This window comes from Candidatus Methylomirabilota bacterium (assembly GCA_036002485.1).
Taxonomy (GTDB): Bacteria; Methylomirabilota; Methylomirabilia; order Rokubacteriales; family CSP1-6; genus AR37.
In genome coordinates this window covers 1-46,850 of sequence record DASYTI010000028.1, presented here as the reverse complement: position 1 = coordinate 46,850, position 46,850 = coordinate 1, and the positions used below count along the sequence as shown (strand labels likewise).

General features: G+C 69.0%; 41 protein-coding genes. 20 read left to right on the top strand and 21 right to left on the bottom strand.

Annotated features, from left to right (window positions below; all coding sequences use genetic code 11):
- A partial coding sequence (locus tag VGT00_03160; protein ID HEV8530398.1) for an NAD(P)-dependent oxidoreductase occupies positions 1-861 on the bottom strand: 861 nt, incomplete at its 3' end.
- Between the two features lie 504 nt (positions 862-1,365).
- On the opposite strand from VGT00_03160, the gene VGT00_03155 reads away from it, so the two are divergent.
- The 3 genes from VGT00_03155 to VGT00_03145 all read left to right on the top strand — a co-directional run bounded on the left by VGT00_03155 (position 1,366) and on the right by VGT00_03145 (position 5,568).
- The gene (locus tag VGT00_03155; protein HEV8530397.1) at positions 1,366-3,465 is read left to right on the top strand and encodes an alpha/beta hydrolase domain-containing protein; all 2,100 of its coding nucleotides are present in this window, start codon (positions 1,366-1,368) and stop codon (positions 3,463-3,465) included.
- 80 nt (positions 3,466-3,545) lie between these two features.
- Entirely contained in the window at positions 3,546-4,787 is a 1,242-nt protein-coding gene (locus tag VGT00_03150; GenBank protein ID HEV8530396.1) for a sodium:proton antiporter, read from the top strand.
- A gap of 13 nt (positions 4,788-4,800) precedes the next feature.
- Positions 4,801-5,568 carry a hypothetical protein gene (locus VGT00_03145; protein HEV8530395.1) on the top strand — a complete coding sequence of 256 codons (768 nt, stop codon included), beginning with the start codon at positions 4,801-4,803 and terminating at the stop codon, positions 5,566-5,568.
- A gap of 1,092 nt (positions 5,569-6,660) precedes the next feature.
- Here the strand turns inward: VGT00_03145 and VGT00_03140 are convergent.
- The 11 genes from VGT00_03140 to VGT00_03090 all read right to left on the bottom strand — a co-directional run bounded on the left by VGT00_03140 (position 6,661) and on the right by VGT00_03090 (position 22,249).
- The gene (locus tag VGT00_03140; GenBank protein ID HEV8530394.1) at positions 6,661-8,712 is read right to left on the bottom strand and encodes a class I SAM-dependent methyltransferase; all 2,052 of its coding nucleotides are present in this window, start codon (positions 8,710-8,712) and stop codon (positions 6,661-6,663) included.
- A 142-nt stretch (positions 8,713-8,854) separates the two neighbouring features.
- Positions 8,855-9,712 carry a xanthine dehydrogenase family protein subunit M gene (locus VGT00_03135; GenBank protein HEV8530393.1) on the bottom strand — a complete coding sequence of 286 codons (858 nt, stop codon included), beginning with the start codon at positions 9,710-9,712 and terminating at the stop codon, positions 8,855-8,857.
- The gene (locus tag VGT00_03130) at positions 9,712-10,170 is read right to left on the bottom strand and encodes a (2Fe-2S)-binding protein (GenBank protein ID HEV8530392.1); all 459 of its coding nucleotides are present in this window, start codon (positions 10,168-10,170) and stop codon (positions 9,712-9,714) included. Before VGT00_03130 ends, VGT00_03135 begins: the two co-directional genes overlap by 1 nt.
- A 24-nt stretch (positions 10,171-10,194) precedes the next feature.
- On the bottom strand, positions 10,195-12,522 hold the full coding sequence (locus VGT00_03125) for a xanthine dehydrogenase family protein molybdopterin-binding subunit (protein ID HEV8530391.1): 2,328 nt from the start codon (positions 12,520-12,522) through the stop codon (positions 10,195-10,197).
- Positions 12,523-12,700: 178 nt separating this feature from the next.
- Positions 12,701-13,480, bottom strand: coding sequence for an SDR family NAD(P)-dependent oxidoreductase (locus tag VGT00_03120; GenBank protein ID HEV8530390.1), 780 nt, complete (start codon positions 13,478-13,480; stop codon positions 12,701-12,703).
- The gene (locus VGT00_03115) at positions 13,477-15,114 is read right to left on the bottom strand and encodes a hydantoinase B/oxoprolinase family protein (GenBank protein ID HEV8530389.1); all 1,638 of its coding nucleotides are present in this window, start codon (positions 15,112-15,114) and stop codon (positions 13,477-13,479) included. Before VGT00_03115 ends, VGT00_03120 begins: the two co-directional genes overlap by 4 nt.
- Complete coding sequence (locus tag VGT00_03110) at positions 15,111-17,117, bottom strand: hydantoinase/oxoprolinase family protein (GenBank protein ID HEV8530388.1); 2,007 nt, start codon at positions 17,115-17,117, stop codon at positions 15,111-15,113. The genes VGT00_03115 and VGT00_03110 overlap by 4 nt, the downstream gene beginning before the upstream one ends.
- Before the next feature lie 48 nt (positions 17,118-17,165).
- Entirely contained in the window at positions 17,166-18,443 is a 1,278-nt protein-coding gene (locus VGT00_03105; protein HEV8530387.1) for an ABC transporter substrate-binding protein, read from the bottom strand.
- A 115-nt stretch (positions 18,444-18,558) separates the two neighbouring features.
- Entirely contained in the window at positions 18,559-19,041 is a 483-nt protein-coding gene (locus VGT00_03100) for a (2Fe-2S)-binding protein (protein HEV8530386.1), read from the bottom strand.
- Positions 19,038-19,907 (bottom strand): FAD binding domain-containing protein, encoded by an 870-nt coding sequence (locus VGT00_03095; protein HEV8530385.1) that lies wholly within the window; start codon positions 19,905-19,907, stop codon positions 19,038-19,040. The genes VGT00_03100 and VGT00_03095 overlap by 4 nt, the downstream gene beginning before the upstream one ends.
- Positions 19,904-22,249 carry a xanthine dehydrogenase family protein molybdopterin-binding subunit gene (locus tag VGT00_03090; GenBank protein ID HEV8530384.1) on the bottom strand — a complete coding sequence of 782 codons (2,346 nt, stop codon included), beginning with the start codon at positions 22,247-22,249 and terminating at the stop codon, positions 19,904-19,906. Before VGT00_03090 ends, VGT00_03095 begins: the two co-directional genes overlap by 4 nt.
- A gap of 335 nt (positions 22,250-22,584) precedes the next feature.
- Between VGT00_03090 and VGT00_03085 the strand changes: the two genes are divergently transcribed.
- Positions 22,585-23,160, top strand: coding sequence for a hypothetical protein (locus VGT00_03085; protein HEV8530383.1), 576 nt, complete (start codon positions 22,585-22,587; stop codon positions 23,158-23,160).
- A 102-nt stretch (positions 23,161-23,262) separates the two neighbouring features.
- Here VGT00_03085 and VGT00_03080 read toward each other — a convergent pair whose 3' ends face one another.
- From VGT00_03080 to VGT00_03060, 5 genes are all read right to left on the bottom strand, one after another.
- A complete protein-coding gene (locus VGT00_03080; GenBank protein HEV8530382.1) occupies positions 23,263-23,646 on the bottom strand; it encodes a RidA family protein in 384 nt (127 codons plus the stop codon).
- 93 nt (positions 23,647-23,739) lie between these two features.
- Positions 23,740-24,513, bottom strand: a complete 774-nt coding sequence (locus VGT00_03075) for a hypothetical protein (GenBank protein ID HEV8530381.1) — start codon at positions 24,511-24,513, stop codon at positions 23,740-23,742.
- Between the two features lie 132 nt (positions 24,514-24,645).
- Entirely contained in the window at positions 24,646-25,263 is a 618-nt protein-coding gene (locus VGT00_03070) for a hypothetical protein (GenBank protein ID HEV8530380.1), read from the bottom strand.
- Between the two features lie 64 nt (positions 25,264-25,327).
- Positions 25,328-26,029, bottom strand: coding sequence for a Crp/Fnr family transcriptional regulator (locus VGT00_03065; GenBank protein ID HEV8530379.1), 702 nt, complete (start codon positions 26,027-26,029; stop codon positions 25,328-25,330).
- A gap of 229 nt (positions 26,030-26,258) precedes the next feature.
- Positions 26,259-27,413 carry an LLM class flavin-dependent oxidoreductase gene (locus tag VGT00_03060; GenBank protein ID HEV8530378.1) on the bottom strand — a complete coding sequence of 385 codons (1,155 nt, stop codon included), beginning with the start codon at positions 27,411-27,413 and terminating at the stop codon, positions 26,259-26,261.
- Positions 27,414-27,564: 151 nt separating this feature from the next.
- On the opposite strand from VGT00_03060, the gene VGT00_03055 reads away from it, so the two are divergent.
- The 6 genes from VGT00_03055 to VGT00_03030 are packed head-to-tail and all read left to right on the top strand — an operon-like array spanning position 27,565 to position 32,759.
- Positions 27,565-28,614, top strand: a complete 1,050-nt coding sequence (locus VGT00_03055; GenBank protein HEV8530377.1) for a PLP-dependent cysteine synthase family protein — start codon at positions 27,565-27,567, stop codon at positions 28,612-28,614.
- Positions 28,611-29,573 carry a CoA-transferase gene (locus VGT00_03050; GenBank protein HEV8530376.1) on the top strand — a complete coding sequence of 321 codons (963 nt, stop codon included), beginning with the start codon at positions 28,611-28,613 and terminating at the stop codon, positions 29,571-29,573. Before VGT00_03055 ends, VGT00_03050 begins: the two co-directional genes overlap by 4 nt.
- Positions 29,574-29,617: 44 nt before the next feature.
- Positions 29,618-30,346 carry a CoA-transferase gene (locus VGT00_03045; protein ID HEV8530375.1) on the top strand — a complete coding sequence of 243 codons (729 nt, stop codon included), beginning with the start codon at positions 29,618-29,620 and terminating at the stop codon, positions 30,344-30,346.
- 55 nt (positions 30,347-30,401) lie between these two features.
- Positions 30,402-31,337 carry a TIGR03619 family F420-dependent LLM class oxidoreductase gene (locus VGT00_03040; GenBank protein HEV8530374.1) on the top strand — a complete coding sequence of 312 codons (936 nt, stop codon included), beginning with the start codon at positions 30,402-30,404 and terminating at the stop codon, positions 31,335-31,337.
- Entirely contained in the window at positions 31,334-32,113 is a 780-nt protein-coding gene (locus tag VGT00_03035) for a 5-oxoprolinase subunit PxpA (protein HEV8530373.1), read from the top strand. The genes VGT00_03040 and VGT00_03035 overlap by 4 nt, the downstream gene beginning before the upstream one ends.
- A gap of 34 nt (positions 32,114-32,147) precedes the next feature.
- On the top strand, positions 32,148-32,759 hold the full coding sequence (locus VGT00_03030) for a peroxiredoxin (protein HEV8530372.1): 612 nt from the start codon (positions 32,148-32,150) through the stop codon (positions 32,757-32,759).
- Positions 32,760-32,858: 99 nt separating this feature from the next.
- Here the strand turns inward: VGT00_03030 and VGT00_03025 are convergent, their stop codons facing one another.
- The 3 genes from VGT00_03025 to VGT00_03015 all read right to left on the bottom strand — a co-directional run bounded on the left by VGT00_03025 (position 32,859) and on the right by VGT00_03015 (position 35,945).
- The gene (locus VGT00_03025) at positions 32,859-33,806 is read right to left on the bottom strand and encodes a dienelactone hydrolase (GenBank protein ID HEV8530371.1); all 948 of its coding nucleotides are present in this window, start codon (positions 33,804-33,806) and stop codon (positions 32,859-32,861) included.
- A 113-nt stretch (positions 33,807-33,919) separates the two neighbouring features.
- Positions 33,920-34,450 (bottom strand): hypothetical protein, encoded by a 531-nt coding sequence (locus tag VGT00_03020; protein ID HEV8530370.1) that lies wholly within the window; start codon positions 34,448-34,450, stop codon positions 33,920-33,922.
- 43 nt (positions 34,451-34,493) lie between these two features.
- A complete protein-coding gene (locus VGT00_03015; protein ID HEV8530369.1) occupies positions 34,494-35,945 on the bottom strand; it encodes an amidohydrolase family protein in 1,452 nt (483 codons plus the stop codon).
- A gap of 110 nt (positions 35,946-36,055) precedes the next feature.
- On the opposite strand from VGT00_03015, the gene VGT00_03010 reads away from it, so the two are divergent.
- From VGT00_03010 to VGT00_02965, 10 genes are all read left to right on the top strand, one after another.
- On the top strand, positions 36,056-36,718 hold the full coding sequence (locus VGT00_03010) for a TetR/AcrR family transcriptional regulator (GenBank protein HEV8530368.1): 663 nt from the start codon (positions 36,056-36,058) through the stop codon (positions 36,716-36,718).
- Between the two features lie 103 nt (positions 36,719-36,821).
- Positions 36,822-37,847 carry an LLM class flavin-dependent oxidoreductase gene (locus tag VGT00_03005; GenBank protein HEV8530367.1) on the top strand — a complete coding sequence of 342 codons (1,026 nt, stop codon included), beginning with the start codon at positions 36,822-36,824 and terminating at the stop codon, positions 37,845-37,847.
- A 131-nt stretch (positions 37,848-37,978) separates the two neighbouring features.
- A complete protein-coding gene (locus VGT00_03000) occupies positions 37,979-38,965 on the top strand; it encodes a Gfo/Idh/MocA family oxidoreductase (GenBank protein ID HEV8530366.1) in 987 nt (328 codons plus the stop codon).
- A gap of 36 nt (positions 38,966-39,001) precedes the next feature.
- Positions 39,002-39,586 carry an alpha-ketoglutarate-dependent dioxygenase AlkB gene (locus VGT00_02995; protein ID HEV8530365.1) on the top strand — a complete coding sequence of 195 codons (585 nt, stop codon included), beginning with the start codon at positions 39,002-39,004 and terminating at the stop codon, positions 39,584-39,586.
- 120 nt (positions 39,587-39,706) lie between these two features.
- Positions 39,707-40,183: a (2Fe-2S)-binding protein gene (locus VGT00_02990; GenBank protein HEV8530364.1), complete on the top strand. Its 477-nt coding sequence runs from the start codon at positions 39,707-39,709 to the stop codon at positions 40,181-40,183.
- A 1-nt stretch (position 40,184) separates the two neighbouring features.
- The gene (locus VGT00_02985; protein HEV8530363.1) at positions 40,185-42,458 is read left to right on the top strand and encodes a molybdopterin cofactor-binding domain-containing protein; all 2,274 of its coding nucleotides are present in this window, start codon (positions 40,185-40,187) and stop codon (positions 42,456-42,458) included.
- Complete coding sequence (locus VGT00_02980) at positions 42,455-43,711, top strand: FAD-binding oxidoreductase (protein ID HEV8530362.1); 1,257 nt, start codon at positions 42,455-42,457, stop codon at positions 43,709-43,711. The genes VGT00_02985 and VGT00_02980 overlap by 4 nt, the downstream gene beginning before the upstream one ends.
- A gap of 52 nt (positions 43,712-43,763) precedes the next feature.
- Positions 43,764-44,900 carry an alanine racemase gene (gene alr, locus VGT00_02975; GenBank protein HEV8530361.1) on the top strand — a complete coding sequence of 379 codons (1,137 nt, stop codon included), beginning with the start codon at positions 43,764-43,766 and terminating at the stop codon, positions 44,898-44,900.
- A gap of 10 nt (positions 44,901-44,910) precedes the next feature.
- Complete coding sequence (locus VGT00_02970; GenBank protein HEV8530360.1) at positions 44,911-45,699, top strand: enoyl-CoA hydratase-related protein; 789 nt, start codon at positions 44,911-44,913, stop codon at positions 45,697-45,699.
- A gap of 44 nt (positions 45,700-45,743) precedes the next feature.
- Entirely contained in the window at positions 45,744-46,292 is a 549-nt protein-coding gene (locus tag VGT00_02965) for a hypothetical protein (GenBank protein ID HEV8530359.1), read from the top strand.
- 207 nt (positions 46,293-46,499) lie between these two features.
- On the opposite strand, the gene VGT00_02960 is transcribed toward VGT00_02965, so the two are convergent.
- Positions 46,500-46,850, bottom strand: a 351-nt coding sequence (locus VGT00_02960; GenBank protein ID HEV8530358.1) for an ABC transporter substrate binding protein, incomplete at its 5' end; no start/stop codon positions are given.

The window sequence follows — 46,850 nt, the reverse complement described above, 5'->3', positions numbered from 1 at the left end:
CTCGATGACCATGAGCGCGGCCGACGTGTCCTGGTCGGCGAGTCCGGCCGCCATCGCAGCTTGCTGGTAGCGCTGCGCGACGTTCGCGAAGCTGACCGGCACGTGCAGCTCCTTGGCGATCGTGGTGAAGGTGTCGAGGTCCTTGTTCATCAACGCCACCTTGAATCCCGGCTCGAAGTCGCGCGGGATCAGCGCGCGCGGGATCCGCTCGAGCGCCTTGCTGCCTCCGCTGGAGGCCTTGACGACCTCGTAGATCGTCATCGGATCGAGGCCCGCCTTCACGCCGAGCACCACCCCCTCCATCATGGCCAGCGAGTTGACGCAGGCCATCATGTTGTTGATGGCCTTGACGGTATTGCCGGCTCCCACCGGTCCGACGTGGAAGATGTTGGGGCCGAGGGAGCGCAGGACCGGTTCGGCGCGCTTGAGGACCTCGCCATCGCCCCCGACCATGACGGCCAGCGTCGCCGCGCGCGCGCCGCTGACGCCGCCGCTCACCGGCGATTCCAGGAAGTGCACGCCCCGGTCCCGGGCGCGAGGCTCGATCTTGCGCGGCGTGGAGGGCAGCACGCTGCTCAGATCGATCAAGATGGTCCCGGGCTTGGCGCACTCGACGAGGCCGCCCGCGTCGAGGTAGAGCGCCTCGACGTCAGGCGAGGCGGGCAGGCACGTGAGCACGATCTCGGAGCCCTCGACCACCTCGCGTGCGGAGGCCGAGCGCTGAGCTCCAGCCTGGACGAGATTCTCCATCGCCTTCGGGATCAGGTCGAAGATCTTCATCTTGAAGCCGTTCTTGAGAATATTGGACGCCATGGGATTGCCCATGTTGCCGACACCGATGAACCCGACGGAAACGGCCATGGTCAGCTCCTTTGCTCGGTGACTCGAAGAACATCAGCACTTCGATCGTGGAGGCGGCCCGAGTATAGCCTCCGACTCTCTCGAGGTCTACCGCGGGGACAGGACCCGCGCGGCGGACGTCAACGAGGAAGGCCGGAGCCTGAAGAGGACGGGGCCGGTTCTGAGGTGGGGTCTGCCGAGGGGGGAGCGGCCGGGGGTGCGGGGGGTCGTGGGGGAGCAGCGGAGCGGTCCGCGCAGCCCCACGGGCGGTGAAGGCCAAACATGAAGGCATTGCTGCCGCCGCTGCCCCAGCCCGAGAACGAGCCGGACTTCGCTGCCGGGCACGATGGCCCGCCCGACGCGCATCCGCCCGCCAGGAGCGCTAACGCGATCACGGCGTGAAGTCTCCCCACACGGCCCTCCCCAACAACCCGCTCCCTCCGGGAGCGGATAGCGAGGTAAGATTGCCCCCTTGACGAAGTATGGCATGACGATGACCACGACCCGCGAGAGAAGGAGCGATGGATGCCGGTGACACGGTTCGAGATCACGCTGCGGCGCCCGCTGGCCGACGGGGCCGCCTTCGGCGACACGGGCGCGTACGAAGAGCTCAAGGGGCGGCTGCACTTCACGATCGATCCCCTGCACCCGTCGAACACCCGCATCACGGACGTGGAGCGGGCGCCGCGGGATCCGGCGGGGTGCGTGACGTTCTCCTCCGAGGTCTCGTTGCTCGTGCCGGTGGACCGCACGCGATGCCGCGGCGGAGTGGTGCTCGACGTCGTCAACCGGGGCAATACCATCGCCGTCCCGAACTTCAATCGCGCCACGCGGCCGGTCTTCGGCCCGAACTCGGACCCCGATCCGCCCATCGATACCGGGGACGGCTTCCTCATGCGCCGCGGCTTCGTCGTGCTCTCCTGCGCCTGGCAGGGTGACCTGCCGGATCTGCCCGGCCTCCTGCGCCTGCACGGCCCCGACGCGCTCCACCCTGACGGCCGGCCCATCACGGGCCGCGTCTACACGCAGCTCCAGAGCCACGTGCCCGCGGCGTCCATGCTCCTGTCCGATCGCGGTCACCGGCCCTATCCCGCCGCCGACCTCGACGAGGGTGACGCGCAGCTCACCGTGCAAGATCAGCCGGACGCCGAGCCGGTCCCCATCCCGCGCGAGCGCTGGCGCTTCGCGAGGGTGACGGGAGGGCAAGGCTGGTGGGGGGGACCGGGGGAGGAGCGGCAGCATGCGCTCCCCCCCGGATCCGGTGAGCGCGTCGTGCCCGATGCCGGTCACGTCACGCTCGACGGCGGCTTCGAGAAAGGCCGGCTCTACCGGATCGCCTACACCGCGCTCGGCGCGCCGGTCATGGGACTCGGCCCCGCCGCGCTCCGCGAGGCGGCCTCGTGGATCAAGCACGGCACGGCGGCCGAGGGGAATCCGGCGCCCGGCCGCCTCCGCCATGTCTACGGATACGGCCGATCGCAGACGGGACGGCTGCTTCGCACCTACGTCTACTACGACCTCAACCTCGACGAGCAGGGCCGCGAGGGGCTGGACGGGATCATCGCCAATGTGCCCGGCGGCCTCCGGGGAGAGTTCAACCAGCGATTCGGCCAGAACTCGAAGGACCGGCCCCAGATGATGGCGCACCTGTTTCCCTTCACCGACGTGACCCAACGAGATCCGGAGACGGGCCATTCGGATGCGCTCCATCGCCGGATCGACGCACGGCGGAGCCGGCTCAAGATCATGTACACGAACACGTCGGCCGAGTACCACCGCGGAGACGCCTCGCTGATCCACACCGATCCCGACGGCGGCCGCGACGTCGCTCACGGCCCGAACACCCGCATCTACCTCTACGCGGGAACGGAGCACAGCCTCGGGGCCTGGCCGCCCACCGACCGGCAGATCGCCGCCGCCGATCCCACCGGCGCCGTCGACCACTCCCAGAACCTGCGCGGCGTCGTCGACTATTCCCGGCTGCTGCGCGCGTGCCTGGTCAACCTCGACCGCTGGGTGGCCGACGGCGTGGAGCCGCCCCCGAGCGTCCATCCCCGCGTCACCGACGGCAGCGCGGCGGCGCCCGAGGAGCTGGCCAAGGTCTTCGATGCCATCCCCGAGGCGCACTATCCCCGGCACCACCCGCGGCCCTTGCGCCTGGACTTCGGCGCCCACGGTGAGCTTCGCGAGACGCCCACGATCCCGCCGCGCCGCGGCGGCGCCTACGGCTCGCGCGTGTCCGCCGTGGACGCCGACGGTAACGAGGTCGGCGGCATCGCGGTGCCGGAGCTCGCGGTGCCCCTGGCCACGCACACCGGATGGAATCCGCGCCATCCCGAGATCGGATGCCCAGAGCAGCTCCTCGTCTTCGTCGGCTCCACCCTGTTCTTCCCGCGGACACGCGAAGAGCGAGAGGCGACCGGCGATCCGCGGATCTCCATCGAGGAGCGCTATCGCTCGCGCGAGAGCTATCTGGAGCAAGTGCGGCGGGCGGGGCGCGAGCTCTCCGCGCGCCGCTATCTCCTCGAAGAGGACATCGAGCTCTCGGTGACGCTCGCCGCGCGAATGTGGGACTACCGGGGCGCGGGAGCCGCGGACGGCCCGCGCTCCAAGTCCCACCCGTGACCCCGATGCGCTAGTACGTATCGGCGTCAGGCCTCACGCCGTACAATGACGCGGCTCGCCCTGAGCCGGAAAAGGCGCCCTTGAGTCCCCAGTCCGCGCTGCCGCTTTACACGGTCATGCCCTTTGTCCTCATGCTCCTCTCGATCGCGATACTCCCGCTCTGGACACCGCACTGGTGGGAACGCAACCGTAACAAGCTCCTGGTCGCCTGCCTCCTGGGCGTGCCCGTCCTCACCCTCTACTTGATGCGCAGACCCGGCGCCCTCGTGCGAATGGGCGAGGAGTATGTCTCGTTCATCATTCTCCTCGCCGCTCTGTACGTCATCTCGGGTGGCGTGCTCCTCCGGGGCGACCTGGTCGCCACGCCCCTGACCAATACAGGATTCCTCGCCGCGGGCTCCGTGCTCGCTTCGGTGGTCGGTACGACCGGCGCCTCCATGCTTCTCATCCGGCCGCTCCTCCAGACGAACCGGGAGCGGGCCCGGGTCAAGCACACCGTGATCTTCTTCATCTTCCTCGTTTCGAACATCGGCGGCATGCTCACGCCGCTCGGCGATCCCCCGCTCTTTCTCGGTTACCTCCAGGGTGTCCCCTTCACGTGGACGTTCCGGCTATGGCCGCACTGGCTCCTGATGGTGGGGGCCCTCTTGCTCGTGTACTTCGTCTGGGACTCGACGCAATATGTGCGAGAGCGTGTCGAGGCGATTCGCCGCGATCGGGCCCGGGTCGAGCCCCTGCGCGTGCGCGGCGCCCTCAACGCGCTCTGGCTGGCCGGCGTTGTCCTCGCGGTGGCCTTCTTGCGAGAGCCCGTGCGCGAGCTGGTTATGCTGGCGCTGGCCGCGATCTCGCTCTGGCAGACACCCCGGGAGATCCGTCGCGCCAATGGCTTCACGGCCTATCCCATCGTCGAGGTTGCCGTGCTCTTCTTCGGCATCTTTCTGACGATGATTCCTGCTCTCGAGCTGTTGCACTCGCGAGGGCATGAGCTGGGCGTGCGACAGCCCTGGCAGCTCTTCTGGGCCACCGGCTTGCTGTCGTCATTCCTCGACAATGCGCCGACCTACCTCGCGTTCCTGGCCCTCGGGCAGGGCCTGGGACTGCCCCCCGACGTGGTCGGCGTGCCGGGAGCCATCCTTACCGCCATCAGCGTGGGCGCGGTGGCCATGGGCGCCAACACCTATATCGGCAACGCGCCCAACTTCATGGTCAAGTCGATCGCCGAGGAGGCGGGAGTCAAGATGCCGAGCTTCTTCGGCTACATGCTCTACAGCGGGCTCGTCCTGATCCCCCTCTTCGTGGCCGTCACCTTCCTCTTCTTCTGAGGCTCCCGGCCGCGTGCTGCTCCTTCTGAAGATCATCGTCGTCCCCACGCTGATCATCTCGGTCACGCTGGCGGGGCGACGCTGGGGGCCGCGCGTGGGCGGCGTCCTCGCCAGCTTTCCCCTCGTGGCCGGTCCCGTGCTCTTCTTCCTGTCCATCGAGCAGAGCGAGGTCTTCGCCGCGGAGGCGGCCCGCGCCACGCTCGTGAGCCTGATCGCCGTGGCGGCCTCCGGCCTCGCCTATGCGTGGGCCTGCCTGCGCGCCCCATGGTGGATGAGCCTGACCGCGAGCTGGGGAAGCTTCGTCCTTCTCATTCTCGTCCTGCACCGCGTCCACTGGGCAGCCTTGACGGCGTTCGCCGCCGCCCTCGCAAGCTTCATGCTCGCCCGAGCGCTCCTGCCCTCCGCACGCGGGGGCGCTCCGCCGGCCCCCCGCACGGCCTGGGACCTGCCCCTGCGAATGATCTCGGCCGTCGCGCTCGTGCTGACCACGACCGCCCTCGCGCGCCGCCTCGGCCCCACCCTGAGCGGCGCCCTCACGCCTTTCCCCATCGCCCTGACCATCCTGATGGCCTTCACGCATGCCCAGCAGGGCCCGCCCACGACCATCCGGTTCCTGCGCGGGTTCTTCCCCGGCATGTGGAGCTTCGCGGCCTTCTGTCTGGTGACGACGCTGGCCCTCGTCCCGCTCGGCAAGTGGCTCGGCTTCGCGCTCGCCCTCGCCTCCGTGATCCCCATCCAGATGGCGGTGCTCTGGTGGGGCTCGGCCACTCGCACTCCATGATCAAGCGCGAGCGGGGCAGAGCGTGGAAGCCGCGTGTGCCGAGCTCCACGAGCGCCGAGTCGCGCGGCGCTCATGGAGCACGAAGGCGTGCCTCAGTAGTCGAACCGGTATCCGACCCGAGTCATGCAGGACTTGATCACACGCACGTCGGATTGCAGCGTCGCTTGAAAGGAAAACGAGCCGTCGACGCGAAGCTGATCGATCAACGCCCCATTCGGAGCGCACGCGCGAAACGTGTCCCATGTCCGCTCCTGGGCCGGCGTCATTCGAAAAGCCGGCGCGGGTTGGCTGAAGGAGAACGCGCCCACCGAAGCCAAGAAATTGCCGCGCTGCGCGTTCTCTCGAACCCATGCATCTCCCGGAGGGCTCCCTGCGCCTACCGCGACGGAGCTGCCCCCGCCCGCCCCGCTATCGCCGCCGTTTGCACTTCCCGCGCCGCTGCCGCCGCCCGCGCCGCCTCCTGCTGCGGCACCGCTTCCGCCTCCGCTTGCCCCGCTGCCGCCTGCTCCAGCACCGCTTCCGCCGCTGGCACTGCTGCCCCCAGCGCCGCTCCCTGATCCACCACCGCCGGCGCCTCCGGTCCCACCACTTCCGCCTCCTGATCCGCCGCTGCCGCTCCCTGCGCTCCCACCGCTGCTTCCGCTGCCACTGCTCCAGGCCCACGAATCGACCACCGGAACAATACTGCTCAGCGTCATCGTTACCGCCAGCACTATCGCCACCCGGAAGAATTCATTCCTCACGTGATCTCCTCCCTTATGGTCGTCCGCACAAGCAACCGGACTACAAGGCAGATGCCAGAATGCCGCCGCCGCCCAGGAACAGAGCGATCCTGGGAGTTCTTCCGAAGGGAGAGATCCGGGATGGTAAGGGCCGCTTTACTGTTCGAGAAACCGATCACTCAACTTGGCGAGTCCGTTACCCACACAGATGTGTGTCTCAGGAGGAAAGAACTTCAGGGCGAGCCAGAAGACCTCGGTCATCCAGGAGCGATCAGGGCAGCGGGATTCTCAGTTCATGGCGTCTCTCTGCGGCGTCCCGCAATAATCGTGACGGAGTAGCCGTCCGGCCCCGCCGACCCGCACCGCCGAGTCACGGCCTCACGCAGGTGATGTAGGTCCAGCAGCACCGGAATGACGGCCGGCCGCCGAGGAGCGTGTCCATGGCGTGCCGGATCAGGGCCAGCCGGTCGCCCTCGGCCTCCTTGGTCGGCGGGGCGCCGTCCACCTTCGCGGAGCCTCCCACCCAGCCCAACACCGCCTCGTGGTAGGCGCTCAAGAACTCGAACCAGTCCTCGACGCTGGTCTCGATGGTGCGAGCGGTCACGGCCTCCACCGCCAACCCGGCCCCTTCGAGGCAGCCCACGTAGTAGTCGAGCGGGCGCACGGGGAGAAAGACGCGGTCCCGGTACGACACGTGCGCCTGCATCCGGGCCTCGTCGTCGAGGAGCGATCGATAGGCGGCGTAGCGCGGATCGTTGCGGACGAGGCCCGTGGCGACCTCGTGGATCGCCCAGACCGTCTCGTCCAGGATCCACTCGCTCGGGCGGGCCTGGGGATTCCGAATATTCCCCGACTGGACGAAGACGCGGCCTCCGGGCCGCAGCACTCGGGCCCACGAGGCGACCGTCCCCGGTAGGTCCGTGTAGAGATGGATCGCGTTGGTGGAGGCAATCGCCTCCGCCCCGCGGGCCGTGAGCGCGGGGCCGATCGCCTCGTCGAGGAAGTCCAGCCGCTTCTCTTCCTTGCGCCAGCGCAGGAGCCGCAAGCCCACCCGCTCGTCGCCGCTGAACTTGTCCAGGGCCACCCGCAGGAACTTGGGCGAGCTGTCGACGATGAGCATCCCCACCCGGCGATCGAAGATCCGCAGATGCAGGCGGTCGAGGAGAATGCCGGTGCCGCCGGAGTAGTCGATGAGGAGCTGGCCTTCATCCAGATGCCGGGCGAGGTCCTCCACGGTCGGGTCGAGGTTCCGGTACCAGCCGTGGTTCTCGACGGTGTCGTAGCGAAGGCCAAAGACGTCCACCGGCTGCCGCGTCCAGTCCTCGTCGGGGATGCGCGCGAACCCGGCCGGCCATGCGAAGCGCCCGCGCGGCCGGCCCGACGGCTGCACGGGCGCGCTCAGCTCTCGATGGATGCGGAGCAGATCGGGAATGCTTGCCGGCGCGCGCCGCCCCCAGCCGCACTCGGTGGCGATGCCGAAGCCGGAGGCGAAGCGCGCGGCCACCTCCATGCGGCGGGCCGTTCCCTCGGCCCCGTCCGTGTGGTGGACCAGGCCGAGGTGCAGCTCGGTCTCGGGCTGCAGACGAAGCTCCTTCAGCGGCGCGTAGTACGCCTCGTCGGTCCGGTCACGGGGCACCGGCATGTGGATCCAGTTCAGCGGCCGCCCGAGGCTCGCGGCCAGCGCATTGGCGACCTCCACCAGCTTGCCGGCGTCGGCGGGCTCCTTGAAGTGCCGGTGCTGGACGTCGCCGTAGCAGAAGTGATATCCCAGCTCGACGTCCGACGGCACCTGCCGGGAGAGCCGCAGCAGGCGCTCGAGAATGCCGCCCTTGACGTCCTCGAACCAGACGGGAAAGACGCCCTCGAGCATGCCGAACTCGAAGTTGGTGTCCCACTGTACGGAGACCTGGTCGTGGGGTACCTCCCGGAGGATCACCTGCAGCTCGGCGAGCAGCCGCTCCTCGTAACTGCGCTCAAGGACACCCTGATGCTCGGGCACCACGAAGGCGCTGATGGGAGCCAGCGGAGTGGGCAGGCAGACCTGGAAGCGGCAGGCCACCGGCACGAGCCCGTCACGCTTCAGCCGTGCGAAGAGGCGATACGAGGCGATCGCTGCTTCCGCGTAACCCAGGGCCTCGAAAACCACACTGTCGGGCCGGACGCCCTCGCCGAGACGGACTCGCGGCAGCGGCCGCCAGCTGTCCGGGCCTGGAGGGACCACCTCGAGCTGCGGCTGGGAGGTGAAGACGGGGAGCTGCCAGACGATCCAGTCCGAGCGCGGGCCGGTCTCGCCGTCGGGGATGCGGCGCAGGCGGTCACCGATCTCCGCGGCCACCGTCTGAAAGACGGCCTCCGCGCTCGCGAGGGGGACGCTGCCCACCAGGTGGGCCCCGCGCGCGAGGGGACGAGCGCCCGCGGTCATGGCGAGCTCACAGCGGGGCTGATCGTCGGCCATCGAGACAGGTGGACGAGCGTGGCATCCGTCACCCCTTTTCGTGGCGGCTATTGTTCCCAGAAGCGCGCCACCCGTCAAGCGGGGCCGGCAGTCGACAACGCGGAACCGACTAGCGGAGGGAGAGGAGCAGGCGGCGGATCCACACGCGGATCATCTCCCGACGATAGTCGGCCGAGCCCATGAGGTCGGAGAGCGGGTCGGCCTCGGCGGCGGCAGCGTCCGCGGCGGCATGAATGGCCGCCTCCGTCAACGCCTCGCCTGACAGGGCGGCCTCGGCGCGGCGCGCGCGAATCGGAGTGGGAGCGGCCCCGGCCAGAGCGATCCGGACCTCCCTCACCCGCTTCGCGTCGTCGAGCCTCACGAGGGCGGCCACGCCGATGAGCGGCTTGTCCTCGGCGGAGCGCGGGCAGAACTTGACGTAGGCGGCCCGGGCCCCGGGCGGCATGGGCGGCACGCGTACCGCCGTGAGGATCTCCCCCTGGGCGACCGCCGTCTCGTAGAATCCCGTGAAGAACTCGCCGATCGGCACCACCCGCTCGCCCACGGAGTCCGCCACGCGCACCTGGGCCTCGAGGCAGAGAAGGGCCGGCGCGGGGTCAGACGCGGCCTCGGCATAACAGAGATTGCCGCCGAGCGTGGCGCTGCTCCGGATGGCGGGAGTGGCCACGCGGGCGGCGGCTCGAGCGAGAAGCGGCCAGCCCTCGCGGACGGCGCCGTGGCGGACGAGGGCGGACAGGCTCGCCATGGCCCCGATCTCGAGCATGCCCTTGTCCACGCGGATGTCCGACAGCCCGGCAATGCGATGCAGCGAGACGAGACGGTCCGGCGCCACGAGACCGAGGCGCATGGTGGGGACGAGCGCGGTGCCGCCGGCGATGACCCGGGCCTCTCCGTCCAGCCCGGCCAGGATCTCGACGGCCTCGGGAATCGTCTCGGGCTCGACCAGCGCGAATGGGCGGAGGCGCATCAGCGGGCGCCCGCCGCGGCCAGCACCGCTTCGATGATCTTCGTGTAGCCGGTACAGCGGCAGAGATTGCCGGCGAGGGCCTCGCGCACGTCGTGCTCGGTGGGCGAGGGATTCGCGGCGAGCAGCGCGCGGGCGGAGAGCAGCATGCCCGGCGTGCAGAAGCCGCACTGGGCCGCGCCCGCGCGGGCAAAGGCGCTCTGAAGCCGGTCAGGCTGGCCATTGTCTTCCAGACCTTCGGCGGTGAGGAGGGTCCGCCCGCGGAGCCGGGAGGCGAGAACGAGGCATGCGCGGACGGGCTCGCCGTCGAGGAGCACGGTGCAGGTGCCACACACGCCCTCGCCACAGCCATACTTGGTCGCCGTGAGGGCGAGGCCATCGCGGAGAAGATCGAGGACCGTCCAGTGGGCGGGAGCCTCCGCGCGGCAGGGATGGTTGTTGAGGGTGAAGTCGAGGCGCATGGGATGGTGTAGGCCTGTGCCCCCTCACCCTGCCCTCTCCCCCGATGGGGGAGAGGGATTTTTCGAAGCTGATTGGCTCTTGAGAGCCGCGAGGACGCGTTCGGCGGTGAGGGGGAAGCGGGTCAGGGGGGCGCGGGCGGCGCGCGTGACGGCGTTCATCACCGCGGCCGGCGTCGGGGTCATGGCGGGCTCCCCGATGCCCTTGGCGCCGAAGGGCCCGAGGCCCTGTCCCGACTCGAGCAGGATCGTGATGATCTCGGGCGCGTCGAGGGTGGTGGGAATCTTGTAGTCGAGAAGATGAGGGTTCTTGGACACGCCGTCCTCGAGCACGACTTCTTCGAGGAGGGCGTGGCCCAGGCCCTGCACGGCGCCGCCTTCGATCTGGCCCTCGGCGCTCTGGCGATTGATGGCCTGACCCACGTCATAGCAGGCGGCCAGCTTCGTCACGCGAGTCTGGCCCGTCTCCTCGTCCACCTCGACCTCGACGGCCTGAGTGCCGAAGGTGTAGTCGTTGAAGGGCTTGCCCTGCCCGGTAATGGGATCAATCGTCGGCGCCGACGGCGCATCGTACTTGTCGAGGGCCTGGACGGGGCGCCCCGCCGCCGTGGCGGCCTTGACCAGCGCGGAGAAGTCGATGGCGCGATCCGGCGCGCCCCGGACGAGAGCCCGTCCCTCCGTGAGCTCGATGTCTTCCCGCGCGGCTTCCAGCATCTCCGCGGCCTGATCCACAAGATGCCGGCGTACCTCGTGCGCGGCCTTGAGCACCGCGTTTCCGGACATGAAGAGCTGGCGCGTGGCCGTCGTCGTGCCGGCCCGCGGGGTGAAGTGGCTGTCCCGCCCGACGGCCGCGACATGCTCTACGGGCAGGCCCAGGACTTCCGCGGTGATCGAGCAGAGGGAGGAGGTCTGTCCCCCGCCCACATCGGGGGCGGCGCAGCGGACCACGGCGGAGCCGTCGAGCTCCATGCCCACCCAGGCGGAGGCGGAGTCGCGCGTCCAGCACATGCGCCCATACGGCGTGAACGAGGCGGCGAGGCCTCGGGCCACGCGAACGGGCCCGTCGCCCTCGCGCGGGGGGCCCAGGGCCTGCCAGGCGCGCCGCATGGTTTCGCCCAGCATGGGCTCGCTCTCGAGCACCTGCCCCGTGGCGATCCTGTCGCCCTTCCTCAGGAAGTTCTTCTCGCGGAGCTCGAGCGGATCCATGGAGAGCGCGGCGGCCAGGGCGTCCATCTGTCCCTCATAGCCGATGCAGGTCTGGATGGACCCGAAGGTGCGGTAGGCGCTGGCCACCGGATTGTTGGTGTAGACGGTGAAGGCGTCCACCTTGACGTGAGGCACCCGGTACGGCCCCGTCGCCGTCACCAGGCTGTACAGGAGCACCCAGGGCGAGAGCGCGGCGTAGGCGCCCGAGTCCGAGACGAGCTCGACCTCCATGGCCACCAGCTCGCCCGTCCTCGTGGCCCCGGACTTGTAGCGCAGGAGATACGGATGACGCTTGCCGTGGCCGATGAAGCTCTCTTCCCTCGAGAAGACGAGCTGCACGGGCCGCCGCGTCTTCCACACGAGGAGGCCGAGCAGGCACTCGACCGTCACGTCCTCCTTGCCGCCGAAGCCGCCGCCCAGATAGGCGCCCTCGAGCCGCACCTTCCCGTGGGGCAGCCGCAGGACTTCGGCCACGTCGCGGAAATGCTCCAGCACCTGGGTGCTCACGCGGAGGACCAGGGTGCCCTCGGCGTCGATCCAGCCGATCCCCGTCTCCGTCTCGAGGTACACGTGATCCACGAACGGGGTTCGGTAGGTCTTCTCCACGATGACGTCCGCGCGCGCGAGGGCCTCCGTGGCATCGCCCTTGCGGATATGCCAGGCCCGCAGGAGATTGCCGCCCTCGTGGACGTGGGGGGCGCCGGGCTTCAGCGCTTCCGCCGGATCATAGACGCCCGGGAGCGGCTCGTACTCGACCCGAACCCGCTCGGCGGCCTCGGCGGCGATCTCCGGAGTCTCCGCCGCGATGGCCGCGACGGGCTCGCCCTGGAAGCGCACGCGATCCTCGGCCAGCACCGGCTGGGTCGCCAGCACAGCTCCCGCCGTCGCCTCGGCCATGCGCCCGGGCAATTCCATGCGAAGCGCGTTCTGCGGCACCTCGGCGTGAGTGAGCACGGCGACGACGCCCGGCAGGGCCCGGGCTTCGCTGGTGTCGATCTTGACGATGCGCGCCGAGGGATACGGGCTGCGGACGATCTTGCCGTGGAGCATGCCGGCCATCGCGAGATCGCCGGCATAGATGGGGCGGCCCCGCACCTTCTCCCAGGCGTCCGCTCGAGGCGGGGACCTGCCGATCACGCGATAGGCCATTTAACTAATATCCCTCTCCCCTTGAGGGGAGAGGGCCAGGGTGAGGGGTGTGCTTTTCGCCCGCAGCTCTCTCATCGCCGAGAGAATCGACTCCCTCACCCTCCCCTCTCCCCCAGTGGGGGAGAGGGATCTAGAATAGAGCTGCGGTCTTCTCCGCTGCAGCCGAGAGACACGAGCATCAGACGTCCCAGCCGCCGTCCACGGTCACGGACTGGCCGGTCATGTTCTTCGAGTCGTCCGAGACGAGGTAGAGGACCGTGCTCGCGATGTCCTGGGAGGTGGTGACGCGGCGGAGGGCCATCTCGTTGACGTATTCTTGATGCACCTGCTCGGGCGTCCAGCCGCGCTTCTTCGCCTTCTCGCGGCAGAGCTTGTCCATGCGGTCGCCGGCCACGATGCCCGGATGGAGGGCGTTGACGTTGATATTGTGCGGCCCGACTTCGAGGGCGACCGTGCGGGTGAAGCCGCGCAGCGCCCACTTGGAGGAGGAGTAAGCGGCCCGGTACTTGTAGCCGCGCAATCCCGAGGTGCCGCTGATATTGACCACCTTGCCGTACTTCTGCGCGATCATCGTGGGCAGCACGTGCTTGGTGGGGAGGAAGGTGCCGAGGATATTGGCCTCGAGGACGAAGCGAAAATCCTCGGCCTTGATCTCCTGGACGGGCGTCTCGATGGGCCCGGTGACCCCGGCGGCATTGACCAGGATGTCGATGCGACCGAAGATCTCGACCGTTCTCGCCACCATGCGTTCCACGGCCGCCTCGTCCGTCACGTCCGTGGGGATGACGAGCGCGCGGCGGCCGAGCGCCTCGACCTCCCCCTTGAGCTTCTCGAGCGGCGGCACATCACGCGCGGCCAGGGCCAGGTGCGCGCCTTCGCGCGCCAGGGTCAGGCAGATATCCCAGCCCATGCCCTTGGCCGCGCCCGTCACCAGGGCGATGCGATTCTCGATTCTCATGCGACATAGCCCTCCCGGCGGTCTGCCTCACGGGCGGCGGGCAGCCGGTCGGCGGGATTGCCATAGCCTCCGCCGCCACAGGTCTCCAGGAGAACCAGATCGCCCTGAGCGAGCTTCATGGTCTCCTTCCCCTTCACATCCCGCTCACGCGGGGTGCCCGGATTGAGCGTGATCTTGAAGGGCGCGGCCTCCCGGCCACCGAAGAGCCCGTAGGGCGGCACCAGCCGGCGCTCGATCATGGTCGTCAGCGTCACCTCGGAGCTCAGCACGCGGTAGGCCCGTCGGAAGCCCAGACCCCCGCGGTGGCGGCCATCGCCTCCCGAGCCCGGGCGAAGCGCCAGCTCCTCGATCATGAGCGGGTACTCGCTTTCGACCACCTCCACCGGCGTGTTCATCACGTTGGACATGTGCACGCGGGTCGCGGAGGCGCCGTCCTTGCCGGTGGTGGCGCCCTCACCGCCGCCGTGCACCTCGTAGAAGACGGCCCAGCGGCCGTCTGGCAGGCGCGTGCCCAGGATGAGAAGGCCGGCCGTCGTCGGCCCTCCCGCCTGGACGCGGTCCGGGATGACCTGCGCCATGGCCCGCATGATCGCATCCACCGCGCGCTGAGACGTCTCGTGGTTGCCGCCGACCACGGGCCGGTCAGGATCGGCGTTGAGCACGCTGCCTTCCGGCACGATGACGCGAAGCGGCCGGTAGCAGCCTTCATTGGGCGGCGCGTCCGGCGCCACCAGCGCCTTCATCGTGTAGTAGACGCCCGAGCAGGCGATGTAGTAGGTCGTGTTGACGGGCCCCAACGCCTGGGCATCGCTCCCCGAGAAATCGAAGCTCGCCTCGTCGCCTTTCTTGGTCACGCGCACCTTGATCCGGATGCGTCGATCCTCGACGCCGTCGTCGTCGAGAAAGTCCTCGCCTTCCCAGGCGCCATCTGGCAGAGCCCTCAGGGCCGCGCGCATCTGCGCTTCGGATTCGTCGTGCAATCTCTCGAAGCAGGCGGTGACCGTCTCCGCGCCATAGCGCAAGAGGATCTCGTTGAGGCGCCGGGCCGCCACATCATTGGCGGCGAACTGGGCGAAGATATCCCCTTCCCGCTCGCCGCGCCCGCGCAAGTTGGAGAGCACGAAGTCGAGGGCGGGCCGCTCGGGCCCCGCGGCCGAGAAGAGCCGGATCGGCGCGATCCGCAGCCCCTCCTGGTAGCACTCGGTGGCCCACGGAACATAGCTGCCCGGGACGGCGCCGCCGATATCCGCCCAGTGAGCGAGGTTGATCGCGAAGGCGACCAGCCGGCCCTCGAAGAAGACGGGGCGCACGGCCTTGACGTCGGGCAGGTGATTGCCCCCGACTTCCGGAAGGTTGAGGAACCAGACGTCGCCGTCCCGCAGTGTCTCGGCAGGAATTCGCTTGAGGAATTCCTTGACGGTGAAGCCCATGACCCCCATGTGGATGGGAATGTCGCGCCCCTGGGCGATCAAGCGGCCCTGAGCGTCGGTCAGCGCGGAGGAGAGGTCGCCCGCTTCCTTCAATAGAGGCGAGCGCGCGGAGCGCATGACGATGACGCTCATCTCCTCGGCGATGGCATAGAGGCCATTGCGCACGACTTCCAGGGTGACCGGGCTCAGCGTGGTGGCACTCATGCCTGGCCTCCCACCTCGATGACGAGATTGCCCAGACGGTCGGCCACGCAGCGCATGCCCGGGTAGACGATCGTGGTCGACCACTCGTCTTCGATCATGGCCGGCCCGGTAACGAGGTGACCAGTGGGCAGACAGCTCCGGTCATAGCGCGGCATGTCCACGGCGCCCCTCTCCTGGAAATACGCGCGGTGCGAGCCGGTGGCCACCGCCGATGTGCCCGAAGGCGGCACGGGCAGCGGCGGCGGCTCCTCGGCCGCGCGCGCCGTCACGCGCAGGTTGACGCACTCGACGTTCTCTCCGGTGGCATAGCCATAGAGCTGACGGTGGCGCTTCTCGAAGGCTGCCTTGAGCGCGCCGGGCCCGCCCGGGACGAAGTCCACCTCGAGCTCGTAGTTCTGGCCGAGATAGCGGAAGTCGAGGCTTCGCAGCACGACGATCCGGTCCAGGGCATGCCCTTCGTCAAGAAGCGGGCGCAGGGACTGGGCCTCGAGAGCGCGGAAGCGCTCCTCCACCACCTTGGCGTCCCATGTCTCGAGCCGCGCCCGGTGCGTCTGCACCGTGTCATAGCGAAGCGGCGAGACGAGGCAGCCCAGGGCCGAGAAGGCGCCCGAGTGAGCCGGCACGATGACGCTCGAGATCCCGGCCTGGCGCGCGAGGGCGCCCGCGTGGAGCGGCCCCGCCCCGCCATAGGCGATGAGCGAGAACTCGCGGAGATCGTAGCCACGCTGGACCGAGACGAGCCGCAGCGCGCGGAGCATGTTGGCATTGGCGACCTCGACCACGCCATGCGCGGCTTCGATGAGGGAGAGCCCGAAGCGCTCGGCGAGCGGCGCGATGACGGACTCCGCCCGGGCCGACTCGAGGCGGATGGAGCCGCCGTAGACCCGCTCCGCGTTGAGATAGCCCAGCAGCAGGTTGGCATCGCTCACCGTGGGCTCGGTGCCGCCCTGCCCATAGCAGGCCGGCCCCGGCATGGCGCCAGCGCTCCGCGGCCCCACCTTGAGCGCGCCCGTGGGCTCGACCCTCGCGATGGAGCCGCCGCCCGCGCCAATGGACTCGACGGCGATCATGGGCATACGCGCCGGATAGTCGCCGAGCTTGCGCTGCCCCGCCGTCTCGGGCACGCCGTCGGCGATGAGGCAGACGTCCGTGGTGGTGCCCCCCATGTCGAAGGCCAGGGCGCGCGCGAGCCCGAGCGCTCGCGCGGTATGCGCGGCGGCGGCCACCCCGCCCGCCGGCCCCGACATGGCCATGCTGAGCGGACGTTCCTTGGCCGCCTCCACCGACATCATGCCGCCGGCTGCGTTGAGGAGATGAAGCGGCTTGCCGCCGGCGCGGTGGGCGAGGTCATCGAGATAGCGGGCGGCCACGGGCATGACCGAGGCATTGAGCACGGTGGTGCAGCCGCGCTCGTACTCCCGGAACTCCGCGTTGATCTCGCTCGAGATCGAGACGTAGGGGAAATGCGCCTCCAGAGCCATGCGGAGCGCCTGCTCGTGGGCGGGCGAGGCATAGGAATGGAGCAGGCACACGGCCACGCTCTCGATACCCTCGCGCTTGAAGTCCTCCACGATGGCGGGAAGCTCTTCCAGGTGAAGCCGTGTGAGCACCGTCCCGTCGGGCCCGACGCGCTCGGTGATCTCGCGGCGCCGGCGGCGCGGCACAAGCGGCTCGGGCTTGGCGGGCAGGTCGAGCCGATAGAGGTGCAGGCGGCTCATGCGCCCGATCTCGAGCACGTCGCGGAAGCCGCGCGTGGTGATATAGCCGACGGGCGCGCCCCGATGCTCCACGATGGCGTTCGTGACCATGGTCGTCCCGTGGGCGAGGGAGGCCCAGGGCCCGGTTCTGGGCGCGAGGGTGGCGATGCCGTTCAGCACGCCCTCGGCCGGATTCCCGGGCGTGGTCGGCACCTTGCACGATTCCATCCGTCCCGCCGGATCCCAGGCCACGAGATCCGTGAAGGTGCCCCCCACGTCCACGCCAATGCGCACGCCCTCAGCCATCGACCGGGTTCCTCACCCTGCCGTCATCCTCCCGCGGCGCCGGGAACGCTACTTGCGCTCGGACCACTTGGGCAGCGGGTAGAGCACGTCCGTGGAGGCGAGGTCGAAGGGCCAGACGATCTTGAGCTGTCCCCCTCGCCACTGTGTGATGAGGGGGGTGCCCGATTCGTTCTGGCCCGTCGCGGGATCGAACTTCACGCCCTTCCACGGCATGATGACCTGGGACGGCTTGAGGTCCGTGGCGAGGAGCGTCTTGCGTATCGCCTCCGGGTCCGTGGAGCCCGCGCGATTGATGGCGTCCAGCAGCACGATCATGCCCGTGAAGGAGCGCGAGGTATTGTCGTTGAGATCCTTGCCCTGCTTGGCCTTGTACATCGCATTGACCTTGGCCACCATCGGCTTCTTCGCGGCCAGGTCGAGGGAGAACACCGAGCGCGACATGATGCCGTCGGCGTCCTTGCCCACGGCCGTGATGAAGTCCGACTCGATGTAGCCGGCATCCTGGGTCAGGATCATCGGAGCGTTGTAGTCCAGCTCGCGGGCCGTGCGGACGAAGAGGATGGCGTCATTGGTGTAGCCCGTGGGCAGCAGCACCGATGGGTTGGCGGACTTGAGGCGCTGGACCTCGGAGGTGAGGGACGTGCTGCGCGAGCGGTAGGCGATCTTCTCCGCCATCTTGTAGCCCTGCTCGCCCGCGAGCTTCTCCTGCACCTTGGCCGAGTCCGCTCCGAAGAGGGTGTCCTCATAGAACACGGCGACGCTGGGGAGCTTGACGCCCTTCTTGGCCTGGAACTCCTTGAGGAACTCGAACATGGCCATGGAGAAATGCTCGTCGTGCGGGCTCGTGCGGAAGAACCACTTGAAGCCCCTCCGGTGCAGCGTGGGCGAGGACGACTCACCGGATAGATACGGGATGCCGTAACGCTCGGCGACCTGGCTGGCCGTGGCCGAGACCGAGCTGTGGTAGGCGCCGTAGAGCGCGATCACCTTCTCCTGCGTGATGAGCCGCTCGGCCTCGGACTGGCCGAGCTCGGGCTTGCCCTGATGGTCGACCACGATGAGGCGGACCTTGGCCCCCCCGAGGTTCGGCAGCCCCTCGGTCCGGGCCAGGGGCAGGTCGAGATCATGCTTGCCGTTGACGATCTCCACAGCGAGCTCCGCGGCGGTCTTGGAGTCGATACCCGCCTGGGCCGTGGGGCCCGTGGTGGGATAGAGCACCCCGATCACGATCTCTTTGGGCTGCGCCGTCGGAGCGTGAGCCGCCATGGTCATGACGGCCGCCACCGCGCCCGCGCTCAAGGTCAATCGCTTGAGCCAGCTCCGCATAGTCCGGACCTCCCGTCCCTCTCGAAGACTCACGTGAGCAGCATGACGGCGTCAGTGACGAAGGTAGGCGACTCTGCCCGCGGTGTATGCACAATGCCCGACTCGATCTATCGCGTCAAGCCTTCTGGCTGCTTGCCAGGCTGCGCGCGGCCTCGGCGATGGCCTCCACGATGAAATGGTAGCCGGTGCAGCGGCAGAGATGGCCGGCCAGCATCTCGCGGATCTCCTCGTGCGTCGGAGTCGGATGCTCCTCGAGGAAGGCGCAGACGCTCACGATGATGCCGGGCGTGCAGTAGCCGCACTGCAGCCCGTGCTTGCCCCAGAATGCCTCCTGGACCGGATGAAGCCCATCGCCGGGCGCGATGCCCTCTATGGTCGTGATGGCGCGGCCGTCGGCCTGGACGGCCAGCATGAGACAGGCGCGGACGGGCTCGCCGTCGAGGAGCACGGTGCAGGCGCCGCACACGCCGTGCTCGCAGCCGACATGGGTCCCGGTGAGATCAAGGTCTTCGCGGACGAAATCAGCGAGAGTCGAGCGCACATCGGCATCACGCGCGTGCGGCACGCCATTGACGGTCACGCGAATGGCGCGCTTCATTCCGTCTTCCCGCAGCGCTCGAGCGCCGCGGTGAGCACCCGCTCGGCGAGGGTGGCGGCCACGCTCGAGCGGTATTCCGCGGTGGCGTGAAGATCGCCGTCGGGGCGGAGGGCGGCCGCCGCCGCCTTCGCCGCCTCGCCGAGGCGCGCCGCCGTCGCCTTCTCGCCCAGGAGCGCGGCCTCGCCGGGCCCGCTTCTGACCGGCGTGCCGCCGACACCGAAGAAGCCGAGGCGCGCATGAGAGACGGCCCCGCCGCCATCCAGGGCCAGGACCGCCGCGCAGCCGACCAGGGCAAAATCGCCGTGGCGTCGCGTCACCTCGGCGAAGCCCCAGCCCGCGCCCGCGGGCGGCAGGGTGAAGTGGACCGCGGTGGCGAGCTCGTCCGACTCGAGCGAGGTGGTCAGGGGCGCGAGATAGAGCTGGCCGGCGGAAATGACGCGCTCCCCTCCCCTCCGCCGCGCGACCACCTCGCCGTCGAGGCAGAGGAGGAGGGCGGGCAGCTCGGAGGCGGGGTCGGCGTGGACGACGCTGCCCACCACGGTACCGCGATTCCGTATCGGGGGATGCGCCACCCACCGCAACGCCTCGGCGAGGAGGGGCGCGCGCTCACGCGCCCAGCGCTCGAGTGCGCGCTGGCGCACCAGCGCGTTCACGGTCAAGACGCCTCGGGACTCGGCCATGCCCTCGAGATCGCCACAGCCATTGATGTCCACCAGCGCCGCCGGTCTGGCCAGCCGCAGGGCGAGCATGGGAATGAGACTCTGTCCTCCCGCGAGCACCTTGGCGTCGTCACCATGGCGGCGAAGCGCCTCCACCGCGTCCGCGGCGCTCGAGGCCGCGACGTATTCGAAGGGCGGCGGCTTCACGATTTCTTCGCCCGGCGGATGAGGTCGAGTACCACGGAGGGGCCGAGAGGCGTGCGCGTGACACGGACATTCCAGGGGGCGAGGGCGTCTTCGACGGCATTGCCGATGGCGGCGGGAGGCGAGATGGCCCCGCCTTCGCCTATCCCCTTGATGCCCAGAGGGTTGCGCGGCGACGGGTATTCGAGATGCACGGTCTCGATGGGCGGCACCTCCATGGCCGTGGGGACGAGGTAGTCCATGAAAGTGCCGGTGAGGAGCTGGCCCTGCTCGTCATAGACCATCTCCTCGAGCAGCGCGCCCCCGATGCCCTGGGCGACGCCGCCGTGGATCTGCCCTTCCACGATGACGGGATTGATGACCTTGCCGCAGTCGTGGGACACGAGGTAGCGCAGGAGCCGGACCGACCCCGTGCCGGCATCCACCTCGACGAGAGCGATATGCACTGCACTCGTATACGTCACTGTCGGCTGATGGTGATAGACCGTGGCCTCGAAGTCCGGCGAGAGGGAGCCGGCCTTGGCGAAAGTCGGGATGGTCGACTGGATGACGCGCGCGAGCGGCACCGAGGAGCCAGGCGCGCCCCGCACCGACACGGTGCCGTCGTTGACCTCGATGTCGGCGGGCGCCGCCTCGAGGAGGGCGGCCGCCGCCTGGGCGATCTTGTCTCTCACCTTGCCGGCCGCCACGTGGATGGAGCTGCCGGCATTCACCGCGCTCCGCGACGCGAAGGTACCGACCCCGAACGGAATGGCCGCCGTATCGCCGCCCACCACGGTCACCCAGTCGAGCGGAATGCCGAGCGCGTCCGCCGCGATCTGCGCGAATGAGGTCTCGTGCCCCTGCCCCTGACTGCAGGCGCCCGTGGCGACCACGGCGCGCCCCGAGGGATCGAGCCTGACCACGGCCCCCTCATAGGGACCGATGGCCGTCCCTTCGACATAGCCCGAGATGCCGATGCCGCGGTGAACCCCTCTGGCCCTGAGCTCCGCCTGCCCTCTTCTGAGCGCGTCATAGCCGATGGTCGAGAGCGCCGAGTCGAGCGCCGCCTTGAAATCGCCGCTGTCATAAACCAGCCGGTTGCCGTCGCGATACGGGATGCCGAGCTCATAGGGCATATCGGCTTCGCTCAGGTAGTTCTTCCGCCTCAGCTCGGCGGGATCCATGCGCAGCTCTCTGGCGAGGCAATCCACGATGCGATCCATGGCGAAGACGGTCTCGGGGCGGCCCGCGCCGCGATAGGGAGCATTCGGCGTCTTGTTGGTGACGACGCCTCGGCATTCGACGCGCAAGCTCGGCACGCGGTGAGGTCCCAGGAGGTGGGCGACGGTGTTGTAGGGCAGGACGATACCCCACGAATTGTAGGCGCCGAGATCGACCCAGATCCGGTCGCGCACGGCCAGCATGGTCCCGTCGCGCCGCGCGGCGATCTCGATCTCGTGGATCTGGTCACGCGCGTGCGCGGCCGCCATCATGTGCTCGCGGCGGTCCTCGACCCACTTGACGGGGCGACGCGCGGCGATGGCCGCGGCGGGGATGAGCAAGTCTTCCGGGTAACCCGTGGCCTTGGTGCCGAAGCCTCCGCCCACGTCCGGCGCGATGACGCGGATCTTGTGGGGGGGCAGCCCGAGGGCGGCCACCAGTCCTTGCTGGACGAAGTGGACCACCTGAGTGCCATTCCACGTGGTCAAGGTGCCGTCGCGCACATCCCACTGCGCGGCTACCCCGCGTGTCTCGATGGGCATGCCGACATAGCGCTGTATGTGAAAGCGCTCGCGCACGGTGACGTCAGCCGCGCGGAAGGCGGCGTCGGCATCGCCGAAGCCGGTGGCGAAGTGAATCGCGACATTGTCGCCCCACTCGCCGTGGAGCACCGGCGAGCCGGGCTCGGCCGCCGCCACCATGTCGACGACGGCGGGCAGCGGCTCGTACCCGACCTCGATCGCCTCACCGGCGTCTTCGGCCAGGGCACGGCTCGTGGCCAGGACCATGGCCACGATCTCGCCCACGAAGAACACGCGATCGCGCGCCATGGCCAGTTGCGGCACCTGCTTCATGGTGACATTGACACGCGCGGCGAGACCGGGGGGGACGGCGCCGAAGAGAGGCAGCGGCTTCATCCACCGCTCGAGGTCGGCGAAGGCGAAGGCATGCGCCACCCCGGGCATCCGGCGCGCCGCGTCCGTCTTCACGGAAACGATTCTGGCGTGGCCGTGCGGGCTCCGCACAAAGGCCGCGTGGAGCATCCCGGGCAGCTTGATGTCATCCACATAGCGGCCTTCACCGCGGAGGAAGCGAGGGTCTTCTTTCCGGCGAACGGAGGCCCCGAAGAGTTTCGCGCCCATGGAACCGCCCGACCATATCAACAGCCCGCACACCTGTCCAGCGCGCGGGTACTGGGCCAATTTGCTTCGCCAGGTCAACTCAGCTTTCGCCTCGCGGCAGGGCCGCTCAGCTCGAACGGCCACGTTCTCGGTCGCCAGCAACGCTCAACGTACACCCACGTACGCCTCGCGTTGCCGGCTCCCTCGGGCGTGGCTCTTCGAGCTGAGGGCGAAGCCCGAGGCGAGGGCTGAGTAAATGTGGCTCGCAACTTGGCCCAGTACCCCGTCGGGTCCCTGCGGCGTCGAATACCCCCCTCACCGTGTCCGTCATAGCCGGGTGAGAGGAGGAATCGACCATGAGCCCACTCGGTAAGATTGTCACGACCGGCATCGCTCTCGTAACGGGAACCTCGCTCCTCACGGGCGTCACCACCGCCTACATGCTCCGTCCCGCGGCGCCCGCCGATACCATGACCGCAACCTACGCCCCGACGCCCGTACGCCGCGCCCCCGCGGTCGTGGCGCCTCGGGTAACGCCGGTGGCGAGCCACGCCACCGTGTACACGCCTCGACCGACTCCGGTAGCTACGACGGCATCCGATTGTGCGACCGGCGGTGATCGCGCCTGGCGTATCGCCAAGCCCGGTGCTCTCGGTGGGCTGCTCGGCGCGGGCCTGGGTGCCGCCGGGGGAGCCATTGCGAACGGCGGCTCGGGCGCGGGTAAGGGTGCCTTGATCGGCGGTCTGGTTGGTGCCGTCGCCGGCACCGGCTACGGCGCCTACAAGACGAAGAACGAGTGCGGGACGATCTTCGGGAATCCCGGCTTCGCCGAGCGCGGAGCCGCTCCCGGCAGCGCGGATCGTGGCCCCGTGACCGAGGCCGCTCTCCGCCCCCGCGCGGCCGACGACATCACCATCTATAACGTTCGTTAGAGCTCGCTCACTCCACCATGCGGGCGTCACGCTTTCTCGGCGTGGCGCCCGCTCAAGTCTCCGCGGTCGGGTCTTGCCATCCGACACCCCGCCGGCGTGGCGTCAGTCAGGGATGCACGCGGTGACCGTGATCTCCACTAGGAGCTCGGGGGAGTTCAGCATCACCTCCACCGTGGTCCTGGCCGGCTTGTCGGCGGGGAAATACTTGCCGTATTCCTCGTTGTAGGCGGCCAGGTCTTCCCGTCTGGTGAGATACGCGGTCACCGTCAGCACGTTGTCGAGAGAGGTGCCCGCGGCCTGGAGAATCAGCTTGATTCGCTCCAGGACATTGCGGGTCTGCTCACGGATATCCTTGCCGACTTCCCCGGTGGTGGGATGCCTCCCGGTTTGGCCCGCCACGAAAACGAGATTGCCGAATCTGGTGGCCGCGGACAGGTTGGGGTTGGAGGCGGCCAAACTCACCTTGATGGTTTCTTTCCTGGGCATGTCGTTTCCCTTTCGGGCCGAGCGGTTGCTGGGCGGAGGCGATCTCAGATCGCGAAAGCGGACAGAGAGGGCGCGTCGGGCCCTGACCGTCGCTCAGTCGATGCCGAAATCGTAGACCTTGCCGGTTCCCGTCGCGAAGCCCTGAGTAATGATGAAGCCGTACTCACCCGGGGCCAGCGCCTTCTTGGGCTTGATGCGGTAGAAGCCGCGGGGATCCTTCTCCGCGTCGACGTCGATCTTGTCCTCGTTCCGTACGCCCTGCTTGTGGGTGCCTCCAAAGGGCATGAAGGCGCCGCTCGAGATCTTGAGGTTACGATCGTCATTGTCATCACCGGGCTTGAGGCGAACGAGGGGGGCCTCGTTGGGAGCCCACACGCTGAAGAAAACGGGCTCCCGGTCGGCCACGCGGTAGGCCGCCTTACGCCCTTTGAGGACGATCTCGCTCTTCGTCGAGAAGAACTGCGTATTGGTCTCGATCGATGCCGCGGCGGCCGCCAGCTCGATGTACTGATCGCCGCGGTAGTGGTAGACGCTGTCGCGCCCCTGGGGAAGCCCTCCGCCCGGAGTCCTCGCCGGCGCCCCCGCCGGAGCGGTGAGCGTGGTCCCGCCCGGCCCCGTGTGCCCAACCATGGCCTCGATGACCTGATCCGACAGGCCGGCCTGCTTCAGCGACACGAGGCTCTGCGTGCTGACGTCGAACTTCGACTGGCTCGACCGGATCTTGGCGAGGATGACCGCGTCCGACAGTCCCGCCTTCTTCATGGCGATCACCGAGTCATTGGTCAGCACTTCTTGCGCGGCGACGGAGGCCGCGAGCAGGAGCAGGCAGAGCGCGATCAGCCGCGCGAGCGTCCGGTAGGTCGTCATGACGTGGTCTCCCCTGGATGTGGTGCGCGCCGTCCGCGCTCGCAATCAGCGTCCGCCGACTGCCCGATTTATAGGGTAGGGCCCGGTCGCTGTCAACGGAAGCTTTCGCCTCCCGTGCCAAGGATCCGCGTCCTAGTGACGGTGAGGGGCGGGAAGCTCTCCCCTGGCCATGGCCAGATGATGGGGACCGTGATGGCCACCCTGCACAACAAGCCCGGCGAAGCCGAGCTCTCGGATGCGGGCAGTCGTCGTGGTATCGCCTGCGTCGCGGGCAACCACGGTGAGCCTCGCCCCTGCCGCGATCGGCTCGGCCTTGGCCGTCCACCGGGGCATCTTGTCGAGCTCTGCCGCATGCGGGAGGACCATGGCGCGAATGGCCGCTCGAGTTCGGCCGGCTCCCGTGATCTCCATGGCGAGCCCGCCCGGCACCCGCGCGGACTTCACGGCCGCGCGCAGAACCACCTCGTTCATGTCGATCAGATGCTGGCGCAGGCGCTCGAGGTCGACTCGGCTCCAGTCGGTGGCGGGGTCGGCCTCGAGCAGGCGCACGATCTCCGCGATCGCGCCAAAAGCATCCTGGCCCGGCATCACGGGCGATTCGGTTGGATGATGTCCCTGGTGCATGCTCTCGTGTGACGTCGACCCATGCCCGCCGGAGCCCGATGGCGTCTGCGCCCAGACCCCGCCGTAGGCGGCAAGCCACGCGGCCACCATCAGCACTCCGACGCCTATCGTCGCGACTCGCTTCATGTCGGCCTCCTTGGGTGAATGATCGGGCCGAGTATCCCAAGGGCACGGCCGGCCGCGCGATGACTTAAGTCACATCGTCACTTTCGCCCCGGGCAAGGGCGGCCAGGCGCTCGGCGTCGCGCAGCACGATCTTCGAGCGACGTCGCTCGATGAGACCGCCCCGCTCCAGCTCGGCAAGGGCCCGAGAGACGAGCTCGCGCACGGTCCCCAGGCGCGAGGCGAGCTGCTCTTGCGTCAGCCCCAGATTCACGACTTCGCCGTCGGCGGCCGCTTCAAGGTGCCGGGCCAGGCGCTCCGTGACACTTCTGAGCGCCAGGTCTTCCGCCAGGACGGCGAAACGCCGCACACGTCGCGCCATGCTCCCGAGCATGGCCAGAGCCACCGCCGGGTGACGCCGACACAGGCCAAGTACTTCGGTCCGTGGCACCACCACCAGCCGCGTCGGGGCGACGGCCGTGGCAATGAACCCTTTGCCGTCGAAGAGCGGCGCTTCGCCGAGCGCTGCCCCCGGGCCTTCGGCGTGCAGCACCTGCTCTCGTCCGCGCGGCGAGGCCTGCCGGAGCTCTACCGCACCCGAGATGATGACGAAGAGTCCCGGGCACGGCTCGCCCACCTCGAAAGCGCGCTCTCCCTTGCCCAGCGCCAGGACCCGGCAGCGCCGGGCGATCGGCGCGAGCTCCGCCGCCGGGACCGAGCGAAAATACGCCACGCGACGGAGCGCCGTCAGCGCCGGGGCACTCGCCTCCTCCCTGGTCCGTGTCGCCATCAAGGTCCTCCAAGAGCAGCTGATCCCAACCACCCATCCTGCCGGACGTCTTCGGGAACTATCGACGAAAGCTCGCGAGAATGTCCTCGGAGTGGAGAAACGAGATCAGGTTGTGCCAGAAGGAATCACGAGATTGTCATGATGCCCGACGACTTGAAGCGAGCCGGACTCGAAGCCCTCGGCAAGACGTGGCCTGACCCGCTCGCCGCTTGTGACTTAGCAACTCCCGTCAAGCCGGCGCGAACACGTCGTCCGCGCCGGTCACGAGCGATCCCGCTACTCCCTCCCCCGTCCCCGCCGGCCCGCTCGAGAAGGCGCGGTCGCGCTGGAGCACGGGCATCACGCGCTCGGCGAACAGCCGCATGTTCAGCTCCGCCTCTTCGTGCGGCATGCCCCCGTAGCCGAACTCCGTCACGAGATGGTCGAGGCCGGTGAGGCGGTGCAGCTCGGCGAGCTGCTGGAGACAGTCGTCGGGCGTGCCCACAACCTGGATCTTGACGTAGAAGTCCGTGGCCTTCTTGCGGTAGCCCTCGTCCTTCATCTTGCTGTACGTCTTGGCCATGTTGCCGTAGAACTCGTACCCCTTCACGGACGCGAGGTGCCCGTCGGAGAAGTGGTAGTGGTTGTCGATCGAGTCCCACTTGCGGCTGAGATACGTCTTCGCCCGCTCCTGCGCCTCCGGACGGCTCTCCGCCACGGAGATATTCATGAGGATGATGGGGGGCCGCGGGGGGTGGCCCACGCTCGTGGCGGTGTCGCGATAACGCTGGATGTCCTGGGCGGCCTTCGGCCATTCGTTCTGCATGACCACGAGCACCCCGAACCCGAGCTTGGCCATGATCTCCGCCGATTCCGGGCTCACCGACGAGGCGTAGAAGCGTCGCTCGGGATGAGAGATCGGGCGCGGGCGAATGGACGTCCGCGGGATCTTGAAGAACTCGCCGTCCCAGTCGAACGACGGCTCGGTGAGCGCCTTGACCACGATCCGGGCCGCCTCCACGAACCGGGCGCGGGCCTCCTCCATGGGAATGCGGAAGCCCGAGTACTCCGCGCTGGCCGCTCCGCGGCCAAAGCCGAACAGGCAACGCCCGCCCGACAGCACGTCGAGCAGGGCGATCTCTTCGGCCACGCGTACGGGATCGTGCCAGGGCAGGACAATGACGGCGGTGCCCAGGGTGATCCGGCGCGTGCGGCCCGCGTAGTAGCTGAGGAGCTGGGTGGGCGACGGCGACATGGCATACCCGGTGAAGTGGTGCTCGAGGGCGAAGAGCGAGTCGAAGCCGAGCGGCTCGGCCAGATCGCCGAGGGCCATGTGCTCGGCGAGCACGGCCGCGTCCGAGTGCCCCTCCTTGCTCAGCATGTTCAGCGCGGTGCCGACCTTCATGGCGTCCTCCTCCCCGCAGGCTGTCTCCCGTCGCCCCCGCGGGCGCCAAAGCCACGTGCCTTCGTCACACGCGAAGTATACACGGAGCGCCGCCGCTCGCGGGGTGGTCCGGGTCGCCCCTCCGAAGGAGAAATGCTAGACTGCCAACTCTATGACGCCCCTCGAATGGGCTCGCTACGCGCGCGCCCTGCCCTCGATCGCCGCCGCCGTCGGCCGCACCCCGCTCGTGCGGCTGAACCGGATGACCGCGGACGTCAAGCCCGCGCTCTACGTCAAGGTCGAGTGGTATGGGGCCACGGGCAGCCTCAAGGACCGGATCTATCTCCACATGTTCGAGCGCGCCGAGGCGCGGGAAGATCTCAAGCCCGGCATGAGCGTGCTCGAGTGCTCCACGGGCAATGCCGGCATCGCCTGCGCCTGGGTGTCGGCCGTCAAGGGCTATCCCTGCACCATCGTCATGCCCGAGGGCATGAGCGAGGAGCGCAAGAAGATCATGCGCGCCTACGGCGCCGACCTCGTCTTCACCAAGGGCGGCGAGAGCGACGTGGATCTTTCCCTCCAGAAGCTCGGGGAGATACGCGCCGCGAATCCCGCGCGCTACTGGGTGCCGGGTCAGTTCGACAATCCCGACAATGTCGAGGCGCACATGCTGACCACGGGACCGGAGATCTGGGCCCAGATGGACGGCAAGGTCGGCGCCTTCGTCGACTCCCAGGGCTCGGGCGGGCTCCTCACGGGTGTGGGCCGCTACCTGCGACAGCATGACGCGGCGGTACGCCTCTACGCCGTCGAGCCCGCGGAGTGCGCGCTCCTCTCCGCGCGCGCCTGGGGGCATCACGGCATCGAGGGCATCGGCGACGGCTTCGTGCCGCGCAACCTCGACGTCGCCCAGCTGACGGGCATCATCACCACCACCACCGACGAGAGCGTCGAGACCGCTCGTCGGCTCGCCAAGGAAGAGGGCATCTTCTGCGGCATCTCGAGCGGCTGCAATGTCGCCGCCGCCCTCAAGCTGGCGCGCCGCCATCCGGAGCTTCCCTCCATCGTCACCATCATCAACGACACGGGCCAGCGCTACTTCACCACGCCGCTGTGCGGCGAGGCCAAGCACGTGGACATCCCGGAGCGCGATCATCCGCTCGATCCCCACACCGTAGACCAGCTCGATCGCTTCCAGAAGAGCTGGGAGGTCATTTCTTGACGATCTCGCCTCGCGAGTACGACTTCCGGGCCGCGCGGGCCCGGCTCGAGGGGAAGCCGAAGAGCGCGGGCGAGAAGCTGACGACCATCGAGAACGCCGTCGCCCAGATCAAAGACGGCGATCACCTCGCCTTCGGCGGCTGCCTCTTCTCGCGCACGCCCCTGGCCCTCATCCGCGCGCTGCTCCGTCGCCGCCCCCAGGGGCTCAGCATCTCGCGCAACCTCATGTGCTACGAGGGCGAGTGGTGCATGGTCGCGGGCGCCGTGGACAAGGTCGTCACCTCCTGGATGGGCATCGGCCTGCCCTGGGGGCTCTCCAAGATCGTGCGCGAATACGTCGAGTCGGGCCGCGTGCCCATGGAGGAGTGGAGCCACCTCGGAATCGGGCTGCGCTACCGCGCGGCGGCCATGGGCGTGCCCTTTCTGCCCGCCCTGACCATGCTGGGCTCCAGCCTGGTGGACGTGGGCGGCGCCAAGATCATCGACTGCCCGTATACCGGCGAGAAGCTCCTCGCCGTGCCCGCGCTCTTCCCCGATGTCGCGCTGCTCCACGTGCACCGCGCCGACCGCTTCGGCAATTGCCAGATCGACGGCTATGCCCACATGGACGCCGACATCTCGCGCGCGGCGGCCACCGTGCTCGTCACCGCGGAAGAGATCGTGAGCGAGGAGGAGATTCGCCGGCATCCCGACCGGACCGTCATCCCGGGCTTCATCGTGGACGCCCTCGTTCACGTGCCCCACGGCGCCTACCCGCACGAGTGCTACGGCCTCTACGATGCCGAGCCAGATCATTTCGGCGCGTACGTCGAGAGCATCAACGCGCGCGGCCCGGCCGCCGTGCAGGAATACCTGGACCGCTATGTCTACGGCCCCGCGACCCACGCGGAGTATCTGGCCCTCTTCGGGGAGGAAGCGCTGGCCGCGGCAAAGCGGCGCGGCAAGGAACTGGTCTCGTGAGCGCGGGCGGGAGCGGCGTGACGCCCAACGAGCTCCTGGCCGTGATGGGCGCGCGCGAGCTCAAGGACAACATGACGGTCTTCGCGGGCGTGGGCGCCCCCTTGATGGCTTCCGCGCTCGCCCAGCGCACCCATGCGCCGGGCCTGACCATGATGGTGGAGGGCGGCATCATCGGGCCCAGATGGAAGCCGGGCTCGCTGCCCATCTCGACCAATGAGATGCGCGCGGCTTACCATGCCCAGATGTTGCCCGGCATCACGGACGCCTTCCTGCTCGCCCAGCGGGGGTTTCTCGACGTGGGCTTCATCGGCGGCGCCCAGATCGACCGCTACGGCAATCTCAACACGAGCGCCATCGGGGGCAGCTACGAGCGGCCCAAGGTCCGGCTCCCCGGCAGCGGCGGTGCCAATGACATCATCTCGCTCTGCCGCGAGGTCATCATTCTCACCGTGCACGAGAAGCGGCGCTTCTCGGACACCGTGGATTTCATCACGAGCCCCGGCTGGCTGGACGGGGGCGACAGCCGCCGCAAGAGCGGCCTGCTCTTCGGGGGCGTCTCGCGCGTGGTGACCACCCTCGGCGTCTTCGGCTTCGAGCCCGGGAGCCGGCGGATGCGCCTCGAGGCCCTGCACCCTGGCGTCTCCGTCGACACGGTCCGCGCCAGCACGGGCTTCGACGTGCTCGTGTCCGACACGCTGACTACGACCAAGCCGCCAACCGACGAGGAGCTTGGTATCCTGCGCATGCTCGATCCCGCGCGGCAGTTTCTATGAACCCACCCCTCACCCTGCCCTCTCCCCTGAGGGGAGAGGGATACGAAGGATCCCCGTGACCCAGTTCGGTCTGGCCATCCGCAATTTCGTCGGCCCCGGCGAGGTACCCGACGTCACGAGCCTGTACGCCTACGCGGAGCGCGCCGAGGCCCTCGGCTTCGAGTCGCTCTGGGCCTGGGACCACATCCTCCTGGGCGTCGAGCCCTCGTTCCCCATCATCGACTCGATCACCACGCTGGCCGCCGTGGCCGCGCGGACCAGCAAGATCAAGCTCGGCACGGGCGTGCTCGTGCTCCCCCTCCGCAATCCCGTGGTCGCCGCCAAGGCCCTGGGCAGCCTGGACGTGATCTCGAGCGGCCGGCTCATCCTGGGCGTGGCCGCCGGATGGTACGCCCGAGAGTTCGACGCGGTGGGCGTGCCCTTCAAGCAGCGCGGGCGCATTTTCGAGCGCAATCTCGACATCCTCCTCCGGCTCTGGACGGAAGAGCGCGTCACCATCAAGGTCGACGAGTTCAACCTGCGCGATGCCGTCATGGTGCCGCGTACGGCCCAGCGCCCCCGCCCGCCCGTGCTGATCGGCGGCTATGTCGACGCCGTGCTCAAGCGCGTGGCCACGGTGGGCGACGGCTGGCTGACCTACTTCTACACCCCGGAGAGCTTCACCAAGTCCTGGGAGAAGATCCGCGCCTTCGCCAGGGAGGCCGGCCGCGATCCCGCCGCCCTCAGCGCGACGAACCAGCTGGCCATCTACGTCGGCAGGAACCGCGAGGAGACCGAGACGGACATGCGCCAGTGGCTGTCCACCGAGTGGGATACGGCGGCCTGGAGCGAGTCTACCATCGAGCACGCCATCCACGGCTCGGCCGAGCAGTGCATCGAGCAGCTGCGGGCCCACGTGAAAACGGGCGTGAATCGGATTATCCTGATCCCGTACCGCTACCAGCCGGCGCAGGTGGAGCGAATCGCCAAGGAGGTCATGGCAAAGCTATGAGCATCTACATCGACATCAACTGCGACATGGGAGAGAGCTACGGCCGTTGGACCCTGGGGCGCGACGAGGACGTCATGCCGCACATCACGTCGGCCAACGTCGCCTGCGGCTTCCATGGCGGCGACCCGCACGTGATGCGCAAGAGCGTGGAGCTGGCCCTCACGCACGGCGTGGCCATCGGCGCGCATCCCGGCCTGCCCGACCTCATGGGCTTCGGCCGGCGGCGCATGGACGTGAGCCCCCAGGAAATCAAGGACATCCATCGCTATCAGGTGGGCGCGCTCTGGGCTTTCGTCAAGGCCGCCGGCTCCACCCTCCAGCACGTCAAGGCTCACGGCATCCAGTACCACATGTTCGAGGACAATCTCGAGTTGGGTCGCGCCTCGGCTGAGCAGGTCGCCGAGCTCGACCCGAGCTTGATCCTCATGGTCATGGCCATGACCAAGTACGACGCGGAGGCGCGCAAGACCAAGGCGCGGGTGGCCGCCGAGGGGTTCGCCGACCGCGTCTATGCCGACGACGGCCAGCTCGTCAGCCGCAAACTCGGCAAGGACGCCCTGGTCAGCGATCCGTCGAAGGCGGCGGATCAGGCGGTCCGGATGGCCATGGAGCAGAAGGTGACGACCATCACCGGCAAGACCATCACGGCCAAGGTGGACACGATCTGCATACATGGCGACAGCCCGGGGGCGGAAAAGATCGTGGCCGCCGTCCGGGACGGCCTCGTCAAGGCTGGCGCGGTCGTGAAGCCACTGCGCGACTGGTTCAAGGGCTAGGAGCCCGCGAAGGCGAAGGCCGGGGCGCGATTCGATGGAACCGAAAGGTCATCGTCGGGGTTACTGGCTCAACAACATCCGCCCAATTGGAGGTCCCATGCGAACATCCCTGCTGCTCCGGAGCATCGTCGCCGCGGCCCTGATCAGCGTCGCCCTCGTCGGTAGCGCGGGCGCCCTCGAGGTCGGACAGAAGGCGCCCGACTTCGCGCTGAACGGCATCGACGGCAAGCCCGTCAAGCTGTCCGACCTGACGGCCAAGGGTCCCGTCGTCCTCTACACCTTCATCGCGGCGTTCACCCCCACCTGAACGAAAGAGCTCAGGGGCTTCGAGGCGGCGCTGCCGCAGTTCGAAGCCCTGGGTGCCCAGGTCGTGGGCATCAGCACCGATCATCACCTCGCCCTCGCCGCGTGGCAGAAGGATCAGGGCAGCAAGCAGCTTCTCCTCTCGGACTTCCGGCGTCAGATGCTCCCCGCCTACGGCGCCATGCAGACCGACGAGAAGAGCCCGGTCTACCGCTACGCGAGACGAGCCTACTTCATCATCGACAAGACGGGGACCGTGAAGTTCATCAAGGTCATGGACAACCCCCTCGATCTGCTCGACGCCGAAGAGGTCCTGAAGGCCACCAAGGCCGCCGCCTCCTGATCCACCGCAGACCCTTCCGGCGGGGAGCTGGGGCCAGCTCCCCGCCGGAGCCCGTTCGGGTTCGCTCGCCGTGGTGTGACGCCGTCCATGTCGTCGAGCTCATGGGGCCGGGAATTGCTTCTTGAAGAAGTCAACGACCGCGCCATTGAACGCCCGGTGAAACGCCTGACGGTCGAAGTCCGGCGCATCCTGGCAAATCACGGGTGCTCGCTTCACCATCTCTGCGCTGCAGGTGAGGAAGGCAAAGTGGCCGGCGCCTGGGATGACGACGTACTCGGGCCTGGTCGGCAGCGCGGTATAGATGGCCTCCGCATGTCGCGGATGGGGGGTGATGTCGTCATTCCCGGCGCGCCAAAGCTGCATGGGCACCTTGATCGGCGCGAGCGCATCCTTTCCGAAGGTGAAGCCGAGCGTCGGCGCGGCGACCACCGCGGCCTTGATGCGCCCGTCACGAACCCAGGCCGAGGCGGCAGTGTTGGTATCGACGTTGCGCTCCCTCAGCATGCCGCAAACGCGATCCGGAAACTCGGCGCAATAGGGAGTGATCCGGCTCAAGTCGGGGACGCCTCCGATCGTCACGAGAGCCGTAAAGCCGCCCACGGAGTACCCAAAGATGCCAATGCGGGTCGGGTCCACTCGGTCGTGGTAAGGCCAAGCGGCGAGCATGTAGTCGAGCACGCGGGCAACATGGCGTGGCCGTTCGACGAGACGAATCTCCTGGCTCTGGGCGACGGCGGCCACCACGAACCCGGCTTCGGCGAGCGCGAGGGCCGTGTGGTAGTGGTTTTCGAAGGAACCCTGGACGCCGTGCAGGACTACGATGAGGGGCAGTTGGTTTCCGACAAGGCCTCCGTCGGGCGCCACCGTCTGGCGGTGTGGACCGAGCAGCTGGGCGGACGCCGGGGCATCACTCGGATACCAGATCCCGACCTCGCGTGGCTTGTCGTCCGAATCCGGCACGCTGACGCGCTGGAAGCCGACAGTGCCGGCCGCGCCCGTCGCGGAAGAGAGAATGAGGGCCACTAGCAGCGAAAGCGTAATTTTCATCGAGCACCTTCGTTTTTGGGGCGCCCTGAGGCGGGGAGCATGGGTGGGCGTACCTTCTCGAGCAAATTGCGGACATCCGGCCGTGTAGGCACGCCCTGACGCCGAAGGCCCCGTCAGCGAGGTCGACCCTGCGTTGACCCCAGCTCGATCTCCCGCAGTCCACGCACCTTGATAGCTTCGGGCGCGAATCGTCCGCCTACGGCCACGCCCCCGGGCAAGGGCGTGTAGAGCTCGATCCCGATCGAGGCAATGGGCAGGGACGTCGCGTCGGGCCTCGGCGCGTCGAGGAGTTTCAAGGACACGATGGCGAGAATGGGCCCGCTGTCTTCGGGCGTATCGGGGAGCGGCTCGCGGTCGAAGGTCTGGTTCGGGAAGGCCGTCTTCATCGCCTTCTGGTGCACTTCCGAGTGATACCAGCCGACCAGGGCCTTCTTGCTCTCGAACCACGCGAAGATGACTCGCTTGCCGCTCGCCGTCTGCCCCGTCTCCACGCCGAGACACCCGGACCACGCCCTGGCCGCGCTGACCACGCTGGCGAAACCCCCCTGAGGAGCTTGCGCGCGAGCAGAAGCTATCAACGAGAAGAGCAGCGCGAGTGAAACGGACGCGGCAATCACGAGCTGGCGGCGCTTGCGAACTCTCATGACAAAGTCTCCTTTTCTTGCCCCACGGGTGAGGATGGTCCGCTCAGCCCTCCAGCACCCATCCGTATTGAGTGAGACTCGGGCTCGGCCCCTCTTCCCGATAGGCCGCCTTCAGCTTCGACACGTAGTCCGGAGGTACCGGATTGCGGTGCAGGCCCGGATCGATACCGTAGACGCGCGCGGCGCCGAGGCCGAAGATCTGCGCCTTCACGTCAGGCGTGAGCGGGAGGTATCCGAACCGCTTCATGAGCGACTCGGGCATGGTGAATCGGCGCAGGGCCTCGATCTGCCACTGCGGCGAGCCCCACCAGATGGAGTCTGTGCCCCACAGGACGTGATCGGCGCCGAACGACTGGATGAGCATGCCGAGCACGTGACCGCAGAGCAGCGGCGAGGTGATCACCATCTGGCCGAATGTCGAGCCGAGCTCGGCGTAGATGTTGGTGAGGCTTGGATTGCCCTGGCGGATCTCGCAGAGGTCGGAGACCCAGTCCACGCGCGCCGAGGTGCGGAACTCGTCGCGGGCGGTGGCGAGGGCCGGGCGGAGCGAGTGGAAGGCCGAGTGATAGACGATGAAGTTCAGGTCGGGAAAGTCCTTGGCCGCGCGCTCGAGGTCCCTGGGATGCCAGTACTCCTCGACGCCGCCTTGCAGGGGCAGCCCTTTGTGCAGGCAGATGTTCTTGACGCCGAGGCGGCGAGAGGCCTCCAGCATCGGGTAGGCGACCCTCTCGTCGTCGACTCGCCAGGGCTTCGGCGGATTGCCGAAGGGCAGACCGGTGTACCCCTTCCACGCGCTGATCTTGAGGTCGGCCGCCTGACGTCGCATCTCCTCCAGGTCGGTCGTTCCCTTGTTGGGGGACACGAGCCCGTGCGCGATGAGCCGCTGGGAGGCGGCCAGTCGATTGATCACGTCGCGCGTCTCCGCCATCTTGTCCGGGGGGAGGATGTTGCTCGCCTCGGCCGCCGAGGGGATGCCGCTGATCACGGCGACCGTGGTGTCGCTGTCGAGAAACATCTCCTTGATGTAGTTGCCGAGATAGAGATCCTCCATGATGCCGCGGTCCTTCTCGAGCTCGCGATTCCAGACGCGCCCGAGCCGGCGCAGACCGAGAAGGTACGGGAACTGGCGAGGGGCGGCCACGTGATGGGTCTGGATGTCGAAGATGAACTGGTCTGACGGCTTCCGCGCGTCGGCCGCCGCTGACTCCACGGCCTCGACGGGATCCACCTCGAAGAATCGCCCGAAGACCGTGTTCAAGGCAAGGAAAGCGGAGGCCATCCCCGCGCTGGACGAGAGGAAGTCGCGCCTGCTCACTCCCAGCCGGTGCGCGTTCGCCCGGGCCGTCTCCTGCAGCAGCGCGGCGACCCGCGCTTGCTCGCGCGTCTGGGGCAGCGGGAGGTACTCCTCGTTCGATATGACCTGGGTCGGGAGCGGCGAAAACCCATCGGTCTCGACGTCCCGGCCCCACTTCCGAACCCAGCGTCGTTCACGCATCATCGTTCCTCCTGCCCGCTGCCTCGCGGCATGGATCCTGGCTGATGTGAACATTGGTAACATATAGATGTTGACAGTGTCAACACCAAAAAGCTAGGCTAGGTTCAATCGTGCAACGGGTCGATCCCCGAGAACCTCCGCCCAAGCAGCGTCAGCCCCGCCGGCCCAAGCGCCCGAATCGGGGATACCATCACGGCGACCTGCCCCGGGCACTCCTGGATGCGGCGCTCCATATCGTGGAGAATCAGGGCACGGAAGCGCTGACCTTGCGGGCGGTTGCCCGCCTGGCCGGCGTCTCGCAAGCGGCTCCCTACCGCCACTTCGCGAACAAGGAAGCCATCCTCGCCGCGGTGGCCGAGGACGGGTTCCGCTCCCTCATGACCGCCATGCGTCAGTCCGTCCAGGACTGCGGTGACATCCCCCTCGCGCGGCTCCGGGCGGTGGGGCTCGGCTACGTGACGTTCGCCACGAGCCATCCATCACACTTCCGCGTCATGTTCGGACGCGACATGGCGGACCGCTCAGCCTTCCCGGCTCTTCGTCAGGTCGCCAGCGACACGCTCGCCATGGTCGTCGACGCGATCGCGGATTGCCAGCGCGCCGGACTCGTGCGCTCCGAGGAGCCGGCCGCGGACCTTGCCCTCACCGCGTGGTCCAGTGTCCACGGCCTCTCCGCTCTCCTCATCGATGGAGTGCTCGACAGGCCCGTGGCCGAGGTTGCCGAGATGGTGACCCGGGATCTGTTCCTGGGTCTGGGAGTGCGTCAGGCGTAGCCAGCGTGCCGCGCGGGGCAGCCCTCGGCCGCGGGCCGTGACATGATAAGGTCCACTCGGCACCCACCCACGTAGCGACCTTGCCATCAGCCGAGAGGGCACCGTGACGAGCAACCGCGCGCGATTCGGCATCGTGTTTCTCCCGGAGTCGCTCGGCGACTTCGGGAGGCTCTGCCGCGAAGCGGAGGAGGCTGGGTTCGACCTCCTTGGCGTGGCCGACTCGCAGTCGGTGTTCCGCGAGCTCTACGTCGCCCTCGCGGTGGCCGCCCGCGAGACGTCGCGCATTCGGCTGGGGCCGCTCGTCACCAATCCACAGACCCGCCACCTGGTCGTCACCGCGAGTGCCATCTCGAGCATCGACGAGCTCTCGGGTGGCCGCGCCATCCTCGGACTCGGCTCCGGGGACAGCGCGATCTATACGCTCGGGGCGCCGCCCTCCACGGTGGCGGGTCTCCAAGACGCCGTGGTCACGCTCGGGCAGCTCACGAGCGGGGTCGTCGTCGAGCACACCGGTCGAAAATGGCAGGTGCGGCGGTCCACGCGCCGGGTGCCCGTGTACCTCGCCGCCGAAGGGCCCCGAACGCTCGAGCTGGCCGGGCGCGTGGCCGACGGCGTGATCGTGGGACTGGGCCTCACCCCCGAGGTCATCAGCGTGTCGCTCGCCGCCATCGAGCGGGGCGCGCGCGCGGCCGGGCGGACGCTCGAGGACCTCGACATATGGTGGTTCGCCAAGACCAATGTGGCCGATACGCGCGAGGCCGCGGTGGCGCCCATCAGGATGGCCCTGGCCGCGAGCGCCAACCACGCCTTCCGCTTCACGCTCGAGGGCAAGGCATTACCGCCCGACCTTCACGAGCGCATCCGGGGGCTCCAGCGGGAATACGATGCCCATCAGCACGAGATCGCCGGCGCCGTCAATGCCGACCTGACGGAGCGCTGGGGCCTGACGGAGTTCTTGCGGGATCGCTTCGGCATCGCCGGTACCCCCGATGACTGCGTGGCGCAGATTCGCCGCGCCATGGCCGCGGGCGCCCGCCAGTTCGTCATCACGGCCTTCGTGCCGGACGTGAGCGGGTTCATGCGGCGCTTCATGAGGGAGGTCGCGGCCGCCGTCGGGAGCCCGCGATGATCTTCGAGCCGAAACGCTGCCGAGGAGCCGCAGGCGACGAGAGCGGTGAGGCGAGGGCTGGGTTGATCTTCGAGCCGAAACGCTGCCGAGGAGCCGCAGGCGACGAGAGCGGTGAGGCGAGGGCTGGGTTGATGCGCGTCGCGGCCATCGAGGTCAGCCACTGGCATTCCCTCTACGACTCGGCCTATCTGCGTCACCTCGTGACCCTGCCCGATGTTCAGCTCGTGGGCGTGCAGGACCCCAGCGCGGCGGTGGCGGCCGAACGTGCCGCGGCCCTCGGCCATCCTCCTGTCTTCACCGACTACCCCCACATGCTGGCCGAGACGCGCCCCGACTTCGTGATTGCCCTTGGTCGCCACAGCGTGATGGCCGAGACCGCCCACTACCTGCTCGACCACGGCTATCCCTTTCTCATGGAAAAGCCCATGGGGATCAACGCCGCCGAAGTGCGGCGCATCGCCGACAAGGCGGCGGCGAAGCGGGCCTTCGTCGCGGTGCCGCTGGCCCAGCGCTATCTCCCCTTCACCACCCGCGCCCGGCAGCTCCTCGCCGAGGGGCGTTTCGGTCCCCTGTCGCATATCTATTTCCGTCTGAACCGCCCCACGTCCGGGCGCTACCCCGCGTGGGGCGCGCCGTGGATGCTTGATCCCGCGGTGGCGGGCGGCGGATGTCTGCGCAACCTGGGTCCGCATGCTCTCGACCTCTTTCTCTACCTCACGGGCGAGGATGCCCAGGTCACCGGGGCGCAGCTCAGCCGGCGTGCCCTCGGCGAGCGCGTGGAAGACTACGCCTCGGTGCTCGTGCGCTCGACGGGCGGGATCCTCGGCACCATCGAGATCGGCAACGGCTTTCCGCGAAACGGAACGGACGGAGAGTGGAAGATCGCCGGGCGTGACGCCATTCTCGCCGTGAAGGACGACATGCTCCGCCTGGTCACCGCCTCCAGCGAGGAGACGGCGGCCGTCCCCCTTCCCGAGCCTATCGCTCTCACCGCGCTTCGCGACGCCCTTGACCACTGGCGTCGCGGCGCCCCGCCCCCGATCGGCGTGGAGGACTGCGCGCGCGTCGCCGTGCTCATCGACCAGGCGTACGAGCTGGCCGGTCCCGCGTCAGAGTAAGTGCGCGCCCCCCAGATCCTCGCGCGACCTTTCGCGATGCGTATTCCCCTCACCTCCGGCGCCTGGCTCGACTACGACGCCGAGTGGCTACCCACGGAGGAAGCCGACGATGCGCTGGCGAGCCTTCGTCGCGAGCTCGACTGGGAGCAGCGGGAGATCGTGCTGTTCGGGCGCCGCATCTTGCAGCCGCGCCTGATTGCCTGGGCTGGCGATCTCGCCTACCGCTACTCGGGGCAAACGCTCGAGCCACGGCCGTTCACGCCGACGGCGCGCGGGCTGCTCGCCAATGTCAACGCGCGCGCCGGCATGACCTTCAATCACGTCCTCGTCAACCGCTACCGGAGCGGCGAGGACAGCATGGGGCTGCACTCCGATGACGAGCCGGAGCTGGGCCCGGACCCGCTGGTGGCCATCGTGTCACTCGGCACGGCGCGGCGACTGGTCGTCAAGCCGCGCCGGAAACAGGATCGAGAGCGGCACGATCTCTCGCTTGGACACGGGGCCCTCCTCGTGATGGGAGGGACCTGCCAGCGCCACTACGTCCACGGCATCCCGCGTCAGGCGGGCCGGCAAGGGGAGCGGATAAGCCTGACCTTCCGGCACCTGCTCCGTGAGCCATGATCGCAGAAAATTTGCGGGCCGGTTCGCTGGCGGCCGTCGGGCGCGCGTGGTAGCGTCTCCGAAACACCGTCGCGTGACGCCCCCGTCAGAAACGGTGTCACCGCTCCAGGGAGGACGCGCATGGCGAAGCTGGCGCTGCGGGTCAACGGCGCAAATCGGGAGATCGAGTCGGATGACCCCGACACTCCCTTGCTCTACGCTCTCCGCAATGATCTTGGGCTGACGGGCACCCGCTTCGGCTGCGGTCTCGCCCAGTGCGGCGCCTGCACCGTGCTCGTCGCCGGGCGCGCGGTCCGCTCGTGCGTGACCTCCACGAGCGCGGTGGTCGGTCAGGAGGTCGTCACCATCGAGGGCCTGGGCTCCCCCGACCGTCCCGATCGGCTCCAGGCGGCATTCATCGCGGAGCAGGCGGCGCAGTGCGGGTATTGCACGGCCGGCATGGTCATGACCGCCCGCGCCCTCCTCGCGCGCACGCCCCGCCCCAGCGAGCAGCAGGTACGGCAGGCGCTCTCCGGAAACCTCTGCCGCTGTGGCAGCCACGCCCGCGTGATTCGCGCGGTCCTCCGCGCCGCCTCCGCGACCACGGGCGGGCGCTGAGATGGCCCCGCGCAGTCGCCGCGCGCGAGGCGAAGCTGAAAGGAAAGCCGGGAGCATCTCGCGGCGGAGCTTCCTCGTCGCGGGCGGGGTCCTGATCGTCGGCCTCGGGCTCGACGGCCTCGCGCGGGCGGCAGGCCAGACGCTGCCGGGCGCCGATCGCATCCTCGGCAAGCCCCTGGCTCCGGACGCCGTCGATTCGTTCCTGGCCGTGCACGCCGACGGGTCCGTGACCATCTTCGTCGGCAAGGTGGACATCGGGACGGGCGGGCGCATCGCCATGCGCCAGCTCGCCGGCGAGGAGCTCGACGTCCCCCTCGAGCGCATCGCGATGATCGAGGGCGATACCGCGCTCACCCCCAATCAGGGCGCCACCGCCGGCAGCTACGGCATCGCCCGCGGCGGCACTCAGCTCCGCCGGGCGGCGGCCACGGCGCGCCAGGCCCTCCTCGCCCAGGCGGCCCAGCGTCTCGGACGGCCGGCCGGCGACCTCCAGGTGGTCGATGGCGTCGTGCGCGCGAAGGACGGGGGCGCGTCGGTCACCTACGGAGAGCTGATCGGCGATCGCGCGTTCAACTTGAAGGTCGACGGCCGAGCGCCCCTGAAAGCGCCGCAGAGCTTCCGGTTCATCGGCAAGCCCCTCCCCCGCCCCGACATCCCGGCGAAGGTGACGGGTCATCACCGCTATCTGCACGATCTGACGCTGCCGGGCATGCTCCACGCCCGCGTGATCCGGCCGCCCGCGCTGGGCGCCACCCTCGTGTCGGTGGATGAGTCGCCCATCGCCGGGATGGGCGGCGCCCGCGTCGTGCGGCTCCAGAGCTTTCTCGCCGTCGTGGCCGAGCGGGAGTGGGAGGCGGTGCGAGCGGCTCGCGCGCTCCACACGAAGTGGACGGCCGGCACGGGGCTGCCCGACTACACCAGGGAGTTCGAGTCGATGCGGGCGAGCCGCGTGGTCCGCGACCAGGAGATCGCCAAGCGGGGCGATCTCTCGGCGCTGAGCGCGCCGGCCCCCGGGATGCGGAGCCTCGCGGCCTCGTACCGCTGGCCCATGCAGACCCATGGCTCCATCGGGCCCTCCTGTGGCGTGGCCGACGTGCGGGCCGATCGCGCCACCGTCTGGAGCTCGTCCCAGAGCACCCACGGGTTCCAGGACACGTGCGCCCGCTTCCTCGGGCTCGAGCGGGATCGCGTGCGCGTGATCTATCTTGACGGCGCGGGCTCCTACGGCCCCAACGGCGCCGACGACGCGGCTGCGGAGGCGGCGCTGCTCTCGAAGACGCTGGGCCGCCCGGTCCGCGTGCAGTGGAGCCGGCAAGAGGAGCACGGTCTGGACCCGAAGGGTCCCGCTCAGCTTCTCGAGCTGCGGGCCGCCGTCGATGCCGAGGGCGGGGTGGCGGCATGGGAGACGCAGGCGTGGCTCCCCATCGCCACCGCCGACCTGCCCAATATTCCGCTGCTGGCCCTGGATGCGGCGGGAATCCCGCAGACGCAGGGACGATCCACCGGGCTGATCTACCAGAACGTGGACCCGCCCTACACGCTCCCGAACGTCAACGCCGTCGTGCACTGGATTCCCGACGCTGCGCTTCGCACCTCCGCGTTTCGCGCGCCCGGGAAGGTCGCCAACACCTTCGCCCTGGAGTCGTTCGTGGATGAGATCGCGGCTCTCGCGCGCGTCGATCCCGTCGAGTTCCGCCTGCGCCGCCTCACCAACCCGCGCGGGGTCGAGGTGCTGCGCCGGGTGGCCGCGCGCATGGGCTGGCGGCCTCGGCCGTCGCCACGCCCCGCCGACCCGAAGGCGGCCGTGCTCAGGGGCCGCGGCATCGCCTACATCCACTACAAGCACGAGGAGACGCTGGTGGCCATGGGCATGGAGGTGGCGGTCGAACGGGCCACCGGCCGCATCCGGGTGACGCGAGTGGTATGCGCCCAGGACTGCGGGCTCATGATCAACCCGGACTGCGTGCAGAGCCAGGTCGAGGGCAATATCATCCAGACCCTCTCCCGCACCCTCCACGAAGAGGTCGTCTACGATGGCGACCGCGTCACCACGGTTGACTGGGCCTCGTACCCGATCCTGACCTTTCCGGAGGTTCCGGCCCTCGAGTTCGAATTGATCCAGCGGCTGGACCAGCCGCCGCTCGGCGTCGGCGAGGCGGCGTCGACGCCGGTGCCCGCCGCGCTCGGCAATGCCGTGTTCGACGCGACGGGCGTGCGGCTCCGCACCGTGCCGTTCCGGCCCGATCGGGTCAAGGCCGCCCTCTCCGGACGGTGACGGACAAGCCCGTGCTCGCCTCGGCGGACGTCGTCGTCATCGGCTCCGGCGCCTTCGGCGCGAGCGCGGCGTACCACCTGGCGCGGCGTGGCGCCCGCGTGGCGGTGCTCGAGCGTTTCGCCCTCGCCTCGCAGACATCGCCGCGCGCGGCGGGGCTCTCGAGCCAGGTCCGCGCGACCCCGGCCCTCACCCGGCTCGCCCAGCGCGCGGTGACGAAGCTCGCGGCCTTCACCGAGGAGACCGGCCAGCCGCTCCGCTTCACCCAGAGCGGCGCGCTGAAGATCGCGCGCACGGAGGGCGACGCCGAGCAGCTCTCCCGTGAGGTGGCCCGCGGCGCCGCCGTCGGCGTCGAGATCGACTTCGTCTCCATCGCCGAGGCGCGACGGCGGCTGCCCATCCTCGGCGAGCGCGGCATCGTGGCCATCACGTGGAGCCCGACAGACTGCAACGTCGAGCCGTCCGAGCTGCCCATCGGCTATTGCCGGGCGGCGGAAAAGCTCGGAGCCGTGCTGCTCCCGCACACGCCCGCCACGGGCTTCGAGATCGGCGCGGGCGGCGTGGAAGGCGTCCGGACGCTGCAGGGGACGATCGGAACACACACGGTCGTGGACGCCGCCGGCGGCTGGGCGCGACTCGTCGCCGCCAGGCTCGGCGGATCGCTGCCTGTGGTGCCGACGCGCCATCAGCTCCTGATCACCGAGCCCATTCCTGGAGTCGGGCCCGAGTTCCCGATCGCCCGCGTGATCGACGCCAACGTCTACGTGCGCCACGAGCGCGGCGGGCTCATGCTGGGCGGCTATGAGCCCGATCCGCTGCAGGTCGACGTCGCCGCGCTCCCCCCGTCCTTCGACATCGCCGAGCTGCCGCTCGACATCGAGGTGCTGTGGCGGCTCGCGCGCAGCGTCAGCGAGCAGTTCCCGATCTTCCAGGACCCCGCGATCCGCGTGGCCGAGCACCGCGGCGGGCTGCCCACCCTCACGGTGGACGACCGATACCTCGCGGGGCCGCTGCCTGGGGTGGCGGGCGCCTGGGTGATGAGCGGCTGCTGCGTGGGTGGCCTCAGCGTCTCCCCTTCCCTCGGCGAGGCGATGGCCGAGTGGATCCTCGACGGCGCGCCGTCGCTCGATCTCTCCGAGATCTCCACCGCGCGCTTCGCGGGGCGGGAGCCCGACGAGACCGCGCTGCGCGAGCAATGCCGGCGGGCCTACGCGACCCACTACCGCGCGGGCAGCGAGATGTCGTCCGCCTCGTGAAACGCGTCGTCGGCATCGCTCCGTGCGGTATGCTCCTCGGCGGAGACCCGTCATGACCACCATCCCGCTCCGCCCGACCACGCTCGAGATCGACCTCGACGCCGCCGCCGACAACATCATGGCGGTGCGGCGGCTCGTCGGCCCCGAGCGCAAAGTGTTTGCCGTCGTCAAGGCCGACGGTTACGGCTTCGGGGCCGCCGAGATGGGGAGGGTGTTCGTCCGCAACGGCGCCGACTACCTGGCCGTGGCCGATCTGTCCGAGGGCATCCGGCTGCGCCAGCGCGGAATTACCTCGCCCATTCTCGTCTATCCGAACTCGCTGCCCGAGGCCGCCCCCGACGCTCTCGCTCACGGCCTTATCCCGACCCTCGTCGATCTCGAGGGCGCCCGGGCCTACTCGCAGGCCGCGGCCGGTCCGTGCGAGGTGTTCGTCAAGGTCGACGTGGGGCTCGAGCGCCTCGGGGTTCCCGCCGAGCAGGCGGTCAAGACGATCCTGGCCATGCTGGAGCTGCGTCACCTGAGCCTGGGCGGCATCTGCGCCCATCCCCATGCCGAGGTCGGCAGCGATCCTGCCTACGCCGACTGGCAGCTTGGCCGGTTCACCGGTGTCGTCGACGAGCTGGAGGCGCGTGGCGTTCCGGTGCCCATCAGGCTCCTGGCCGCGACTCCGTTCGTGCTGCGCTTCCCCCACACGTATCTCAACGCGGTCGATCCCGGGCGGATGCTCTACGGCATCACCTTCCCCGGCGAGACGCCGCCCGTTCCGCTCCGCCCGACGTTCCGCGCCCTCACCACGCGTGTGATCGCCCTCAAGGAGCTCGCTCCCCGCGAGCGCTTTGCCGAGCTGGCTCCCTTCCCGGTGGCGGCGCCGATGCGACTCGGAGTGGTGCCCATGGGCTCGGCCGACGGCCTACGCTGGCTGCACGCCGGCCACGTCCTCGTGCGCGGTCAGGCCGTGCCCGTGGTCGGCTCGCCGTCGCTCGAGCACACGCGGATCGATCTGACCGCCGTGCCCGACGCACGTGTAGGCGACGAGGTCGTGATCATCGGCCGCCAGGGCGCCTTGGAGATTTCCCCGGCCGAGGTCGCGTCCCGGCACGGCCTCGGTCTCCACCACGTGGCCACGACGGTTGGGCCACGAGTCGCCCGCGTCTACTTCTCCAGCCGCGCCACCGTGCCCACCGAGTGAGGACGTCCCCATGCCCGTCGCGTACGAGAAACGCGGTCCCATCGGTATCGTCACGCTCAGCCGCCCCGGGGCGCGCAACGCGTGGGGCGCCGACTTCAACGAGGGCATCGCCCGTCACTTCGCGGCCATGGAGGATGACGACGAGATCCGCTGCGCCGTCCTGACCGGCGACGAGGCCGGGGGCGCCTTCTCCGCCGGGGCGAACCTCAAGGACCCGAAGACGCACACCATGGCCTCGGCCGCGGAGTTCATCAAGGGCATTCCGAAGCGACGGGACCGCGCCTTCGAGATCCTCGGGAACTTCCCCAAGCCGCTCGTGGGCGCGGTCAACGGGTATGCCGTCGGCATCGGCTGCATCGTCACTTTCTGCTGCGATCTGCTCGTCGCTTCCGAGCGGGCGGAATGGCGCCTGCCCCAGGTGGCGCTCGGCATCCTGCCCGCCTACGGCGGCGCGGCCCGCCTGGCCCGCTGGGTGGGCCGGGGCCACGCCATGCGCCTCACTCTCGGCTTCCCCCTCGGAGCCGAGGAAGCGCAGCGCATCGGCCTGGCCCAGTGGCTGGTGCCGCACCCCCGCCTGATGGACAAGACGCTCGAGGTGGCGGGGCACATCGCGTCCTTGCCGCCGCTGGCCGCGCGCCTCGCCAAGGAGTCGTTGCTCCGCGGCCTGGACGTGCCCAACCTCGCCGACGCCTCGCTGGTCGATCTCTATCGCTTCGCGACCCTCGAGCTGACGGAGGACAAGGCCGAGGGCCACGCCGCGTGGCGAGAGAAGCGCAAGCCGACATTCCGAGGCCGCTGAGCGTCCGGCCCTGCCGTCCTACCCGCTCTAAAAAGGAGCTCATCATGCCCCGCGTCGCTCCCATCACCGGCAAGTCCGACGTACCCGCCGAGCACCACGCCGTCGTCGACGGAGTGATGAAAGTATTCGGCAACGTGCGAGGGCCGTTCAGCATGCTTCTTCACAGCCCCAAGCTCGCGGAGCGGATCCTCCCCCTCGTCACCTTCTTTCGCGACGAGAGCGTGGTCGACGCCAAGCTCCGATCGATCGCCATCCTGAGCGCCGTCCGCGAGCGCGAGGCGGCGTACGTGTGGGCGGCCCAGGTCGGCGCGGCCCGTCGCAACGGCCTGGGTGAGGAGGTCATCGACCTCCTCCGGGCCAAGGGCGACCCGGGCAAGCTTCCCGCGGAGGAGCGGGACATCGTGACCTACGTTCGACAGCTCATGCGCACGAACCGCGCCGACCAGGCCGTCTTCGACGCCCTCAAGAACCGGCATGATGCCCAGTGGATGGTCGAGCTGACGGCGGCCGCTAACTATTTCGCGATGCTCTCGGGGGTCGTCAACGCCTTCGAGGTCGTCGCGCCGGCGGACGGCGACAAGCTGCCGGGATAGCGAGCTCGGAGGGGGGCTCCGCCCCCCTTCCGAAGCCTCCCCCCGACGCAGGGCGAGCCGGAGGACGTCGCGGGGCTGGGGCCCTGCCGTCCGAGGCGAGCAATCTGAGAATGGCGCCGGCGAAGCCGGCGCTCGAAGCGGAACATTCTTGCTCCCGAGGGCATGGGAACTACTTGAGCTCCTCGAGGCCAAGGAGCAGTTAGCTCATCACTCGATGATCTCGTCCGCCCGCGAGAGCACGGATGGCGGGAGCGTGATGCGGAGAGCCTTTGCCGTCTTCAGATTGACGACGAGCTCGAACTTGGTGGGCTGCTCGACGGGCAGGTCGGCGGGCTTCGCTCCCTTGAGGATCTTGTCCACGTAGCCGGCGGCGCGGCGGAACAGATCGTTCAGGTCGACCCCGTATGACATCAGCCCTCCCGCCTGGACGATAGGTCTGAAATGGCCCATCACGGGCAGCCGGTTCCTCAAGCCGAGCTCTGCGATGAGGTCCCGGTTCGCGACCGCGCGTGGACCCTCCACCAGGAGCACGGCCCCCGCGCGACCGGCCTTGGCGGC

Excerpts from the sequence above, each read along its gene's own strand:
- VGT00_03155 (HEV8530397.1), top strand. The coding sequence starts at position 1,366 with ATGCCGGTGACACGGTTCGAGATCACGCTGCGGCGCCCGCTGGCCGAC.
- VGT00_03140 (HEV8530394.1), bottom strand. The coding sequence starts at position 8,712 with ATGACCGCGGGCGCTCGTCCCCTCGCGCGCGGGGCCCACCTGGTGGGC.
- VGT00_03135 (HEV8530393.1), bottom strand. The coding sequence starts at position 9,712 with ATGCGCCTCCGCCCATTCGCGCTGGTCGAGCCCGAGACGATTCCCGAG.
- VGT00_03130 (HEV8530392.1), bottom strand. The coding sequence starts at position 10,170 with ATGCGCCTCGACTTCACCCTCAACAACCATCCCTGCCGCGCGGAGGCT.
- VGT00_03125 (HEV8530391.1), bottom strand. The coding sequence starts at position 12,522 with ATGGCCTATCGCGTGATCGGCAGGTCCCCGCCTCGAGCGGACGCCTGG.
- VGT00_03120 (HEV8530390.1), bottom strand. The coding sequence starts at position 13,480 with ATGAGAATCGAGAATCGCATCGCCCTGGTGACGGGCGCGGCCAAGGGC.
- VGT00_03115 (HEV8530389.1), bottom strand. The coding sequence starts at position 15,114 with ATGAGTGCCACCACGCTGAGCCCGGTCACCCTGGAAGTCGTGCGCAAT.
- VGT00_03110 (HEV8530388.1), bottom strand. The coding sequence starts at position 17,117 with ATGGCTGAGGGCGTGCGCATTGGCGTGGACGTGGGGGGCACCTTCACG.
- VGT00_03105 (HEV8530387.1), bottom strand. The coding sequence starts at position 18,443 with ATGCGGAGCTGGCTCAAGCGATTGACCTTGAGCGCGGGCGCGGTGGCG.
- VGT00_03100 (HEV8530386.1), bottom strand. The coding sequence starts at position 19,041 with ATGAAGCGCGCCATTCGCGTGACCGTCAATGGCGTGCCGCACGCGCGT.
- VGT00_03090 (HEV8530384.1), bottom strand. The coding sequence starts at position 22,249 with ATGGGCGCGAAACTCTTCGGGGCCTCCGTTCGCCGGAAAGAAGACCCT.
- VGT00_03085 (HEV8530383.1), top strand. The coding sequence starts at position 22,585 with ATGAGCCCACTCGGTAAGATTGTCACGACCGGCATCGCTCTCGTAACG.
- VGT00_03080 (HEV8530382.1), bottom strand. The coding sequence starts at position 23,646 with ATGCCCAGGAAAGAAACCATCAAGGTGAGTTTGGCCGCCTCCAACCCC.
- VGT00_03075 (HEV8530381.1), bottom strand. The coding sequence starts at position 24,513 with ATGACGACCTACCGGACGCTCGCGCGGCTGATCGCGCTCTGCCTGCTC.
- VGT00_03070 (HEV8530380.1), bottom strand. The coding sequence starts at position 25,263 with ATGAAGCGAGTCGCGACGATAGGCGTCGGAGTGCTGATGGTGGCCGCG.
- VGT00_03065 (HEV8530379.1), bottom strand. The coding sequence starts at position 26,029 with ATGGCGACACGGACCAGGGAGGAGGCGAGTGCCCCGGCGCTGACGGCG.
- VGT00_03060 (HEV8530378.1), bottom strand. The coding sequence starts at position 27,413 with ATGAAGGTCGGCACCGCGCTGAACATGCTGAGCAAGGAGGGGCACTCG.
- VGT00_03055 (HEV8530377.1), top strand. The coding sequence starts at position 27,565 with ATGACGCCCCTCGAATGGGCTCGCTACGCGCGCGCCCTGCCCTCGATC.
- VGT00_03045 (HEV8530375.1), top strand. The coding sequence starts at position 29,618 with ATGGGCGCGCGCGAGCTCAAGGACAACATGACGGTCTTCGCGGGCGTG.
- VGT00_03035 (HEV8530373.1), top strand. The coding sequence starts at position 31,334 with ATGAGCATCTACATCGACATCAACTGCGACATGGGAGAGAGCTACGGC.
- VGT00_03025 (HEV8530371.1), bottom strand. The coding sequence starts at position 33,806 with ATGAAAATTACGCTTTCGCTGCTAGTGGCCCTCATTCTCTCTTCCGCG.
- VGT00_03020 (HEV8530370.1), bottom strand. The coding sequence starts at position 34,450 with ATGAGAGTTCGCAAGCGCCGCCAGCTCGTGATTGCCGCGTCCGTTTCA.
- VGT00_03015 (HEV8530369.1), bottom strand. The coding sequence starts at position 35,945 with ATGCGTGAACGACGCTGGGTTCGGAAGTGGGGCCGGGACGTCGAGACC.
- VGT00_03000 (HEV8530366.1), top strand. The coding sequence starts at position 37,979 with ATGCGCGTCGCGGCCATCGAGGTCAGCCACTGGCATTCCCTCTACGAC.
- VGT00_02995 (HEV8530365.1), top strand. The coding sequence starts at position 39,002 with ATGCGTATTCCCCTCACCTCCGGCGCCTGGCTCGACTACGACGCCGAG.
- VGT00_02990 (HEV8530364.1), top strand. The coding sequence starts at position 39,707 with ATGGCGAAGCTGGCGCTGCGGGTCAACGGCGCAAATCGGGAGATCGAG.
- VGT00_02985 (HEV8530363.1), top strand. The coding sequence starts at position 40,185 with ATGGCCCCGCGCAGTCGCCGCGCGCGAGGCGAAGCTGAAAGGAAAGCC.
- alr (HEV8530361.1), top strand. The coding sequence starts at position 43,764 with ATGACCACCATCCCGCTCCGCCCGACCACGCTCGAGATCGACCTCGAC.
- VGT00_02970 (HEV8530360.1), top strand. The coding sequence starts at position 44,911 with ATGCCCGTCGCGTACGAGAAACGCGGTCCCATCGGTATCGTCACGCTC.
- VGT00_02965 (HEV8530359.1), top strand. The coding sequence starts at position 45,744 with ATGCCCCGCGTCGCTCCCATCACCGGCAAGTCCGACGTACCCGCCGAG.